Raw genomic sequence first — 56689 nt, 5'->3', positions numbered from 1 at the left:
ACGACTTCTTCACCTACTACTTCACGCTGTTCATGACACCGATGATGTTCCTGAGCGGCGTGTTCTTTCCGCTGGAGCAACTGCCCTCGGCGGTGAAGGCGGTTGCCGCGTGGCTGCCGCTCACCAACGCGGTGGCGCTGGTGCGGCCGCTCTTCATGGACCAGTGGCCGGCCGACTGGTGGCTGCATGCGGGCGTGCTGGCGGTGTATGCGGTCGTGGCGTTCTGGATCGCGCTGGCGTTGACGCGCAAGCGGTTCAAGGCGTAATCGCTTCGGCTGAGGGCATCCCGGATACGGATGCTTTCAAATTGCATTGCACACAATTTAATTGCTCGCTACAATTCAGCCCATGCGCTCCACCACCGTCTCCGCCGACGAAATGCTCAAGCTGGACAACCAGCTGTGCTTCGCCGTGTATTCCGCCTCGCTGGCGATGACGCGGCTCTACAAGCCGGTGCTGGAAAAGCTGCAGCTCACCTACCCCCAATACCTCGTCATGCTCGCCCTCTGGGAGCAGGACGGCCCCATGGTCTCCGAGCTCGGCGAACGCCTCTCGCTCGATTCCGGCACGCTCACCCCGCTGCTCAAGCGCCTCGAAACCAGTGGCTACGTGGCCCGGGTGCGCGACGTGGCCGACGAGCGCCGAGTGCACATCACGCTCACTGCAGCCGGCCGCAAGCTCAAGGCCCGCGCGGCCAGCGTCCCCGGCTGCCTCATGGCCGCCACCGAATGCTCGGTGCCCGAACTCATCGCGCTTACCCAGCAGATCCAGACCCTGCGCGACCGCGTCAAGAAGGCGGCCTGACCGACAACGTTTTTCTCCCCGCTTCGATCGAAACCTGAGAGAAGCATTTTTTTCACCCTCCCTCCATCATCAAAGGAATCACCATGACCACCAAGCTCGACAAAGTGCTCTACACCGCAGAAGCCCACACCGTCGGCGGCCGTGACGGCGCAGGGAAGTCCAGCGACGGCGCGATCGACGTCAAGCTCAGCTCGCCCGGTTCGGGCAAGCCCGGCACCAACCCCGAGCAGCTGTTCGCGGTGGGCTACGCCGCCTGCTTCATCGGTGCGATGAAGGCCGTCGGCCCGAAGATCAGCGTGAAGGTGCCCGACGACGTGGCCATCGACTCGAAGGTTTCCCTCGGCCCGACGAACGGCGGCGCTGCATATGGCATCTCGGTGCAACTGGCGATCACGCTGCCTGGCCTCGATGCCGAGCAAAAGCAGAAGCTGGTCGACACCGCTCACCAGGTCTGCCCGTACTCGAACGCCACGCGCGGCAACATCGACGTCGAACTCGTGATCGTCTGATTTCGCCATCCGCGAAGCAACAAGGCGCCCCGGCCACAAGCCGGGGCGCTTTTTTCATGGCGCGCGTTGTCTCACGCGTGACCCGGAAAGGGACAACGCGATAGCGCCTTTCATCAAGCTTGGCTAATGTGGCCGCACGCCCTTCAACGCACCGTGGAGATCGACCCCATGAGCACCACCAGCCTCCTCGTCCGCAAGGACAGCCTTCCCACCACGCGCCTGCACACCGCCACCGACCAGCCATTGGCCGACGGCCAGGTGCGCGTGCGCATCGACAGCTTTGCCCTTACCTCCAACAACATCACCTACGCCGCCTTCGGCGACGCGATGAGCTACTGGCAGTTCTTTCCCTCCGAGGAAGAAGGCTGGGGCAGCATCCCGGTGTGGGGCTTCGCGAGCGTGGTGCAATCGCTGCACCCCGGCGTGGCGGTGGGCGAGCGGCTCTACGGCTACTGGCCGATGGCATCGAGCGCGGTGCTCAGCCCCGACCGGCTCTCGGCCGCGCGCTTCACCGATGCCGCCCCGCACCGCGCCGCGCTGCCGGCGGTCTACAACCAGTACTTCCGCTGCAACGCCGATCCGCTCTACACCACCGACACCGAAGACCTGCAGGCGCTGCTGCGCCCGCTGTTCATCACCTCGTGGCTGATCGACGACTTCATGGCCGACAACGACTTCTTCGGCGCCACGACCATGCTGTTGTCGAGCGCGTCGAGCAAGACGGCCTACGGCACCGCCTTCCAGCTGCACCAGCGCAAGGGCATCGAGGTGATCGGACTCACCTCGCCGGCCAACGTGGCCTTCTGCGAAAGCCTGCGCTGCTACCACCGCGTGGTGACCTACGACGCGCTCGACAGCATCGCGGCCGATACGCCCAGCGTGTACATCGACTTCGCCGGCAACGGCGGGCTGCGCAACGCCATTCACGAGCGCTTCGCGAATCTCAAGTACAGCTGCTCGATCGGCGGCACGCACGTGGAGCAGCTCGCCTCCAAGGGCGCGGGCAAGAGCCTCGCGGGTCCGCGCGCCACGCTGTTCTTCGCGCCCGCGCAGATCAAGAAGCGCACCGCCGAATGGGGAGCGGACGAATTCGGCCGGCGCATGGTGGCCGCCTGGCGCAACTTCCTCGCCACGGTGACCGATGCGAGCAACCCCTGGCTGCACGCCGAGCAGCACCGCGGCGGCGAGGCCGTGCAGGCCGCCTACGCGCAGGTGCTGGGGGGCAAGGGCGACCCGCGCACGGGCCATATCCTTTCGCTTTACAAACAACCCGGCGGACTGTGACGCCGCCACTGCGGGGGTAGCGACAATCGCTGCATGACCCCCTCCCCCGCAGCGCCCGCCAATACCCATCCCTACGAGAGCCTCACGCCCGACGTGGTGCTCGACGCGCTCGCAACGCTCGGCCTGCACGGCGACGGCCGGCTCACCGGCCTGAACTCCTATGAAAACCGGGTCTACCAGGTGTTCCTGGAAGACCGCAGCGCGGTGGTGGTGAAGTTCTACCGCCCCGGCCGCTGGAGCGAAGCCGAGATCCTCGAAGAGCACGGTTTCTCGCTCGAACTGGCCGCCGGCGAAGTGCCGGCCGTGCCGCCGCTGGCCTTCGACGGCAAGACCCTGCATCACCACGCCGGCTTCGCCTTCAGCGTGAGCCCGTACCGGGGCGGCCGCGCGCCCGAACTCGACAACTTCGAAGTGCTCGAATGGGTCGGCAGGTTCCTGGCACGCATCCACACCGTGGGCAGCGCCAAGCCTTTCGAGGCCCGCCCCGCGCTCGACCTGCAGACCTTCGGCCTCGATTCGCGCGACTGGCTGCTGGAGAACGACAAGATCCCGCTCGACATGCAGCGCGACTGGGAAAAGACCTGCAACGAGGCGCTGGACATGGTTCGCGCGACCGCCCTCGCACTGCAGCCGCCGGCCTCCGACCTCAAGCCCCGCAAGCTGCGCCTGCACGGCGACGTGCACCCCGGCAACATCCTCTGGACGCCCACCGACCGCCCCGGCGGCGGCCCGCACTTCGTCGACCTGGACGACGCGCGCACCGGCTTCGCCGTGCAAGACCTGTGGATGCTGCTGTCGGGCGACCGCGCGCAGCGCACCTCGCAGCTGTCGGGCCTGCTCGACGGCTACGAGCAATTCCGCGAATTCGACCGCCGCGAGCTCGCGCTGATCGAACCGCTGCGCACGCTGCGGCTCATCCACTACAGCGCCTGGCTCGCGCGCCGCTGGGAAGACCCGATCTTTCCGATCAACTTCCCGTGGTTCGGCTCGAGCGACTACTGGAAGGGGCAGATCCTCGTGCTGGAAGACCAGTGCGAGCAGATGGCGGAGGAGCCGCTCTACGCCTGAGCCGCGGCTTCGGCCGCGAGGCTTTCCGCCACACCCTGCAGAAGCCGCTCGACCAACACGTTGGGAGGGCCGCTGCGCCACACGCCATAAGCCTCCGATTGGGCCACGGCCCTGTCGAGCGGCCGGAATACCGCGCCACGCAGGGCCGAGTTGCGCATCGCCTGCGGCACCAGCGCGACGCCCATGCCCTGCGACACGAGCGACACGACGGCGAGCCAATGGCGCACCTCGTGCCGCACCTCGGGCAGGAAGCCCGCATCGGCGCAGATCGACAGGATGCGCTCGTGGTAATCGGGCGAAGCCTCTCGCGAGAACAGCACGAAGGGCTGGTCGCGCAGGTCGGCCGGAGCCAGCACTTTCTTGCGCGCGAGCGAATGCCCAGCGGGCAGGCAACACACGAAGGGCTCGGACAGCAACAGGCGGTGATGCAGCTCGGGCGGCATGCGGCTCGTGTGAACGAAGCCGAGATCGAGCCGGTCGTGCAGCAGCTCCGATATCTGCACGCCCGAGTTGAGCTCGTTCAGCGTGATGCGCACTGCCGGATGCCTGGCCTGGAATGCGCGCAATGCCGGCGGCAGGCCGCGATAGAGCATCGCGCCGACGAAGCCGATGCGCAGGCGACCCGCGGAGCCGCTCGCCACGTCGCGCGCTTCGGTTGCGGCCTCCTGCGCCTGCTGCAGCAACCGCCGCGCCGAGATGCGCAGCGCCTCGCCCGCGTGCGTGAGCCGCACCTCCTTGCTGTTGCGCTCGAAGAGCCGCGCGCCCACCGACTCTTCGAGCTGCCGGATCGCGACCGACAAGGGCGGCTGCGATATCGACAGGCGCCGCGCCGCGCGACCGAAGTGCAGCTCCTCGGCCAGCACGGAGAAATAGCGCAGGTGTCGCAGTTCCATGGATAGGCTAATCGAATCGAACAAGACCAATTCGATATTAGACACGGATCGTCGCAGCTTCAACAATGCGGGGAACCAGGAGACAAATGCATGCCTGAAAACGCCGCACACGCCGCGCCGCAAGCCGCGCACGCCCATCCCATTCCCGATCGTCACGGCCAGAACCTGTTCACCGTCGACACCGAGCTGCACGACCTGCTCGCGCTCTACCTGCCCGAGGACCTGCGCGCCCACATGCAGCCGCACTTCGAGCGCCTGGGCGGCCTCGCGGGCGGCCTGCTCGACGAGCTGGCCGGCACCGCCGACCGCAACCCGCCCACCCTGAAGCAGCGCACCCGCACCGGACTGGACGAGCAGAAGGTCGTCAAGCATCCGGCCTATGTGGAGATGGAACGCCTCGCGCTCAGCGAATTCGGCCTGGCCGCGATCTCGCACCGCGACGAGACGCTGGGCTGGAAGGGCAAGATGCCGCCGCTGGTCAAGTACGTGCTGACCTACCTCTTCGTTCAGGCCGAGTTCGGCCTGTGCTGCCCGGTCTCGATGACCGATTCGCTCACGCGCACGCTGAAGAAATTCGGTGACACCGACCTGGTCGCGCGCTTCCTGCCGCGCCTGACCTCGCTCGACTTCGACGAGCTCGCCCAGGGCGCGATGTTCATGACCGAGCAGGCCGCGGGCTCCGACATCGCGGCCACCGCAACCATGGCGCGGCGCGAGGCCGACGGCAGCTGGCGCATCACCGGGGACAAGTGGTTCTGCTCTAACCCCGATGCCGATTTCGCGATGGTGCTCGCGCGCGCAGAAGACGGCGCGGCCGGCATGAAGGGCGTGTCGCTGTTCCTGCTGCCGCGCCGGCTGGCGGACGGCAGCCTCAACCACTACCGGATCATTCGCCTGAAGGACAAGCTGGGCACGCGCTCGATGGCCAGCGGCGAGATACGGCTCGAAGGCGCGGTCGCGTACCTCGTCGGCGAGGAAGGCCGCGGCTTCGTGCAGATGGCCGACATGGTGAACAACTCGCGCCTGTCGAACGGCGTGCGCGCCGCGGGGCTCATGCGACGCGCGGTGGCCGAGGCCGAATACATCGCGGCCGAGCGCCGCGCGTTCGGGCGCACGCTCGACCAGATGCCGCTGATGCAGCGCCAGCTCGACAAGCTGCGCCTGCCGGCCGAGCAGGCGCGCACGATGGTGTGCCAGACCGCGCTCGCACTCGCGCGCTCCGATGCCGGCGAGCCCGACGCGTACGCGCTGCTGCGCATCCTCACGCCGCTCATCAAGTTCCGCGCCTGCCGCGATGCGCGCAAGGTGACGGGCGATGCGATGGAAGTACGCGGCGGCTGCGGCTACATCGAGGAGTGGAGCGATCCGCGCCTCGTGCGCGATGCGCACCTGGGCTCGATCTGGGAAGGCACGAGCAACATAGTGGCGCTGGACGTGATCCGCGCGGTGAAGCGCGAAGGCTCGCTGCCGGTGCTGCGCGCGCACTGCGAAAAGCTGCTGGGCGATGCAGCGCTCGCGCCTGCTTTCGCCAAGGCCCTGGGCGATGCGCTGGCTCGCGCCTCGGCGCTGGTCGAGACCGCGGCACGCGAAGGCGGCGACGTGCTCGCGCGCCAGGCGGCATCGGCGCTCTACCACTGCACGAGCAGCATCGCGATGGCCTGGGAGGCCAGCCACAGCGGTTCTGCCGCGCGCCTGCGCTGGGCGCAACTGGTGCTGCTGCACCGCGTGCTGCCGCGCGACCCGCTCGCGCCCGATGCGATGCCCGCGGACTGGAACACCGCCGCGACGCGCACCGCGGCCATCGCTGCCTGATTCATAGAAAAACGGAGACATCCTCTTGCGACACCTCACTCATCTCTTCGCCGCCGCCACCGCCTGCGCCGCGCTGCTGAGCGCAGCACCCGCTGCGCAAGCCCAAGGCCCCTTCCCTTCCAAGCCCTTGACGCTGGTCGTGCCCTTCCCACCCGGCGGCCCGACCGACGCCATGGCCCGCACGCTTGCCGCCGAGATGAAAGACCGCCTCGGCCAGCCCATGATCGTGGAGAACCGCGCGGGCGCGGGCGGCAACATCGGCGCCGAGTACGTGGCGCGCGCCGAGGCCGACGGCCACACGCTGCTGTTCGGTACCTCGGGGCCGCTGGCCATCAACGCGAGCCTCTACCGCAAGATCAACTACGACCCGGTCAAGAGCTACGCGCCGGTGATCCAGGTCGGCTACCTGCCGAACATCCTGGTGGTGAACCCCGCGCTGCCGGTCAAGACCGTGCCCGAACTCGTGGCCTACGCCAAGGCCAATCCCGGCAAGTTGAGCTATGCGTCGTCGGGCAACGGCGCCTCGTCGCACCTGGCGGGCGTGCTCTTCAACTCGGTGGCCGGCACCGACCTGCAGCACATTCCCTACAAGGGCACGGGCCCGGCGCTCAACGATCTCCTGGGCAACCAGGTCAGCATGACCTTCACCGACATCCTCACCGCGCTGCCCTACGTCAAGGCCGGCAAGCTGCGCGCGCTGGGCGTGGCGACGGTCGCGCGTTCGCAGGCGCTGCCCGACGTGCCGACGATCTCCGAGCAGGGCTACAAGGGCTACGACGTGAGCGTGTTCTTCGGCATCGTCGCGCCGGCCGGCACGCCCGCGGATCGCGTGACCAGGCTCAACCACGCCTTCGCCGAAGTGCTGAACTCCCCCAAGGTCAAGCAGATGTTCGCCGCGCAAGGGCTCGAAGCCTCGGCCGATACGTCGCCGCAGAAGCTCGGCCAGTTCATCGTGAGCGAATCGGCCAAGTGGAAGGACGTCGTGAAGAAGTCCGGCGCCCAGCTCGATTGACGACGACGCACGGAACACCGACATGACATCGACCCAAGGAGCCCTCGCTGGCATTCGCGTGCTGGACATCTCGCGCATCCTCGGCGGCCCGTACTGCGGCCAGATCCTCGGCGACCACGGCGCCGACGTGCTCAAGGTCGAGCCGCCGCAGGGCGACGACACGCGCACCTGGGGCCCGCCCTTCAAGGAAGGCGTGGCCTCGTACTACCACGGCCTGAACCGCAACAAGCGCGTGCAGCACCTGGACTTCTCGACCGAGGAAGGCCGCGAGGCGCTGCTCGCGCTGGTGGCCGAGGCCGACGTGCTGATCGAGAACTTCAAGACCGGCACGATGGAGCGATGGGGCATCGGCTACGAGACGCTGTCGCAGCGCTTCCCGCGCCTGGTGTGGTGCCGCGTCTCCGGCTTCGGTGCCGACGGTCCGCTCGGCGCGCTGCCCGGCTACGACGCGGCGGTGCAGGCGATGACCGGCATCATGAGCGTCAACGGCGAGGCCGATGGCGGCCCGCTGCGCGTGGGCCTGCCGGTGGTCGACATGGTGACGGGCCTGAACGCGGTGATCGGCGTGCTGCTCGCGCTGCAGGAACGCAACCGCAGCGGCCGTGGGCAGTTCGTGGAAGCGGCGCTGTACGACAGCGGCCTCTCGCTGCTGCATCCGCACGCGGCCAACTGGTTCATGGACGGCACGGCGCCGCGCCGCACGGGCAATGCGCATCCCAACATCTACCCCTACGACGCGCTGGCCACGGGCACCGACCCGGTGTTCGTCGCGGTGGGCAACGACCGGCAGTTCGCGAGCCTGTGCCGCTGCATCGGCCTGCCCGAACTCGCGGACGATCCGCTCTACCGAACCGCCGGTGCGCGCTCGGTGCACCGCGACGCGCTCAGGCAGCGGCTCGAGGCGGCGATGGCGGCCTTCGACGGGCGCGCGCTGGTCGACCAGCTGATGGCCGCCGGTGTGCCGGCGGCGCCCGTTCTGCCCGTGGCCGACGCGCTGCAGCACCCACACACGCTGCACCGCGAAATGGTGGTGGAGATGCCCGGCGGCTACCGCGGCATCGGCGCGCCGGTGAAGCTGAGCCGCACGCCGGCGAGCTACCGGCATGCGCCGCTGACGCCTGGCAGTGCGTTCCTGCCCGCCGAAGACGATTCAGCGCAGCACTGAACGGCCGCGGCCGATGCCGTAGTACGCGATGCCGGCGGCTTCGACTTCGGCGGCGTCGTAGACGTTGCGGCCGTCGAAGATCGCGGGCGTCTTCAGCGCCTGTGCGATGCGCGCGAAGTCGGGACGGCGGAACGCGGCCCATTCGGTCACGAGCGCCAGCACGTCGGCGCCCTGCAGCGCGTCCTGCGGCGTGTCGCACCACTGCACGTCGCCGCGCTCGCCGACGATGGCGCGCGCATTCGGCATCGCCGCGGGATCGTGCACCTGTACACGCGCACCGGCGGCCCACAGGCGCTCCAGCAGCACGAGGCTCGGCGCATCGCGCATGTCGTCGGTGTCGGGCTTGAAGGCCAGGCCCCAGAGCGCGATGGTCTTGTTCGCGATGTTGCCTTCGAAGTGGTGCGTCATCAGGTCGAAGAGCCGGCCCTTCTGCTCGTGGTTCGCGGCCTCGACGGCCGCGAGGATGCGCAGTGGATACCCGTCGCGATCGGCCGCATGCCGCAGCGCCCGCACGTCCTTGGCCAGGCACGAACCGCCGTAGCCCGCGCCCGCCTGCAGGAAGTCGGGGCCGATGCGCCGATCCGCGCCGATGCCACGACGCACCATCTCGATGTCGGCGCCCGCGTGCCCGGCCACGCGCGCCATCTCGTTCATGAAGCTGATGCGGGTCGCGAGCATCGCGTTGGCAGCGTACTTGGTGAGCTCGGCCGAGCGCCGGTCCATCACCAGCAGTTGCCTGGCAAGTTCGCGCACGAAGGGTTCGTAGAGCCGCGTCAGCACGTCGATGGCTGCGGGGTCGGTCGCACCGATCACCACGCGATCGGGCTGCCGGCAATCGCGCACGGCCGCGCCTTCGCGCAGGAACTCGGGGTTCACGGCCACCGCGATGCGATGCACTGCGCCTCGCTGCGAAAGCTCGGCCTGCAGCACCGCCTCGACCTGCTCCGCGGTGCCCACCGGCGCGGTGGACTTGCAGACGACCACCGCATCGCGGTCGCGGTGCTGCCCGATGCTGCGGGCCACGGCCATCACATGCCGCAGATCGACATCGCCTTGCGCATCGGCCGGCGTGTTGACCACGATGAAGAGAGCTTCGCCGTGCACGCTGGCGGCGCGTTCGTTGGCCGTGAACCGCAGCGTCCCCGCGGCGAGGCCCGCGGCCACCAGCGCCTCCAGGCCCGGCTCATGCAGCGGCATCCGCCCAAGTTGCAGGCCCTCGATGCGGCCGGCATCGGCGTCCGCGCACAGCACGTCGTGCCCGGCTTCTGCCAGGCAGGCAGCGAAGGTGAGGCCCACGTAACCGGCGCCGAAGATGCTCAGTTTCATGCGCGCACCCCTCTCTCAAGGCACTGGCAGCGGCGGCGGTTGTGAGATAAAAGCAGGATGCAAGCCTTCAAAACAATGTCCGGACAGGAAAATTCGATGATGCCCGATCAAGTTGCCGCGCGTTGCGCGCTGGTCCTGGAGACCAACAACCTGCGCGGCGGAGCGGATGCCGAGGCCGCCGCGAGCACCAGCCTGCAGCGCCTCATCGCCCTGCTGGCGAAGCAGCAGGTGCCGCTCACGGCCCTGGCCCAGGTGGTCATCACGCACGACGGCCTGAGCGCCGCATCGTGCGAAGCCGTCACGGCGCTGGCGGGCCGACCCATCGACTTCGTGCGCATCGACGCCGCCACCGGCTACTACGACGCCAAGAACGTCGGCTTCGCGGCCACCGATGCGGCGCGCTGCGACCACGTGGTGTTCGCCGATGCCGACTGCCTGCCCGCCGACGACTGGCTGCTGCAGATGCTCACGCCCTTCACGCGCGGTGCCGATGCGCCCGCTGTGGTGGCCGGCCGCACGAGCTACGCGGACAGCATCGTCGGCACCGCGCTCACCACCATCGACTTCATGTATTTCCCCAACGCCGACCATGCGGGCGCCACGAGCAACTTCTACGCGAACAACGTGGCCTTTCGCCGCGACGTGTTCGAGCAGCACAGCTACCAGGCGCTCGACGGCGTGTACCGCGCGCACTGCCAGGTGCTGGGCATGCGCCTGAAGGCCGCCAACGTGCCCATCCACTACGCGGCCGCGGCCCACACCGAGCACCGGCTGCCCGACACGCGCGCCGAAGCGCTCAAGCTGCGCTGGATGCGCGGGCAGGACACCTATTCGCTCACGCCGCACCTCTTGCGCAGCTACGTGTCGGCGCGCTGGCAGTGGCTTGCCAGGAGCGGGCCGATCGGGCCGCTGTGCGTGCTGTTCACGCGGCTGGGCTTCAGCGTGCGCGCGCTCAATCACCAGGACCTGCCGCCCCTGCGGGGCCTGCGCTGGCTCGCGGGCGTGGCGTTGATCCTGGGCTTCTCGGCCATCGACATGCTGGGCGCGTTCGCGCGCGGCATCGGCCTGCACACCACGGGCCGCACGAACGCGGACGCCCAGGCGCTTTCCTACCATCGCCCGACATGAACAAGAAAAACATCTTTAGCCTGCTCGTGCTGGCCGGCGCGTGCGCCACGGCGGGCGCCGCCGATTTCGCCGGCCGCGGCGTCTTCAACTTCAGGTCCGACAGCGGCTGCCCCTTCTCCGCGCTCGCGGGCCCCGCCAACGAGTGCAACCGTCTCGCGCTGGACGATGCCGACACGCGCGCCGCGTTCGACGGCGCCGCGCACACCATCCGCTTCGCCAACCCGCGCATCTACGGCGAGAAGACCATCGTGGGCGACGTGCTGCTGCAGGGCTCGGGCCAGTCGCGCGGCAACGGCCAGCGCGTGCCGCTGACCTTCCACGCGCTCCTGAGCCGCTCGGGCAACGAGTGGTCGGTGAGCAGCCACGCGCATTCGCCCGTCGGCGGCGAGTTCAGCGACATCAAGATCGATCCGTACCAGGTCGTGGTGATCGAGGGAAGTGCCGAGCGCGTGGTGTTCACCCCGGCGCAGATCAGCGAGACGCTTTCCAAGCCATCGATCGCCGCGCGGCTCGCCAACGAGATCGTGCAGGTGCAGGACAACCGGACCGGCGGCGCCACCGATGCGGACATCACCGTCGGCCTGGGTTTGAGCCGCGCCTCCAAGTCGGTGGCGCGCGCGCGTTTCCGCGCGCCTGCGGCCAAGGGCAGTGAACTTTCCGAGGCGATGCGGCAAGGCAACTGGTCGCTGGAGCTGCAGGCGCTGAGCGGGCAGATCCCGCGCCAGGTGGTGCAGCGCGACCTGTTCCTCTACGGCCTCGAATCGCAGTCGCTGCTGCAGCCTTTGATGCAGCGCGGCTTCCGCAAGAACGAGAAGCTCGTGCTCGGCGCCGCGGGCGGCAAGGGCTACGTGCGCTACGACGGCCAGCAGCGCGAGTTCGCCGGCGCCGACGCATCGGCGCGCGCGTTCCTGCAGGGCAGTTTCATCGGCCTCGTGCTCGGCTGGCAACAACAGCAGCCGCAGCCGCCGGTGGCCAAGGCCGATGGACGCTGACACCTCCCCGGCGAACGCGGCATTCGGCTGCCTCGCGCCGCCCCGACTGCGCGGCTGGCCGGCGCTGCAGGCGCGGCTGGTGCATCACATCAAGCGCGCCGCCCTGCGCCAGATGCACGCGAGCCGCGCGGGCGAGGTGATGCTGCTGCGCCTGTACCTCGTCGGCGAGGAATCGTCCGAGCAGGCGCTGCAGCGCGAGCTGCGCACGAGCGCCCCCGAGTGGCTCACGCGCCAGCTCGACCAGCACCTGGCCGACGAACAGCTGCATGCGCGCCTCTTCGCCGATGCCATCGTCGAACGCGGCGGCACCGCACAGGCCGCCGCATCGCCGGAAGAGGCACCGCAGCCCGACTGGCTGAGCCGGCGCAAGCTCGCACGCTGGCAGCGTCTCATCCAGCGCCACGCGCCGCACTTCGCGCACGGCGGGCTCGTGCCGGCCTATGCCATCGGCCTTGCGGCCGAGCAGATGGCCTCGCGCATCCTGCAGCGCCATTGCGCGCTGATCGGCCCGCGGCACGCGCTGCACCCGTTGCTCACGCGCGTGCTGGCCGACGAAGACCGGCACATCCGCCTGTGCAGCCACACGCTGCAGCGCTGCGTTGCGCCGCACGAAGAAGCACAGCTTGCACGGCTGATGCACGAGGTGCGCGACACCGAGCGCGGCTTCGGCGTCACCGGCGCGCTGGGCATGTACGCGGCCGGCCTGGCCTTGCGCCTGCGTCCCGGCAGCGCACGGCCGGTGGCCGCCTGAGCCGATCGATGCCGCCGCGCATCGTCTACCTCGCGACCGCGGATGCGCGCGGCCACCTGATGCGCGCGCAGCTCGTCGCGCATGCGCTGCGCGCCGCGGGTGCGAGCGTGCAGGTGCTCACCACCTCCGACGAGGGCGCGCGCTTTCTCGCAGGCTTCGGCATCGAGGCGCCGGTGCTCTCGCGCCACTACGCGGTGCAGTTCGACCGCGAGCAGAACATGCTGCGCCGCGAGACCGACCGCAACGTGGCGCACTACATGTTCCGCCCCGGGCGCATGCTGCGCGACATCCTGCGGCTGCGCGCGTGGTTCCGCGATGCGGACCTGGTGGTGAACGACTCCTTCCATCCCGCGCTGCTCTTCATGGGCTGGATGCCCGGCTGGCGGCGCAAGGTGGTGCACGTGTACGGCGCGAGCCTGCGGCATGCGCTCCAGAGCAATTTCAGCGGACGCATGCCGGCGTGGATGGCGGGCATCTTCGCCCGCATCGTCGCGTGGCAGATCGACCGCAGCCGCGCGCGCATCGCGCACGATTTCGCCTACGGCGAGCCGCAGAACGACGGCCGCGGCGCGCACCGGCTCGCCACGCCGGTGGCCGTGATGGGCGCCGACACCGAAGCGCATGACGACCTCGCGCCGCAGGCCGCGGTGTACCTGAATCCCCACTTCGAAGAGTCCGGGCTGGCCGACGGCCTGGAGCGCGGGCTGGCCGATGCGCGCGTGCCGGCGCATCTGGTCGGCGAGGGCTATGCGCAGCGCGCGGGCTGGCACGCGCAGGACGAGCACTGGATCGAGATGGCCGCGCGCAGTGCCTTCATCGTCTCGGCGCCCGGCATGGCGGCGCTGTCGATCGCGGCGGTGTATCGCAAGCCCATCCTGCTGCTCCTGACCGACCAGCCCGAGCAGGCGATCAATGCGCAGCGCGCCGCGCAACTGGGCCTGCACCACCGCACCGTGGTGTGGCAGGGCCGCACCGGGGATTTCGCGCAGGCCGTGGCGACGGCCGCGAGCGAGCTGCTCGCGCTGGCCGACAACGGCAACGGGCCGCAGGCCGCCCAGAAGGGGCGCGAGGCCGCCATCGCACGCCTGCAGCAATGGACGGTGCTGCTCTACAGCCTCGCTGCAGCGGCCCAACCTGCCCGACCTGCCCAACCTTCCCGGTGACTAGCCGGTTACGCCGCGCGCCGAATCGCGCAGCGCGCGGAACACGCGGGCCAGCGCGCGCAGAGGCCGCATCTCGGACCACTGCGCCGACGAAACCTGCGGCGGCATCGCGGCCACGCCCCGCGCCGTGCGCAGCGACACCTGCAGTCTCCTGAGCGTGAAGCCGGGCCTGGCGAGCGCGCGGCGCCCGTTGCCGCGGCCCGCATCGGTCACCACGAACTGCAATACCAGGCACTTCCTTCCCGCCGTGGGCTGCACCTCGAACACCAGGCTGCGCCGCTTGGCGCCCGTGGTGCAGGAGGCGGGCAGCACCACGCCGTCGAGCATCGCATGCACGCTCGTGGTCTTCAGGTGGCTGCGCAAGTCGATGCGCACTTCGAGGCGATGCGGCTGCCGGTGCGAAGGCGAATCCGACAGCGACGGCAAGGGGATCACTAGGCACGCCAGCTCGCCGGCGCTTCTCGCGCCCTGGGCATCGAGCGGCGCCCAGCCCTGGCTCAGCCAGCCGGCGGCGGGGCTTCCGGGGTGGAACAGGTAGGGGCGGCTCAGCTGCAGTTCGGCCACGTCGTGAAGGCCGCGGCTCTGTTCGTCGAAACCCCAGCGGGTCGTGAAGGCCCGGTCGATGGCCGTGGCGGGCCACGCGGAGAATTGGCGGGGTGCCGCGCCATCGGTGCCGCCGATGGCGGTCATGAAATCCATCGCGCCGAGTTCGGGACCAACGGGTATCCATTCCGAGCAGGCCACCGGCAATTGCCCCGCCGCGTTGCGGTCGGCACGAATCAGCGCATGCGCGGGCTTGCGGAAGTAGCGCGCCTCGGTGAGCACGCTCGACGACAGGCTGGCCGCGAAGTGCACGTTGGCTGCCGACAGCAGCGCATAAGTGTTCTCCTCGGTCCACGCCACGTTGGGAATGGCCCGCGCGAGCGGCGCGAGATCGTGCAGAGCGGGCTCGTACGGATGCGGCTTGATGACCAGCAGGTCGACGCTGCGCGCGAGGTCGCGCAGCGGCGCAACGACGCTCGCCGGGTGCATCGTGCGCCCGCCGCTCACGAGCGACAGGTCGACCAGGCTCTGGCCGAAGAAGAGCCCGATGCGAAGCCGCGGATCGAACAGCGCCGTCGCGCCGTGCCGCGCGAAGCGGCCCTTGAGCGCGGCCGCGTGGTTCCAGAACACCTCTTCATCGACGCGGCGCCCCCGCAGCGCCGCGGCGATGACCGGATCGTTCGTGCGCGCGCAGAAGTGAAGGTGCTCGGTGAAGCGGCGCGGATCGATCTCGATGTCCAGGTAGCTCGCGCCGCTGCGCGCAATGCAGTGCTGCAGCGCGGGCGTGAGGCCCCAGCCGATCACCAGGCAGCCGGGGTCGAAGGCCGGCATGCCGTCCCGGCCATGCACGGGCAGCAGGTCGGCGATGCAGGCGCGGGCCCAGCCGGCGGGCGTCGCGGGCAGGTCGAGCCGGGCCATGAGGCGCGCCACGTCGATGCGGCCGCCGCCCTCCAGCGGCGCCACCTCGCGCACGGGCAGGCCCAGGCGGCCGAGGGTGGAATCGAAGAAGCCCCGCAAGAATCGCCGGTTCGCGGCGTGGTAGGCAAGACCGTTGGCGGCGGAGCGAAAGAAATCGTCCGCGAAGATGACGTGATTGAACCGGCGGGTTGTCATTGACTGGGTGCCAGCCGGCCTGCCCGTGCAACCCGTCTGCGTGACCTTCCATGTGCGATGCGCCAATCTAGGCAGGCACTCTTAGTCCAGCGTGAGAACGGCGGCACGCCCGCGCAAAGTTCTGGCAAAGGCCCCGTAAAGCGGGCTGAAACATTGCCTGTTTCTTGATCAGTCGAGAGACAGGCTGAGGCTCTTGATCAGCGGATGCCAGCGCGCCGTCTCGTCGCCGACGAGCGCCTCGAACTGCGCCGGCGTGCTGCCCACCGGCTCGACGCCGGACTCGGCGAGCTTGCGCAGCACCGCCGGGTTGTGGATGGCGCTGGCCACCGCCTGCTGCAGCCGCGCCACCAGTTCGGGCGGCGTGCTCGCCGGCACCGCCAGGCCCATGAGCGCGGCGGCCTCGACCCGCGGCAGCCCCAGTTCCGCGAAGGTGGGCACTGCGGGCAGCTGCGGCAGGCGCGTGGCGTTGGCGACCGCCAGTGCGCGCGCCTTGCCGCTCTGGATGAAGCGGTTGGCCGCGGCCAGATCGCTCATCATCGCGGGCAGCTGGCCGCCCGCCAGGTCTGCCAGCGCGGGCGCGGCGCCCCGGTAGGGCACATGCACCATGCGCAGCCCGGCCTGCCGCTGAAGCAGTTCCATTGCCAGGTGCTGCGGCGTGCCGGTGCCGGCGGAGGCGTAGCTCACCTTGCCGGGAAAGGCCCGGGCATCCGCGACGAAGGCGCGCGCGTCCTTCACGCCGCTGGCCGGGCCGACCAGCAGCACCATCGGCAATCGGGCGAGCAGCGTGACCGGCACGAAGTCACGCGCCGGGTTGTAGCTGAGGTTGCGGTAGAGCGCCGGGTTGAACACCAGCGTGCCGTTGTCGGCCGAGAGCACCGTGTAGCCATCGGCCGGCGCGCGCGCCGCCTCGATCGCGCCGAGCGCGGTGTTGCCGCCGGCGCGGTTCTCGATCTGCACCGGCTGGCCCGTGTCGATGGCCAGCTGGGTGCCGATGGTGCGAGCGACGACATCGGCGATGGCGCCCGCGGGGTACGGCACGATCCAGCGGATCGGCCGGGCCGGAAAGTCGCGTTGCGCATGCGCAGCCGTGATCGATGCCACGGCAACGGCGAACGCCGTGAGCCCCCTTCGCAGAACCCCGTGGAACCGGCTCCGCCGGGCCACGGGTGTTGCCCCCGGCGAGGGGGCAGGCGAAGCGACACGAAGTGCGCGAAGCCTGGGGGCGAACATGGTCATGCCGCGCGGCTGGTCTTCAGGCCCTGGCCTGCGGCCCATGTCGCGACGTCTTCGCGCTTGATCGCGGCGGCCATGAGCCCCGGGAACGCATCGGGCGTGCACGCGAACGACGGCACGCCGAGCGCCGCGAGCTTGGCGGCCAGGTCGCGGTCGTAGGCGGGCGCGCCCTCGTCGCTGAGTGCCAGCAGCGCGATGAACTGCACGCCGGCTTCGACCAGCTCGTTGGCGCGGCGCAGCAGGCCGTCTTCCACGCCGCCTTCGTAGAGGTCGGAGATCAGGATGAGGATGGTGTTGCGCGGCTCGCGCACCAGGGTCTGGCAGTAGCCGACGGCGCCGTTGATGTCGGTGCCGCCGCCCAGCTGCACGCCGAACAGCAGGTCCACCGGGTCCTGAAGCTGCTCGGTCATGTCGACCACGGCGGTGTCGAACACCACGAGCTTCGTCGCCACCGCGGGCAGGCTCGCCATGACCGCGCCGAAGATGCTCGAGTAGACGACCGAGGCGGCCATCGAGCCGCTCTGGTCGATGCACAGGATCACCTCGCGCTGCGGCTGGCGGGCCTTGCGGCCGTAGCCGACCAGCGTCTGCGGCACCACGGTGCGGTATTCGGGCTGCCAGTGGCGCAGGTTGGCGCGGATGGTGCGGTTCCAGTCGATCTCGGAGTGGCGCGGGCGCCGGTTGCGCTGGCTGCGGTTGAGCGCGCCGCTCACGGCGCTGCGCATCGGCTCCTCCAGCTTCTTCATGAGCTCGTCGACCACCTTGCGCACCACGGCGCGCGCGGTGTCCTTGGTGCCGGCCGGGATCACGCTGGAGAGCGCCACGAGATTGGCCACCAGGTGCACGTCGGGCTGCGCGTTCTCCAGCATCTCGGGCTGCAGCAGCATCTGGCGCAGGTTGAGCCGCTCCATCGCGTCGCGCTGCATCACCTGCACGACCTGGCTCGGAAAGTACTTGCGGATGTCGCCGAGCCAGCGCGCCACGCTGGGCGCCGAATCGCCGCGGCCGCCACGCTGGCCACCCTGCCCGAGGCCGCGCCGGCCGTCGGCTTCGTAGAGCGCGGCGAGCGCCTGGTCGATCTCGCGCACGCGGCCTTCGACGGCGCCGCAGCTGGCATTGGCTTCGCTGCCGAGCACGAGTCGCCAGCGCTGCAGGCGGTCGGTGGGCGGCAGTACTTCGTCTTCGCCGGAGTGTTGAAGATTCGCGCTCATGGCGTTGCCTCCGTGCTCGTGTTGCTCGCTCTCCCGTTGGGGAGAGGGCGGGGGTGAGAGCCAGCGACGACAGCGAAGGCGGTGCAGGTGCGAAGGCCCGCGCCCTCACCCCGACCCTCTCGCCGGGGGGAGAAGAAGCAAGAGCGGACGTTCATGCCTTCACTCCCAGCAGTTCCCGCAACAGCGGCAGCGCGAGCACCGCGCGTGTTTCGTCCCAGTCGGCGGCGGCCACGGCGGACGGCAGCGTGCCGCCGACCGCGCCACGCTTGGCACGCTCGCCGAGCGCGCGGCGGTCGGCGCCGGAGAAGTCCGCGAAGCTGCGGCGCACCAGCGGCAGCACCTGCACGAAGTGCTCTTCGCCGAGCCCCGAGAGCCACCGGTCGACCAGGCACCAGACGGCCTCGTCGTGCAGCAGCACCATCGCGTTGCGGTTGAGAAAACCTTCGAGCCACGCGGCCGCCTCGGTCGGCGGTGCGCCGGCCGAGAGGTTGCGGCCGAGCTGCTGCGAGGCGCCGTCGCTGTCGATCTGCGCATCGTCCAGCAGCAGCCGGCAGCTCACGCCGCGCAGCAGCGGCGCGCCGGTTTCGCCGAAGGCAATGGACCGCAGCGCAGCGCGCCAGGCGGCGGTGGTTTCTTCGCCGTCGCGCAGGCGCACCGCGTCGTGCGTGGCGATGAGCCGGGTGCGCAGCGCCTCGGCGGCCTCGGCATCGAGCGCGCCGCAGGCGATCGGCAGGCCGATGGCGCCGCGCACGATGAGGCTGTCGAGCACGTGCGAGAGCAGCGCGCTGTCGGTCTGGCGCACGCTGCCGTAGCGGAACACGTTGGCCAGCGGCGGCACCGCGCCGATGAGCTGCACCGCATCGCCGGTGAGCGCGGCCCGGTCTTCGAGCGCGCGGGTCACGGCCTGCACGGCGACCGGCAGGTCGGCGAGCAGCACGATGTCGACCTGCTCGGCGAGCGCGGTAAGCGAGGTTTCCGCCGCCAGCGCTTCCATCACGCGCGCGCTCGCGGCATGCGCCACCGTCGCGCCGAAGCGGCTGGCTTCGATGATGCGCAGCGCGAACTCGGGCTGCCATTGCAGTTGCCACACTTCGTGGAAGGTGCCGCGGCTCGCGCGCTGGCCGGCGGTGATTTCGCCCCACGGCAGATCGAGCAGGCGAAGGCGATGCAGCAAATGGCTGCGCGCGAGGTCGTTGGGCTGGCGCAGGTCGAGGTCGAGCGTCCTGGCCGTCGCCTCGGGTTTGAGGCGCAGGCTTTTCTGCGCCTGCTCGATGTCGCGCTGCAGCGGCACGGTCGGCACTTCGGCGGGCACCTGGCCCATGCGGTCGCCGACGGTGAGGCGCTCGCGGATCAGCGTGAGCGGCGCCTGCTCGCCCATGCAGATCACGCTGCGCACGGCCTCGTCGAGCTCGGGCAGGCCGGGCGCGGGGCGCTCGCGCAACGCGGCGAGCGTTTCGGCCAGGCGCGTGGCTTCGATCAGGTGGGCGGAGGAGCAGTCGAGATCGTGTTCGCGCAGGAGCCGCGCCACGCGCGCGAGCCAGCCGGTGGTGCGGCCGGCCACCTGCTCGCCCTGCTGCCACAGGTGCTCGTACCAGCCCGGCGAATCGATGCCCGCGCCGTAGCCGCTCGCGCTCGTCAGGTGCCGGTAGGTCCACGGCACCCAGGTCGCGAGCACCTTGAGCTTGGGCAGGCCCTTGAGCAGCGCCGCATCAGCCTTGGCGGTGACCGCGCCCTGCAGCGCCGGCACGTGCCATGCGCCGCAGACGACCGCGATGCGCTGGTGGCCGGCCTTGACGGCTTCGCGGATCGACTGGCGCATGAAGGCTTCGCGCAGTTGCTCCCGCTCCATCGCGCGCTGGCCGCGCCGGTCTTCGGGGGTTTCGGCACGCACGGCGGTCATGGCTTCGGCGATCGCGCCGAACAGGTCTTCGCCGTCGCCGCGCTCCTCGACCATGTGGTTCCACCAGCTCTCGCCGTCGGCATAGCCGGCGGCATGGGCGAGCCAGTCGAAGGGGTCGTCGGGCAGTGCGTTGGCGATGGTCTCGTCGACGAGCTCTTGCACCGTGTCGGTCACGGGCGCCGCTTCGGTTTCGTCATCGTCGAGCGGTGTATCGGCGGGCTCTTCCGCAACGGCCTCCGCCTTGGCTTCGTCGGCCGCGCGCGCCGCCTGTTCGATGGCCATGCGGTGCGCCTGCGGCAGGTCGATGAAGCGCGTGGGCAACCCGTGCGTCACGCCCCACTGCAGCGCCTGCCACTCGGGCGAGAACTCGGCGAACGGATAGAACGCGGCCAGGCGCGTGTCGTCGTTCGCGTGGATCAACATCGCGACCGGCGGGCGCAGATCGGCATGCGCCATGAAGGAAAGCAGGCCCTCGGCCTCGGGCGGACCCTCGACCAGGATGCAGTCGGGCTGCAGCGACTCGAAGGCGCGCAGCAGGCTGCGCGCGCAGCCGGGGCCGTGGTGGCGGATGCCGAAGTAGTGCAGCGGCGAAGGCGTTGTGCTCGAAGTCATGTCGATAGGCTCACTGCGCGCAAGCAGAAGCGCTCCGGCCTTTCCGTGGAACGCCGCGGAACCGGCTCTGCCGGGCCGCTGGCGTTGCCCCCGGCGAGGGGGTTGGCGAAGCGACACGAAGTGCGCGAAGACTGGGGGCGTTCATCAGAGCTGTTCGCGGCAAGCGCGGTACAGGTCCTTCCAGTCGGTGCGTTCCTTCACCACGGTCTCCAGGTATTCCTTCCACACCACGTGGTCCTGCACCGGGTCCTTGATGACCGCGCCGATGAGGCCCGAGGCCACGTCGGCCGAACGCAGCACGCCGTCGCCGAAGTGGCCGGCCAGCGCCATGCCGCTGTTGATGACCGAGATGGCCTCGGCGGTGGAGAGCGTGGAGGTCGGCGACTTGATGCGCGTCTTGCCGTCCTCGGTCTGGCCGTTGCGCAGCTCGCGGAAGATCTGCACCACGCGGCGCACTTCCTGCAGCGCCGGCGGCTCGGCCGGCAGCGCGAGGGCGCGGCCCAGTTCGGAGACCCGCTTGACCACGATCTGCACCTCCTCGGCCTCGCTCGCGGGCACCGGCAGCACCACGGTGTTGAAGCGGCGCTTGAGCGCGCTGGACAGTTCGTTCACGCCCTTGTCGCGGTTGTTGGCAGTGGCAATCACCGAAAAGCCGCGCACGGCCTGCACCTCGCTGCCGAGTTCGGGAATGGGCAGCGTCTTTTCCGACAGCACGGTGATCAGCGTGTCCTGCACATCGGCCGGGATGCGGGTGAGTTCTTCGACGCGCGCGATCTTTCCGAGGCGCATGGCATGCACCAGCGGGCTCGGCACCAGCGCCTTTTCGGAGGGGCCGTGGGCCAGCAGTTCGGCGTAGTTCCAGCCGTAACGCAACTGCTCTTCGCTGGTGCCGGCGGTGCCCTGAATCAGCATGGTCGAGTCGCCGCTCACGGCTGCGGCCAAATGCTCGGACACCCACGACTTGGCGGTGCCGGGCACGCCGTACAGCAGCAGCGCACGGTCGGTCGCGAGCGTGGAGACGGCGATTTCCATCAACCGGCTGTTGCCGATGTACTTGGGGCTGACCTCGAAACCGTTGGCGAGCTTGCCGCCCATCAGGTAGGTGAGCACGGCCCAGGGCGAGAGTTTCCAGTTGGCCGGGCGCTGGCGGTCGTCGACCTTCTGGAGCGCATCGAGTTCTTCGGCGAATTGCTGTTCGGCATGCTGGCGCAGGACATTGCTCATGGACGGCCTTGGGATGAGGAAGAGGTGGACGGGGAACGAAGGGTTGAAAACAGCTGGCGCGCACGCACGATGCGCGCGGTGTCGCTCAGGGCGCTGGCAAGGCCGGGGCTTTCCTCGGCCGCGCGCGGCAGGTCGGCCAGGAGGCGCAGCGCATCGGCATGCAGCAGCGCGGCGGCGTTGCCGAGCACCTGGCGCAGCACGTAGTCGTTGACGAGGTCGCCGCGTTCCACGCGCATGCGCAGCGAGGCCGCGAGCTTGCGCGACAGTTCAGCGGATGGCGTTTCGCCGGGCGCGCAGGCCTGGTCGGCGTAGGCGATCACTTCCTGCACGCCGTTGCCCGCTTCGCCGAGCTCGCTCGCCCAGTGGCGCTCGCGCCGTTCGCGGGGCAGCAGCGCGAGCAACTGGCCGATCCAGGCGCGCTGGCTGTATGACGAATGGGGCCGGTCGAGCATCGCGTCGCACCAGTCGACATCGGGCACGGCGAGCACGGCCTCGTTCCAGCCGCGCAGCAGGGCGTCCTTCCAGTCGCTCCTGGCGGCCCATTCGAGCAGCGCGGCGGGGGTCATGCCGGTGTGCGTGGTCCACCACGCGAGCGGCGTTTGCCGCACGAGCTGGTAGAGCCACCAGGCGCGCTCGCCGAGGCTTTCGTGGGTCGGGCGCGCGGGGTCGATGGCGTCGTCCTTCCAGCGCGGGTCGACGGCCTCGGGGGCGTTCATCTGCCACACGCCGCCTGCCTGCGACAGCAGCGGCACGAGGAAGGCTTCGATGCGCTGCACGTGCGCGCTGGCCGGCAGGCGCTGCAGCAGTTCGACCGCGGCCTGGCGCACGTCGCGGGCGCGGTCCTTGAGCAGGCCGTCGATGAGGGCTTCGTCGTCGGGGCCGATGTTTTCGGCCAGCGCGCCCAGCAGCGCGGCGCGCTCCTTGGCGGGCAGTTGCGGCAGCTCCGCGGCGAGGCGCTCGCGTGCGGCGGCGGGAGCGCTGCGGCGTTGCTCGGCCAGCACTGCGCGGCGCTGTTCGAGGCTGCCTTCGTCCCAGCGCGTCTGCGCGTCGGCCTGCTCGCTGGCGCCGGCGGCGTAGCGCCAGTCGTCGTTGCGCGCTGCGAGCCAGAGGCCGCGTTCGCCGAGCGCGGGGACGACGGCGGGCCGCAGGTCGATCGCGCGGCGGCCGGCATCGAGTGCGGTGGGCAAAAGGTTGTGGGGCAGGCGCAGGCCCGCGGCGGTGACCGCGGCAAGGCCTTCGTGCTGCAGGCGCAGCGGGCCGCTCGCGAGCGCGTCGGCGATGGCGGCTTGCAGCGCGGGATCGTCCAGCACCGGGCGCTCGTCGGCCGCGGCGATCGGCGCGTCTGAAGGCGAGAGACCGGGTGCCACGAAGCCGGCGCGGCGGCCGACGGCCACGGCGCCTGCAACGCGCAGCAACTGGCCTTGCGTCTCACCGGCCTGGATCGCCTGCAGCAATCCACCGAACTCGCCCGCCATGCCTTCGGCGGCCGGCACGGGCTGGCGGGACGTGCCGACCAGCGTGCTCTGCAGCAAGGTATTCCAGTGGCTCATGAACGCACCCCCGACAGGGTCCAGACCGGCGCGCTTCCGACGGCGGCGCCGGAGGCCCAGGCCGTGAGCGGTGCGAACTGCTCGCCGTCCCACTCGCCGAAGACGCGCAGCGGCGCGCCGCCCGAATGCGCCAGCAGCTGCCACGCTTCCTGCGTTGCCAGTTGCATCGGCAAGGCCTGCGGCGCGGCATCAAGACGCAGCCACCATTGGTCGCCGTGCCGCGCGGGGATTGCTTCGGCCCACACCATCGGCAGCAGCGGTTGCCAGGGGTTGGCGGCGATCTGTTGCGCCATGCGGTGCCATTCGTCGAGGGCATCGGTTGCGGGCGCAGTCGATACGGGAGCATCCGCCGGCAACTCGGCCACCAGCGCGCGTTGCGACGCGTGGCCCGGATAGAAGCACAGCACTGCGGCGCGCTCGCTGCCGCTGACCCAGCCGGTTTCGAAACCGCGCCCGCCGTGCGAGTAGTCCAGCAGCAGCGCACGCCGCCCGCTCGCGCGGCCTTGCAGCCACACATGGCGCTCGACCAGCTTCGCGTCGCGTTCGTCGGTGCATTGACCCAGCACCAGCCAGTGGTCGCTGACGCGTTCGCCGTCCGCAAGCAACCCTTCGCGGTCCTGCGGCCAGCCGAGCGCGATGCGCAGGTCAGCCAGCGTGGCGGCCGAGAGCGACTCGCGACGCGGCACCGCATCGACGATCAGTTGAAGACGGCCGAGCCGGTCGAGCAGGCGCGCCGGCCAGCCTTCTCCGGCGCCGATGAGTTCGGCCGCCTGCGTGATGCGCTGGCCGAGCCCCGGCGCCTGCGCATCGACCATGCGCGCGGCCATCGCGCCCCAGGCCTGCTGCTGCTCGCTGCCGAGCGCGGCGAGGCCGCGCTGGGCCTGGTCGTCGAGCCAGCGCGCGAGCTCCTGCACGCCGGCGTCGATGCGCTTCCAGCGCTGCGCGTCGCGCTTGGCGGCCGCGGCGGGATCGGGTGCGGCCGCGGGTTCGGCGGCGCGCGCTTCCTTCTTCTCTGCCTTGTCGCGGCGCGAGGCGATCCACTCGGCCACCCAGGGCGGCGGCGCGGCGGCGGTGAAGCTGGCTCCGCTCTGCGCGCGCAGCAGCATCAGCGCGAGGCCGTGCTTGCAGGGGAACTTGCGGCTCGGGCACGAGCAGCGGAATACCGGGCCCGAGAGGTCGACCTGCGTCTGGTACGGCTTGCTGCCGCTGCCCTGGCATTCGCCCCAGACGGCGTCGTCGGAATACCCGAGCGTGGGCCACTTGGCCGGTGCGAGCAGGCCCTTGGCGGCCTTGGCCGACGCATCGTCGGGCGCGAGCGCCAGGACGGCTTCTGTGCTGAGAGTCATCGGGGCACCCTCGCGCCGCTCCGCGGCGCGGATGAATGGAAGGACGCGGCCATCAGGGCGCGACGGGATTGCCTGGCGTGCCCAGGCTGCCGGCCGCAGCGGCGGCGGGGGCCGGTGTGCTGTAGGAAACGCGCACCGCAGGCGATGGCTGCGGCGCGGAGGCGGCGACCGGCCTCGTCACGCCGCCCTTGGTGACGGTCACCGGCGCGGCTGGCACGGCCGCCACAGGCGCCACGGCGGTGATGCCGGAGGTGCCCGAAACCGGCACCGTGGCCCCGATCGCCGCCGTGGTGACCGGTGCGGCGCCGCCCGCGGGCGCGTACCCCGGCTTGCCCGCATTCGGGTCGTGCAGCACCACGCTCTTGCCAACGCCGACGCCGGTGCCGATCGGCCCGATGCCGACGCCGACACCCACGCCCGCGTTGCCGGCCACGACACCGGTGTTGTTGACCGAGACGCCCGCGCCGAGCGGTCCCCAGCCGGTGTTCAGGCCGACGGAGAAATTGCCGTCCTTGGTGGCGCCGAGCCCGAGCGAGAGCCCGGGCACCAGCGGAATGCCGATGTGATAGTGCGAACAGCCGCTCACCAGGAGCATCGACAGCACCGCCGCAGCGGCGGTGCCTGCACGAAGGGTGCGCGGCCGGGCGTTCACACCAGCAGCGCGTTGACGCGCCTCACGTAGGCGGCGGGGTCGGCCGGAAGGCCCCCTTCGGCGAGCAGCGCCTGGTCGAACAGGATGTTGGCCAGGTCGTCGAAGTGCTCGGAGGTCTCGAGCTTCTTCACGAGCGCGTGCTCGGCGTTGACTTCGAGCACCGGCTTCAGGTCGGGCGCGGGCTGGCCGGCTTGCTTGAGCATGCGCGCGAGCTGCGTGCTCATGCCGCCGTCCTGCACCACCAGGCAGGCGGGCGAATCGACCAGGCGGGTGGTCACGCGCACGTCGTCGGCCTTGTCCTTGAGCGCTTCCTTCAGGCGCTCGAGCAGCGGCTTGAAGGATTCGGCGGCTTCCTCGGCGGCCTTCTTCTCGGCCTCGTCCTGCAGCTTGCCCAGGTCGACCGCGCCCTTGGCCACGCTTTGCAGCGGCGTGCCGTCGAACTCGGTGAGGTAGTTGAGCGCCCACTCGTCCACACGGTCGGTCATGAGCAGCACCTCGATGCCTTTCTTCTTGAAGACCTCGAGTTGCGGGCTGTTCTTCGCGCCCGCCAGGGTGTCGGCCGTGATGTAGTAGATCGCGTCCTGGCCGTCCTTCATGCGCGCCTTGTAGTCGGCCAGGCTCACGGTCACGGCATCGCTGGTGCTCGATGCGAAGCGCAGCAGCTTGGCGATGCGGTCGCGGTTGCCCATGTCTTCGCCCAGGCCCTCCTTGAGCACCGCGCCGAACTCGGCGTAGAACTTGGCGTACTTGCCGGAGTCATCCGCCGCAGCAGCGGCCGCTTCGGCAGCGGTGGGCGCGTTCTTGTCGACCACGTCCGTCACTGCTTCGGTCGGCTCGGGGGCCGGCACCGATTCGCCCGAGCCCACGTCGATCTTGCCCTCGCCGCTCTCGGGCGCGGTCTTCTGCTTCTTCGCCAGGTCTTCGAGCATGGAGAGCACGCGCTTGGTACTGCCTTCGCGGATCGCCTTCACGTCGCGGCTTTCCTGCAGCAGCTCGCGGCTCACGTTCAGCGGCAGGTCGGCCGAGTCGATCACGCCCTTGACGAAGCGCAGGTAGCTCGGCAGCAGCGCCTCGGCGTCGTCCATGATGAAGACGCGCTTGACGTAGAGCTTCACGCCCGCGCTCTTGTCGCGGTTCCACAGGTCGAACGGGGCCTTGGCGGGGATGTAGAGCAGCTGCGTGTATTCGGTGCTGCCCTCGACGCGGTTGTGGCTCCAGGCGAGCGGCGCCTCGTAGTCGTGACTGATGCTCTTGTAGAACTCCTCGTACTGCTCGGGCGTCACGTCTTTCTTGGGGCGGCTCCAGAGGGCGTTGGCCTTGTTGACCGTTTCCCACTCGCCGGTCTTCACCATGTCGCCGGGCTGGTCGTTCTCGCCTTCCTTCCACTCTTCCTTTTCCATGAGGATCGGGAGCGAGATGTGGTCGGAGTACTTGCCGACGATCTGCTTGAGCTTCCAGGCGTTGAGGTATTCGTCGGCATCGTCACGCAGGTGCAGCGTGATGCTGGTGCCGCGCTCGGCGCGGGTGATGTCGGCCACCTCGAAGTCGCCGGCGCCGCCGCTCACCCAGCGCACGCCCTGGTCGGCCGGAAGACCGGCGCGGCGCGATTCGACGCTGATCTTGTCGGCCACGATGAAGCCCGAGTAGAAGCCCACGCCGAACTGGCCGATGAGCTGTGCGTCGGCCTTCTGGTCGCCGCTCAGCTTGCTCATGAAGTCCTTGGTGCCGCTCTTGGCGATCGTGCCCAGGTTGTCGATGGCCTCCTGGCGCGACAGGCCGATGCCCTTGTCGGTGATGGTGATGGTGCGCGCAGCCTTGTCGAACGTGAGGCGCACATCGAGGTCGGGCTGGTCTTCGTAGAGCTCGGGGTGGTCCAGGGCCTCGAAGCGCAGCTTGTCGCACGCGTCGGACGCGTTCGAGATCAGCTCGCGCAGGAAGATTTCCTTGTTGGAGTAGAGCGCATGCGTGACGAGGTGCAGCAGTTGCGCGACTTCGGCCTGGAACGGGAGTTTGGTATTGGAGGAATCAGCCATGGGAGAAAGGGAGAGATCGGGCAAAAAAACTTAAAAAATTCTAGTCGGACCGCCTCGGGTCGTGCGGCCGCGTTACCAACTTTGCGAAATGGGGCTTTAGTTCTAAAAAAACAATGCCGGCGTTCTCCGGGAGCCGCTACCGCGGTTGCGACTCGACCTCGCGCGTCCAGCGATCGATCAGGCGCTTGCGCTCGGCCGCCTGCCCGTACTTCTGGAAGTCGTACTTGATGAGCTTCACGTCGGCCATCGACGGAATGCGCGCATCGGGCTTGAAGGTCTTGTTGGCGGGCGACTGCAGGCTGCCCGCCTGGCCGCCGATGGCCTGGCCCTTCGGGCTCATGAGCCAGTCGTAGTAGCGCCGGGCGTTCTCCTTGTTGCGCGCGCCCTTGACCAACGCGATGCCGCCGATCTCGTAGCCCGTGCCTTCGCAGGGCGCGGCGGTCTTCACCGGAAATTTGTCGTACCGCCAGCGCTCGAAGCCGAAGATGAAGCTCACGCCGATGGCCACTTCGCCCTTGGCCACGTTGGGCGCCTGCGCCTGGCCGCTGCGGGTGTAGCTGGTGACGTTCCTGTGCAGCTTCTTGAGGTAGTCGAAGGCTGCGTCCTCGCCCATCTGCTGCACGAGGCCCGCGATGATGGTGTAGGCCGTGCCGCTGGATGCCGGATGCGAGATCTCGATCTCGCCCTTGTATTCGGGCTTGACCAGGTCGGCCCAGCACCTGGGTTCATGCAGCTTCTTTTTCTTGAGCACGTCGGTGTTGAAGCCGAAGCCGATGGCGCTCGTGTAGAAGCCGCCCACCATGTTCTGCGACAGCGCGTACTGCCGCACGGCCCAGTCGTGCAGGTCGTTGATGTAGGCCGGGCGATAAGGCTCGAGCAGGCCCTGCTCGGCCGCCTGCAGGAACGGATCGCCGGTGCCGCCCCACCAGATGTCGGTCTTGGGGTTCGCGGCTTCGGCGCGCAGTTGCGCACCGATCTCGCCGGTGCCCTTGTGCGCCTGCTGCACCTTGATGCCGGTCTCGCGCGTGAAAGCCGCGGCCGCGGCCTCGCACCAGCCCGCGTCGGTGCTGCACAGCGCATTGACGGTGCCCTGCGCGGCTGCGTGCTGCGACGACAGCGCCAAGGCCGCGAAGGCGGCGAAGGCGGCGGCCGCCGCGATGTTCCGGATGGCGATGGGGCGCATGCGTTTCTCCTGGGCAGGGGATGTGGTTCGAAGGCGCAGGATAGCGCCCACCTTGCGGGTCACGGCGATTGCGGCGCGGCCAGCAGCGGCGGCAGGTGCTCGGCCAGCCAGTCGATCACCACTCGCGTCTTGAACGGCAGGTAGCGGCTGCGCGAGCGGATCACGTTCAACTCGAAGCCGAAGGGCCTGGGCTCCTCGAACACCCGCACCAGCGTGCCCGCGGCCAGCGCATCGGCCGCAAGCCATGCCGGCAGGCGCGCCAGGCCCATGCCGCCGACGGCGGCTTCGAGCAGCACCTCGGCGCTGTCGCAGCGCAGGCGAGAAGGCAGCGTCACGTCGACGAGCCGGCCTTCGCCATCGTGAAAGCGCCAGGTCGAGACCTGCCCGTCGCGCGCATAGAGCACGGCCTCGTGCGGCGTCTGCGGTGACTGGAGCGCATCGATGCCGCGCGGGTGCCCGCGCTCGGCGAGGTACGCGGGCGCGGCGCACAGCACCATCCATTGCACGCCGACCGGCCGCGCGATCAGCTTCGACGTGTCGGCGAGCTCGCCGCTGCGGATCGCCAGATCGAGCCCTTCTTCGACCAGGTCCACGCGACGGTCGCTGAACGCGAGTTCGAGCGAAAGCGCCGGATGCCGCCGCGCCAGCGCCAGCAACAGCGGCCCGACCTTGAGACGGCCGAGCATCGCCGGCATGCTCAGGCGCACAAGGCCGGTGGCGGTGCTGCGCGCCACGTTGGTGTGGGCCTCGGCCGCGTCGAGTTCGGCCAGCGCGCGGCGGCAGCGCTCGTAGTAGCCGTGGCCTTCCTCGGTGAGGCTCTGGCTGCGCGTGGTGCGCAGGAAGAGCCGCGTGTCCAGCCGCGCCTCGAGCCGGGCGATGCTCTTGGCCACCGCCGAACGGGTGACGTGCAGCCGCTGCGCCGCGAGCGCGAAGCTGCCAGCTTCGACCGCCGCGACGAACTCCTCGATGCCCTGCAGGCGCTGGCTCATTGGATACTTTCAAGCTCCATAAAGGAGAAAATTATCCGCCACCGGATACTTTTCATCGTCAATAGCATCAAGGCTTCGTTTTTTTGGAGCCCTTCCGATGCAAGAACCTCAGACGCTGCGCCGCTGGCAGCTTCCTCGATTCGGCCGCGTTCATCTCGAACAGGCCGAGGCGCCCTTGCCCGAGCCGGGCGCAGGCCAGATCCTCGTGCAGGTCGGTGCGGTGTCGCTCAATTACCGCGACCTGCTGATGATTCGCGACGGCATGGGCATGAAGCTCGATCTGCCCTTCACGCCCGGCTCCGACATGGCGGGCACGGTGATCGCCGCAGGCCCCGGCGTGAAGCGCTTCGCCGTCGGCGACCGCGTCGTCAATACCTTCTGGGGCGGATGGATCGACAGCCACTGGCACAGCGAAGCCGTGCTCGCCGGCGGACCCGGGCCGGGCATGCTCGCATCGCATGTGCTGATCGATGCGGCGTGGGCCGTGGCCGCCCCCGCCACGCTGAGCCTGGCCGAAGCCAGCACGCTGCCCTGCGCGGGCCTCACCGCATGGTTCGCACTCGCCGAGACCGGCGGCTTGCGCGCGGGCGAGACCGTGCTGATCCACGGCACCGGCGGCGTCGCGCTGTTCGGACTGCAGCTGGCGCGGCTGCATGGCGCGCAGGCCATCGTGGTGACGGGCAGCCAGGACAAGCGCGACGAGGCGCTCGCACTCGGCGCTTCGCACGTGCTGCTGCGCGATGGCGACTGGCCCGCCGAAGTGCGCCGGCTCACCCACGGCCGCGGCGCGGACCACGTGCTCGAACTCGGGAGCGGCCCGAACCTCGACCGCTCGCTGCAGGCCACGAAGCAAGGGGGGCGCGTGTCGATCATCGGCATGCTCGGCGGCGAGACGCTGAGCGCTTCGTTCTATGCGATGGTGCTCGGCCGCGTGACGGTGCAGGGCATCGGCGTCGGTCATCGCCGTGCACTCGAAGACCTCGTGCGCGCCATCGACGTGAATGCGCTCAAGCCGGTGATCGCAGCGCAATACGGTTTCGATGCGCTGCCTGCAGCGCTCGATCACCTGGAGCGCGGCGCATTCGGGAAGATCGTCATCACGCCTTGAGGTATCGAGGCCTTACTTGCAGATGCAACGCAGTTGCGGCAGCGTACAAAAATTGCGCGATCCGTGAAGAGATGCCGTTCGCCGCAACGGGCTGATCGACGCTCCCGATTTCTCGTTTCAGAATGCGCCCGCGCCGGGCCTGGACCCTGCGCGCTTTCTCAACTTCAGGATGGAGCGCTATGGAACACAGTACCTACAAAAAATGGTCGGCCGAGTTCATTGGTACTTTCTGGCTCACGCTCGGAGGCTGCGGAAGCGCAGTCCTGGCCGCGGCCTTTCCGGGCGTCGGCATCGGCCTGCTCGGGGTCTCGCTGGCCTTCGGTCTCACGGTGGTGACAGGGGCCTATGCGCTCGGACCGATCTCGGGCGGGCACTTCAATCCGGCGGTGTCGATCGGCCTGGCGGCCGCGGGCCGTTTCAAGGCATCGCAGCTCGCGGGCTACATCGTGGCGCAGGTGCTCGGCGCGATCGCGGCGGCCGGCATTCTCTATCTGATCGCCACGGGCAAGCCGGGCGCCGACATCGGCGGCTTCGCCACCAACGGCTACGGCGAGCACTCGCCCGGCAAGTACGGCCTGTATGCCGCGGCGCTGTGCGAAGTGGTGATGACGGCCGTGTTCCTGATCGTGATCCTGGGTTCGACCGCCAAGCGCGCGGCGGGCGGCTTCGCGGGCATGGCCATCGGCCTGTGCCTCACGCTGATCCACCTGATCTCGATCCCGGTGACCAACACGTCGGTGAACCCGGCGCGCAGCACGGGCCCGGCCCTCTTCGGGCCGTCCCATGCGGTGTCGGAACTGTGGCTCTTCTGGGTCGCGCCCATTGCGGGCGCGATCATCGGCGCGGTGATCTACCGCGCCTTGCTCAGCAGCGGCAACGACGACTGAGCGTCGCCGCGCCCGCCGAGCGGGATCAGCTGCCGCTGGCCGACTTCACCAGCGGCAGCGAGGTCGACTGGCCGATCGACTCGGTGCCCGTGGGGTGCGAGGCGGCAAAGGCGCCGGCCTGCACTTCGGTGTCCGAGACCGTCGACAGCATCGCGGGCGCGCTGGTCGACTGGCCAATGGACTCGGTGCCGCTCGGATGCGCGGCGGCAATCGCGCCGGCCTGCACCTCGGGCCTTTCGGGCGAGTTCATCTGCAGCGGATGGAAGTCGGAGCCGTCGGTCGTTTCGGCCGATGCATTCACGGTGCCCAGGGCTGCGAGCGCAGCGAAGGAACCGATGGCGAGAAGCTTGAAGGAAGTGCGCATGGTGTGTTCTCCTGAGGGCAGGTTGTCTCCGGTCTCGTGCCATCGCGCGAACTGCGCGTGGCAGGACCTGGATGTACTCTAGGCACACCGACTGAGGTGAGGATGAGCGAAGACTTAGCTGCGACTTAGACGGGCGATGACGGCAGATGCACACGCGCCATGAGCCCCGGGCCGTCGGTGCGGTTTTGCAATTCGATGCGCATTCCGTTGCGCTCCGCGGCAGTCCGCGCAATCGCCAACCCGAGCCCGCTGCCGCCGGCCGCCGCGCCCGGCACGCGAAAGAAGCGGTCGAACACGCGCCCCATGGCGCTCTCCGGAATGCCCGCCCCGTTGTCCAGCACGTCGACCACCGCATGGCCGTCGACCGCATGCAGCCGCACATCGACGACCCCGCCTTCGGGCGCATAGCGAAGCGCGTTGTCGATCAGGTTGTCGAACACGCTGCGCAACTCGGCCGCAGGCGCGGACACCACCGGCGTGATGCTGCCTTCGAAACCCACGTCCACGCGCCGCGCATCGGCCAGCACCATCAGCTGGCTCACGCTCTCGCGCAGCAGCACTTCGATGTCGATGGCCTCGCGCACCATCGCACGCTGCGGCGCGTCCTGCCGCGAGAGGCTCAGCAATTGCTCGATGAGATGCTGCGCGCGGGTCACGCCCGCCTCGAGCTGGTTGAAGCGGTCGGTGGCTTCGCCGGCCGGCACGTGCGCGCGCAGGTTCTCGATCTGCAGGCCGATGGCGGCCATCGGCGTGCGCAGTTCGTGCGCGGCGTCCTGCACGAAGCGGCGCTGCGTGGCGAAGGCGCTGCGCACACGCGCGAGCAGGTTGTTGAAGGCACCCACCAGCGGCGCGATTTCGTCGGGCACGCGCGCGAGCGAAAGCTCGGTGGGGCTGCGCTCGTCCTGCGAGGCCACGTCGCGCGCCACCCCGCGCAGCGAGCGCGAGGCCGCCGAGACGATGAGCCACAGGATCAGCAGCGCCGCCGGCAGCAGCAGCGCGATCGGCAGGCCTTCGAGCAGGGCGCGGCGCAAAGCGCGGCGGCGGCGGTAGTCCTCGTTCTGCAGCACCTGCACGCGCGGCTGGTCGGCGCGCGGGCCGCGCTCGGCGGTGAAGACGCGCCAGCTCGAATGCGCATGGGCGCCCGTGTTCACGTTGCGAAAGCCCTCGCCGGGCTGCAGCGGCACCGACAGCGCGGGCCATGAGCTCGCGCGCAGCGCCGTGCCATCGGCGCTCCAGATCTGCACGACGAAAGCGCCTCGCGAAAACGCGGCCTCCCCATCGACCGCACGAGGTGTCTTGGGCGGGTCGTTGCCCGTGTACGACTCGGCCACCAGCCGCATCTGGTCGTCCAGCGCGTTGTGGACCAGGTTGCCGTACGCCAGGAAGGAGAACCATGCGGTCGCGACCGCCCCGACCAGGTGCAGCGTGACCAGCCACAGCAGGAGTTGCCTGCGCAGCGAGCGCGGTCGCCACCAGCGGCCATTGGGGCGCACGTCCTCGGTCATGGCCGAGGCCGAAAGAGACACCATCCACGAGACACCGGGGAAAGGGCTTCGCGGGGCCTCAGGTGTTGCCAGCGGCAGGGGATCGGCGAAGCGACACGGAGTGCGCGCAGCCTGCGGGCGAGCCTCATGCCGCGACGCGCCAGCCGAGTCCGCGCACGTTGCGAATCGACTCGGCGCCGAGCTTGCGGCGCATGCCGTGGATCAGCACGTCGATCGCGTTGCTCGTCACTTCCTCGCCCCAGCCGTAGATGCGGTTCTCCAGCTGCTCGCGCGACAGGATCGCGCCGGGCCGCTCCAGGAGCGCATGCAGCAGCGCGAACTCGCGCGCCGTGAGCGCCTCGCGCTCGCCGTTGACCAGCACCTCGCGCGTCGTGAGGTCCAGCTGCAGCGCGCCGCTGCCCACCAGCGAATGCGCCGCGCCATCGCGGCGCCGCACGATGGCCCGCATGCGCGCGAGCAGCTCGCGAAACTCGAAAGGCTTGAGAAGGTAGTCGTCGGCGCCCAGGTCGAGGCTGTTGATGCGGTCGTCCAGGCCGTCGCGTGCGGTGAGCACCAGCACCGGCGTCGCGTCGCCGCGTTCGCGTGCGCGCCGCAACACGTCGGTGCCGTCCTGCTTGGGCAGGCCCAGATCGAGCAGCACGCAGGTGTAGCCGCCGTCGCCCAATGCGCTCTGCGCGAGCTCGCCGTCGCGCACCCAGTCCGCGGACCAGCCCGCGCCCTCGAGCGCCTGTTTCAGGCTGCGCCCGATCATTTCGTCGTCTTCCACCAAAAGCACGCGCATTGCGGCGACTCCTTGGGCCGCAAGTTAGCACGTGATCGGGATGATCGGTAGTGCCCTGCGCCGCGGCGCAGCGTAGGGGCGAAGTCTTAGGCGACGCTTAGGCGCCGTGCCGGCGAAAGGGTCACAGCACGCGCACGTCGTGCCGCTCGCCCTCGCCGTCCGCCGCGAAGGCAAGGAGGCGCATCGCCTCTTCCTGCACGCCGAGGCGGTCGGCCTTCGACCAGCGCGCGAACGGCTCCAGCACGACCGTGGCCGCGTTCTTCGCCCGCTCGATCTTCCAGGTGCCCGAGACTAAGCCGTCTAGCAGCACCGTGCCGCGCACGATGCCGTTGACGGTGAACACGCGGGCGCGATGCGCCTCGCTCATCACGCGGCTTCGGTCGACGTGCGAGAGCAGCAGGTTGTCCCATTCGGCGACCAGGCGCGGCGGCGCGGGCGTGTCGGGGTCGGGGCGCGGCGCGCGCGGCAGGTCGAAGAGCTCCTGGCCCTCTTCGCCGACGAACATGCGCAACTGCGGCTTCAGGCGCTCGGCCACGGCCTTCCAGCCGGTGAGGCCCGACCATGCGCCGGCATCGGCCAGCGTCGCCGGTCCGAAGGCGGCCAGGTAGCGCAGCAGCAGGTCGTCCTGCGTGGCGGCGTTGGCATCGGCGGCGGAGTCTCCGAGCCATTGCGCGATGGGCTGGAGCTGGGCGTTCTGGTGCGAGTTCCAGCTGCCGGCGGGCGGCAGGTGCACCAGCGGCACGTTGTTGCGGATGAGCGCGGCGAGCGATGCCGGCGCGCGGTCTTTCCAGCGCGCCGCGAGCGCCTGCCCGAGCGCGGTGGCGGTGAGCGGGCCTTCGTCGAACAATGCTGCGCCAGCCGCCACCACGGCCGCGCGGTCGATGCCTTCGAGCGCCCGCGAATGCTCGCCCGAGAGGCCGCGCTGATGCACCGCCTCGAGCAGCGGGCGCCATGCCAGCGCGTCGCGTGCCGTCATCAGGTGCAGGGTCGCGCGCAGCGTCGACATGCGCACGACGCGGCGCTTCCTGAGCGCGTCGGTGAGTTGCTCGCGGCGAAAACCTTCGAGCCGGCTCCAGAGGCCGATGTATGGCGGGTTCGGCGCCTGCGCCTGCAGCCCCGCGAGCTTCTCGATGGCCTCTGCGACCGTTGCCTTGCGCCGCGCCAGCAGCATCTGCCGCGCGAGCGTCGCCCGGTTCAGCGCGCGCCGGCTCAGCAGGGCGGCCATCGGCGAACGCTCAGAATTTCTCGTGCGGTCCGAGGTAGCGCCACTGCCCCACCGGCAGGTTGCCCAGCATCACCTTGCCGATGCGCACGCGCTTCAAGCCCACCACCTTGAGGCCCACCAGCTCGCACATGCGGCGGATCTGCCGCTTCTTGCCCTCGGTGAGCACGAAGCGCAACTGCTCGGGGTTCTGCCATTCGACCCGCGCCGGCTTGAGCGCCTGGCCGTCGAGGCTGAGGCCATGCCTCAGCTTCGCGAGCATCGCCGGCGGAAAGACCGCCTGCACGTTCTGGGTGACGGGATCGTCGTCGTCCATGCGGATGAGCTGCCCCGTCGGTGCAGCTTGGCCCGGGCCGTAGTAAGCCACGCGCACCAGGTATTCCTTCTCCATCACCGAGTCTTCGCCGATCAACTGGCGCGCGATGCGGCCGTCCTGCGTCATCACAAGGAGGCCGATGGAATCGATGTCCAGCCGCCCGCACGGCGCAAGGCCGCGCAGTTGCTGGGGGCTGAAGAAGAAGCGCGCGTTGTCGTCCGCCCAGCGGTTCTGCGGCGTGAAGAGCGTGACCGCGGGTTCGTGCCCGTCTTCGGCCTGCCCGCTCACGTAGCCGATGGGCTTGTTGATGAGGATGGTGACCTGGTTCGCCTGCTGGCCCTTGGCGGCCTTGTCGATCTCGATGCGGTCGGACGGCGTGACCTTCACACCCATTTCGGCCGGCTTGCCGTTCACCTTCACCCAGCCGTTGGCGATCCACTCGTCGGCCTCGCGGCGCGAGCACATCTTGAGTTCGGCCATGCGCTTGTTCAGGCGCACGGGAGCATGGGGGGAAGAGGGCTCGGTCATCGAAAGGCTTGATTCGTGGGCGGCACCGATGCTATCCTGAACCCAAGCGCAAGTTGATTGCGCCAATTTTGGGGGATTCCCAAGTGAGCACACGCAAGTACCAGTACGCCATCGTCATCGGGCGTTTCCAGCCCGTTCATTTCGGTCACCAACGACTCATCGAAGAAGGCCTTCGCGCCGCCGATCGGGTCATCGTGGTGGTCGGCTCCGACCGCAAGCCGCGGAGTGTCAAGAACCCCTTCACCTTCGACGAACGCGAACGCATGGTGCGCGCCTGTTTGCGCGGCACCGAGCAGATGCGCGTGAGCGTCGTCGGCGTGGGCGATTCGCCCTACAACGACCAGATCTGGATCGCGTCGATCCAGTCGGCCGTCGAACGGCTGATCCAGCAGGACGGCCATGTGCCCGCGCAGGCGAAGGTCGCGCTGGTGGGCCACCTCAAGGACGCCTCGAGCTACTACCTCAAGCTCTTCCCGCACTGGGAGTTCGTCGGCCAGCACAGCGTGGAGAGCCTGAACGCCACCGACGTGCGCAGCCTCTACTTCGACCCCGAGAACCGCGGCCAGCTCGCGCCGGCCGACCTGCCCGACGGCACTGCGGCCTTTCTCGACAAGTTCACCGGCACCGCCGACTACGCCGAGCTCTGCGAGGAGCGCGCCTTCCTCGTCGACTACCGCGACAAGTACCGCTATGCGGGCAGCGACTTTCCGCCGATCTACACCACGGTCGATGCCATCGTGGTCGAGGCCGGCCACATCCTGCTGGTGCAGCGCAAGTTCCATCCCGGCAAGGGCACCTGGGCGCTGCCCGGCGGCTTCGTCGGCCAGCACGAACGGCTGCAGGACGCGGCCATCCGCGAGCTGAAGGAAGAAACCCGCCTGAAGGTGCCCGTGCCCGTGCTCAACGGCAGCATGAAGGCCAGCCATGTGTTCGATGCGCCCGACCGCTCGCAGCGCGGCCGCACGATCACGCACGGGTTTTTCTTCGAGCTCGCGCACAACCAGTGGACGGGCCTTTCGGACGTGCGTGCCGACGACGACGCGGCCGAGGTGCGCTGGGTGCCGATTGCAGAATTCCTCGACATGCAGGACCGCATCTACGAAGACCACTTCTTCATCGCGAATCATTTTTTGGGTGGCCTGGGCAAGAACTGAACGACCAGGCTTTGTCAGCAAGAACGGGCTCCGGTTGACGGGGCCCACGTGAAAGGAGCTTTCACAATGAACCGCAACCTCACCTCCTCGCCCCTGGGCAACAACCTGCTGCTGCGCACCGACTCCTACAAGGTGTCGCACTGGATGCAATATCCGCCCGGCACGCAGACGGTGTACAGCTACATCGAATCGCGCGGCGGGCTCTTCAGCCACTCGCTTTTCTTCGGCCTGCAGGCGTACCTGCGCGAATACCTGCAGACGCCAGTGACGCTCGCCGACGTCGACGAAGCCGCGGCGATGATGGCCGTGCACGGCGAGCCCTTCAACCGGGAAGGGTGGCTGCGGCTGATCGAGAAGCACGGCGGGCTGATGCCGGTGCGCATCCGCGCCGTGCCCGAGGGCAGTGTGCTGCCGGTGCACAACGTGCTGGCCACCATCGAGAACACCGACCCCGAGTTCTTCTGGGTCACGAGTTTCCTGGAGACCGAATTGCTGCGCGCGATCTGGTACCCGACCACGGTGGCCACGCTCTCCGCGGCCGCGCGCACGACGCTGCTGCGGTACCTCGAAGCGACCTGCGACGATCCGCAAGGCCAGGTCGCCTTCCGGCTGCACGACTTCGGCGCGCGCGGGGTGTCGAGCCTGGAATCGGCGGCGCTCGGCGGCATGGCCCACCTGGTCAACTTCATGGGCACCGACACGCTGGCCGCGCTGGTCGCGGCGCGCCGCTACTACGACTGCGACGTGGCGGGCTTCTCGATTCCCGCGGCCGAGCACAGCACCATCACGGGCTGGGGCCGCGACCACGAAGCCGATGCCTACAGCAACATGGTCGACCAGTTCGGCAAGCCCGGCGCGACCTTCGCGGTGGTGAGCGACAGCTACGACATCTTCAATGCCTGCGCGCGCATCTGGGGCGACGAGCTCAAGGCGAAGGTGGTGGCCTCGGGTGCGACGCTGGTGGTGCGGCCCGACTCGGGCGATCCGGCCGAGACCACGCTCAAGGTGGCGCAGATCCTGGCCGATCGCTTCGGCACCACGACCAATGCCAAGGGATTCCGCGTGCTGAACAACGTGCGGATCATCCAGGGCGACGGCGTCAACCTCGACTCGCTGCGGCTGTGCCTCTCGAACTTCTTCCACAACGGTTTATCGACGGAGAACATCTCTTTCGGCATGGGCGGCGGGCTGCTGCAGCAGGTCAACCGCGACACCATGCAATGGGCGATGAAGTGTTCGGCGATGCAGGTGAACGGCGAGTGGCGTGATGTCTACAAGTCGCCGGTGGGCGATGTGAGCAAGGCTTCGAAGAAGGGGCGGCTCGCGCTGGTGCGGAACGCGCGCGGTGAAGTGGAGACGGTGCGCGAAGAAACGCTTGCGGATGGGCAAGTGGATCTGCTGCAAACGGTGTTCGAGAACGGGCGCATCGTGGCGAACACCACGTTCGATGCCATCCGTGAACGGGCGGCGATTGGGGTGAATCAGTTCGTCACCTCGCGGGCGCCGCTCTGAAGATTTTTCGGGGTGGTGCACAGGCCACCGGGTACTCCCCTGCGCGAATGTCCTCCGGCCTGCGGCCTCCCCCTTGATTTCGCTGCGGGGAGCACCCGATGCCCTGCGCATCGGGGCACGCTCTGTGTGAACAGCCGTCAACCACCGCTCTGAAAGCGCTCGCGCTGATGGTGGGCTCTGTTTCGCGAAATCAAGGAGGAGGCGAAGCCGGGGACATTCGCGAAACAGAGCCCACCGTCGGCGCGAGTGCCGCCCCGAACAACAGGCCTCGAAGCAGTGCTACATGGCATGTTCATAATCCGCGCAGACCGTCGAACACATGACCAAACTCCTGATCCTCAGCGTGAGCGCCGGCAACGGCCACGTGCGTGCAGCACAGGCGCTTGCCGCCACCGCCCAGTCCCTCGCCCCGCCCTGCACGGCGGTCCACACCGACGCCATGGCCCATGTGGCCGGCGGCTTTCGCAAGGTCTACACCGACTGGTACATCCAGCTCGTGAATCGCGCGCCCGAGCTGTGGTCGTACCTGCACCAGCGCACCGACGCCACGCCGCACCACGCGCCCTCGCAGCGCCTGCGCCGCGGCATCGAGCGGCTGAGCACCGGCGCGCTGGTACGCGAGATCCGGCGCGAGAAGCCCGATGCCGTGATCTGCACGCACTTTCTTCCGGCAGAACTCCTGATGCGCGAACGCAACCGCGGGCGCATCGACTACCCCGTGTGGCTACAGATCACCGACTACGACCTGCACAACATGTGGCTGATTCCCGGCATGGCGGGCTATCTCGCCGCTACCGAAGAAGTGGCCTTTCGCCTCCGCGCACGCGGCATTCCCGCGGACCGCATCCACGTGACGGGCATTCCGGTGATGCCGGCGTTTTCCGAACCCGATGCACCGGCCCTCGCGCGCAACACCTGCGCTGCCGAACTCGGGCTCGATCCGTCGCGGCCCGTGCTGCTGATGGCCTCGGGAGGTGCCGGCGTGGGCGACCTGGCGAGCATGGTCGAACGCGTGCTCGGGCTTGGCGGCGAAGGCAACTTCCAGGTGATCGCAGTTGCGGGCCGCAACATCGAGGCGCATGGCAAGCTCGAAGCGTTGGCCAAGCGCCATCCGGGTCGCGTGATCTCCATCGGCTTCACCAACGAAATGCACAAGATGATGGCCGCGGCCGACCTGGTCGTCACCAAGCCCGGCGGCCTCACCGTGTCCGAGTGCCTCGCGCTCGGCAAGCCGATGCTGCTGATCTCGCCAATTCCCGGACAGGAAGAACACAACGCCGGATTCCTGATGGAAGAAGGCGCCGCCTGGCTCGCCTACGACGCCATCGGCCTGGACTACAAGGTGGCGCGCCTGATGGCCGACCCCGCCAAGCTCGCGAACATGGCGTCGCGCAGCCGCGCGCTGGGCAAGCCGCAGGCCGCGCGGGCCGTGCTGCAACACGTGCTGGGTGCGCTGGCGTGAGCGGCGAGATCGAAAAGACAGGCGTGGGCCGCACGCTGGGCTACCTCGTGTGGGTGGTCGTGATGGCCTTCTTCTTCGCCAACGCCGAGATCCAGATCGAGGGCGGTGCGGGCTGGGCCACGTCGCTGCCCACCTGGCGCATCGAGAACAGCATCTGGCTGGACCTGTTCTGGGGCGGCCGCGCGATGACCGGCTATCACGCCTGGGTCTTCACCTTCATGGCGCTGGTGTTCTTCTCGCCGCTGGCCTTCAGCGGCCGGTGGACGTGGCGCAACGTGGGGCTCGCGGTCGCGGGGCTGATCGTGTTCTGGGTCTGCGAAGACTTCCTGTGGTTCATCATCAACCCGGCCTTCGGCTGGGCGCGCTTCAACCCGGTCGATGCGTTCTGGCACAAGCACTGGCTGTGGGGCGCGCCGGTCGACTACTGGGGTGGCCTCGCGGTGGCGGCGCTGATCCTCACGGTGCGCCATTGGCGCCGGCGCGCGCTATGACAGCGACGACCGAGACCGACGACCTGCGCCCCGGCCACTGGGCCGATCCGCTCGACGCATTGAAGGTCGAGAACCTGCACCGCATCACGCCCACGCTGTACCGCAGCGCGCAGCCGAAGCGCGCGAACGTGGCGGCGCTGCAGTCGCTGGGCATCCGCACCATCGTGAGCCTGCGGTCGTTCAATGACGACAAGAAGGTGTTCGCGGGCAGCGGCATCCGCCTGGTGCGCGTGCCGATCAACACCTGGTCCATCGACGATGCCAAGGTGCTGCGCGCGCTGGTGGCGATCCGCGAGGCCGAGAAGCAGGGGCCGGTGCTGATCCATTGCATGCACGGTGCCGACCGCACGGGCGTGGTGGCGGCCGTCTACCGCATGGCGGTGCAGGGCTGGGACAAGGACAGCGCACGCCAGGAGATGCTGCGCGGCGGCTACGGCTATCACACGCTGTGGCGCAACATTCCGCGCTACATCGAGCGGCTCGATCCGCTGCGCATGCGCCACGCGCTGGCCCATGCCCCGGTGATTCCGGTGGTGTCCTGAAGGCGCCTGCAGCTTTCGCGACCCGCTCCTATACTGGCCGCCCCGTGGCCGATGGCCATCTCCGAACGACCTTTCACAGGGGCTTCTTCCATGGCACTCCAACTGCGCTCCCTTGTCCGCTCGAACGGCGAGCTCGAACTCTCGCTGCACGACGAACCGATCCCCGAACCCAAGGCCGATGAAGTGATCGTGCGCGTCGAGGCGTCGCCGATGAACCCGTCGGACCTGGGCCTCCTGTTCGGCGCGGCCGACATGACCACCGCGAAGGCCTCGGGCACCGCAGACCGCCCGGTCGTCACCGCCATCGTTCCCGAACGCGCGCGCCCGTCGATGGCGGGGCGGCTCGACCAGTCGATGCCCGTCGGCAACGAAGGCGCGGGCGTGGTGGTCAAGGCCGGATCGTCGCCGGCCGCGCAGGCGCTGCTCGGCAAGACCGTGGCAGCCATAGGCGGCGCGATGTACTCGCAGTACCGCGCCATCGGCGCCGCCCAATGCCTCGAACTGCCCGAGGGCACCACGCCGGCCGAAGGCGCCTCGTGCTTCGTCAACCCGCTCACCTCGCTGGGCATGGTCGAGACGATGCGGCGCGAAGGCCACAAGGCGCTGGTTCACACGGCCGCGGCTTCCAACCTGGGGCAGATGCTCAACAAGATCTGCCAGAAGGACGGCATCGACCTGGTCAACATCGTGCGCAAGCCCGAGCAGGAAGCGCTCCTGCGCGGCATCGGCGCGAAGTACGTGTGCAACGCGACCTCGCCGACCTTCCTCGACGACCTGACGCAGGCACTGGTCGATACCGGCGCAACGCTCGCCTTCGACGCCACCGGCGGCGGCAAGCTCGCGGGCCAGATCCTCGGCTGCATGGAAGCGGCGCTGAACCGCACCGCCAAGGAATACAGCCGCTACGGCTCGACCACGCACAAGCAGGTCTACATCTATGGGGGCCTGGACCGCAGCCCGACCGAGTTCGTGCGCAACTTCGGCATGACGTGGGGAATGGGCGGGTGGCTGCTGTTTCCGTTCCTGCAGAAGCTGGGCGCGGAAGGCACGCAGCGTTTGCGCGCGCGGGTTGTCGCCGAGCTCAAGACGACGTTCGCGAGCCACTACACGCGGGAAATCTCGTTGCTCGAAGCGCTGCAGCTCGATGCGATCGGGGTGTATGGCAAGCAGGCGACGGGGGAGAAGTTCCTGCTGAATCCCAACAAGGGCATCGCGGCCTGATCTCCCGCTTCGGTGTGGGGGCCTCCGCCTAGACCACCAACCGGTAGCCCACAGCCGTTTCGGTCAACAGATGACGCGGCTGCGCCGGGTCAGCCTCCAGCTTCTGCCGCAGGTGCCCCATGTAGATGCGCAGGTAGTGGCTCTGGTCCGTGTGCGACGGACCCCACACCTCGCGCAGCAACTGGCGCTGCGTGAGCACGCGGCCCGCGTTCGCGACCAGCACCGAGAGCAGCCGGTACTCGGTCGGCGTCAGGTGCACTTCGGCGCTGGCGCGGCGCACGATGCGTGCGGCGCGGTCCAGTTCGATGTCGCCGAATCGAAAGACGGCGTCGGCCGGTTCGTCGTTGCCGCCGCTGGCGGCGCGCGGGCGGCGCAGGTTGGCGCGCACGCGCGCCAGCAGCTCGCCGGTGCCGAAGGGCTTGGTGAGGTAGTCGTCGGCACCGGCGTCGAGCGCGGCGATCTTGTCGGCCTCGTCGGTGCGGGCGGACAGCACGATGATCGGCACGGCCGACCAGCCGCGCACGTCGCGGATCAGCGAGACACCATCGCCATCGGGCAGGCCGAGGTCGAGCACCAGCAGGTCGGGCTGCCGTGTGCCGGCCGCAGCGAGCCCGTCGCGCAGCGTGCCGGCCTCGTGCACCAGCCAGCCCTCGGCCTCGAGCGCGCCGCGCACGAAGCGGCGGATCTGCGGCTCGTCTTCGATCACGATGGCGGTGGGCGATGGCATGGTTTCAGAGTTGGGCTTCGGCCGGTTCGGGCGGCTCGCGGCGTGGCAGGGTGACGGTGAATTCTGCACCGCCGTCGCGCGCATTGGCGGCCGTGATCTCGCCGCCGTGCGCGCTCACCACCGCACGGCAGATCGCCAGCCCGAGCCCCACGCCCGGCGTGGCCGACTCGGCTTCTCCGCGGGTGAACTTGTCGAACAGCTTCTGTTCGCGGCCCAGCAGCGCGGCGGGCAGGCCGGGACCGTGGTCGCGCACCGTGAGCACCAGCGTGCCGGGCTCGGCGCGAGCGCCCACCACGATGGGCGGTGCGCCGTATTTGGTGGCGTTCTCCAGCAGGTTGACGAGCACGCGCTCGATCAGCACCGCATCGAATTCGACCAGCGGAAGGTCCGCATCGAGCGCGGTCTGCACGACGGCGTCGCCCAGCGATGTGCGTGCCGCGCGGATCGACGAACCCACGACCTCCTCGACCGACTGCCAGTCGCGCCGCAGGTTCACCGCGCCGCCCGCGATGCCGCTTTCGAGCCGCGCCATGTCCAGCAGGTTGTTGACCAGCGCATGCAGCTCGTGCGCCTGCGCGACGATGGCGCGCGCTGCATTGCCGTGCTCTTCAGGCGGCAGCGTCTGCAGCGACTCGGCCAGCGCGATCAATGCGGTGAGCGGCGTGCGCACGTCGTGCGAGATCGCGCCGAGCAGCGCGTTGCGCAGCCGCTCCGATTCCATCTCGACCACGGCCTGCTGCGCCACCTCGACGTAGTGCACGCGCTCCAGCGCGATCGCGATCTGCCGCGCCAGCGTGTCGAGCTGTTGCGCCTGCTCCGGAATCAGCAGCCAGCGCGGCTGCGAGGGCGACAGCGCCAGCACGCCGCGCACGCGCATCGGCGCCCGCAGCGGCACGTAGTGCCACGGCTGCGCCGCCAGCGTGGCGGTCGCGAGGCCCGCGGGCTGGCCATGGCGGAAGGCCCAGTCGGCCACCTGCGCGTCGAAGCCCGCCGGCGGCTCCTTCGGCAGCACGAGCTGGTCGGCAGCGTCGGTCACCAGCACCAGCGCATGGCCGCCGAAATGGCCCTGCACCGCTGCGGCGCCGAGCGTGACCACCTGCGTGCTCTCCAGCGCCGCCGAGAGTTCGCGCGTGAGCTCGAACAACGAGCGCGCACGCCGCTCGCGGCTGGTCGATACGCCCGCCGCGAAACGCAGCCCCGCCGTGAGCTGCCCCACCAGCAGGCCGACGCCCAGCATGATCGCGAAGGTCAGCACGTACTGCACATCGCTCACCGCGAACGACAGGCGCGGCGGCACGAAGAAATAGTCGAACGCGGCCACGTTGAGCAAGGCCGCCAGCGCCGACGGCCCGCGCCCGAAGCGCATCGCGACGCCGACCACGCCGAGCAGGAACAGCATCACGATGTTCGAGAGTTCGAGCACACCCGTCAGCGGCGTGCAGACCAGCGTGAGCGCCACGCTGGTGGCCGTCGCCCAGGCGTAGCCGGGCCAGTAGATCGGCGCCTTCTCGTGATCGTCGTCGTCGGCGCGCGGCGTGTTGAGCGGCGTGCGCGCGAGCCGGCGCGCGCTGTCGGCCCGGCCCACTTCAAGAATGTCGAGTGCGGGCGCGCGTTGCGCCAGTGCGCGCGGCAGCGGGACCGGCGTGGCAGGCCACCACCGGCGCCATCTGCCGACCGGCTCGGATCGCCCCAGCACCAGCGTCGCGCAGTTGAGCCGGCGGGCCTGCTCCGACAGTTGCTCGGCCACGTCGGAACCCGTGAGCACCGCGGTGGCCGCGCCCAGTTCCTCGGCCAGCTTGAGCACCGCGAGGATGCGGTCGCGCTCCTCGGCGGCCAAGCGCTGCAGCCGGGGCGTCTCGACGTACGCCGCATGCCAGCGCACATTGAGTTGCCCTGCGAGCCGCGCCGCGGTGCGCACCGTTTGCGCCGCGCCTTCGTGCGGGCCGACGCACGCGAGGATCGCGCCCGAGGTGTTCCAGGCCTGCAGCGCGCCGCCCTGCCCGTTGCCGCCCGCACCCGATTGCTCGACGCGCCAGCCGCGCACGTCGTCCTCCACGTGCTCGGCGGTGCGACGCAGCGCAATCTCGCGCAGTGCGATCAGGTTGCCCTTGCGAAAGAAGTTCTGCGCCGCGCGCTCGGCCTGCTGCGGCAGGTAGACCTTGCCGGCCGCGAGCCGCGCGGTGAGCTCGTCGGGCGTGACGTCGACCAGCACCACTTCGTCGGCCTCGTCGAGCACCATGTCGGGCACCGTCTCGTGCACGCGCACGCCGGTGATGGCGCCGACCGTGCCGTTCAGGCTTTCGAGGTGCTGCACGTTGAGCGCCGACCACACCTCGATGCCCGCGGCCAGCAGCTCCTGCACGTCCTGCCAGCGCTTGGCGTGACGGGAACCGGGGGCGTTGGTGTGGGCCAGTTCATCGACCAGCAGCACGGCCGGCCTGCGCGCGAGGGCGGCATCGAGATCGAACTCGGCGAGCGTGCGGCCGCGGTAGGCCAACTCGCGCAGCGGCAGCGTGTCCAGCCCCGCGAGCAGCGCGGCGGTTTCGCTGCGCCCGTGCGTCTCGACCACGCCGATGAGCACGTCGCGCCCCGCAGTGCGCTCGCGCTGGGCGGCACTCAGCATCGCCCAGGTCTTGCCGACGCCGGCGCTGGCGCCGAAGTAGATGCGCAGCTTGCCGCGCAGGGCGCGTGCCTCGTCGTTGCGCAGTTGCGCAATCAGGGCGTCGGGGTCGGGGCGGGCGTCATGCATGGCGGTGGCTGCGCAGGTTATCGCATCGGGCCGCCCTTGCGGCGCCTGTGCTCGTGCCGCCGCGCGGTGCGCGACAGCACCCACCAGGCGAAGCCCAGCGGCACGAAGAGCGCCGCGAGCGCCAGCAGCGCATGAAGAAGGTCAGTGACCATCGCGCAGCCCACACCGTGCCAGGTGCTCGCGCCAGCTCACGAGCCGGCCGATCTCGCCCGAGGGCACGCACTCGATCAGGCGGTGCAGCACCTCGGCGTAGCTGGCGATGGGCAGGCGGATCATGAGCCGCACGCAGGGCGCATCGCTTTCCTGCGAAGAGAGCGCGTGCAGCAATGGTTCGCAGCGCACCACGCCCGCGTCGGGGCAACCCGCGATGCTGCGGCGCACGCGCAGTGCGTCGGCGCAGCATACGGTGACGTCGAGCACGTAGAACGGGCTCGTGGCGGTCATGGGCGCGTGCGTTCGCCCGGCCTCCCCCATGGGGGATGGCGAAGCACACGAAGTGGCAAGCCGGGGGGCAGGCAGTTCGGTGCCGGGGTGTTCACGATAGGCGGCATAGGCCATGGTTTTTTCTCCTCAACGCGCGGTCGAAGAAGCCGAAGAAGTTGCTGCATCGAGCGCGAGATTCAGTGCGAGAACGTTGACGCGCGATTCACCGAGCAGGCCCCAGAGCGCTCCCTGGGTGTTCTTCTCGATCAGCGCGTTGATCTGTTCCACCGGCACCCCGCGCACGCGAGCGACGCGGGCCGCCTGGTAGTGCGCGGCGGCGGGGCTGATGTCCGGGTCCAGGCCGCTGGCCGAAGCCGTGACGAGGTCGACCGGCACCGGCGCGGTGTTGCCCGGGTCCGCGGCGCGCAAGGCTTCGACGCGCTCCTTGATCGCATCGGTGAGCGCCGGGTTCAGCGGGCCCTGGTTCGCGCCGCCCGAGGCGCTCGCGTTGTAGGGCTGCGGCGCGGTGGCCGACGGGCGGCCCCAGAAGTGCTTCGGGTCGCTGAAGTTCTGGCCGATGAGTTTCGAGCCGACCGTCGTGCCGTCCAGCACGATCAGGCTGCCCGCCGCCTCCTTCGGAAACACCGCCTTGGCGGCGCCGGTGACGGCCATCGGATAGATGAGCCCGGTGAGTGCGCTCAGCAGTGCGAAAAGCACGATTGCGGGACGAATGACGTTGCCATTGTTGTTCATGGGAAATGCTCCTCAGACCAGGTGGACTGCAACCAGCAGCCAGTCGATCAACTTGATGCCGATGAAGGGAACGACGAGGCCGCCGAGGCCGTAGATGGCCAGGTTGCGGCGCAGCAGCGCGGCAGCGCCCACCGGCCGGTAGCGCACGCCCTTGAGCGCGAGCGGGATCAGGAACACGATGACGAGCGCGTTGAAGATCACCGCAGAAAGAATGGCCGACGACGGGCTCGCCAGGCGCATCACGTTGAGCGCGCCCAGTTGCGGGTACGTCGAGACGAAGATCGCCGGAATGATCGCGAAGTACTTCGCCACGTCGTTGGCGATCGAGAATGTGGTGAGCGAGCCGCGCGTCATGAGCAGCGCCTTGCCGGTCTCCACCACTTCGAGCAGCTTGGTCGGGTTGGAGTCGAGGTCGACCATGTTGCCGGCCTCCTTCGCGGCCTGCGTGCCGCTGCCCATGGCCACGGCCACGTCGGCCTGCGCGAGCGCGGGTGCGTCGTTGGTGCCGTCGCCGGTCATCGCGACCAGGCGGCCTTCGGACTGGTACTTGCGGATCAGCGCGAGCTTGTCCTCGGGCGTGGCTTCGGCCAGGAAGTCGTCCACGCCGGCCTCGGCGGCGATGGCCGCGGCGGTGAGCTTGTTGTCGCCGGTGATCATCACCGTCTTGATGCCCATGCGGCGCAGTTCTGCGAAGCGTTCCTTGATGCCGGTCTTGACGATGTCCTTCAACTCGACCACGCCGAGCACGCGGTTGCCTTCGGCCACGGCCAGCGGCGTGCTGCCGCGGCGCGCGGTTTCCTCGGCGGCGCGCAGCATCTCGGCCGGCACGCTGCCGCCCAGCGATTCGACATGCCGGCGGATCGCATCGACCGCGCCCTTGCGCAGCAGGATCGCGTCGGTGTCCAGGCTGTTGGGCGCTGCCGGCAGGTCGACGCCGCTCATGCGGGTCTGCGCGGTGAAGGGCACGAAGCGCGCGCCCTCGGCCGAAGCGACCTCCAGCCCGTCGCGGCGTGCGAGCTCGACGATGCTGCGGCCCTCGGGCGTCTCGTCGGCCAGCGAGGCGAGCATCGCGGCGCGGGCAAGGCGGCCCTTGGGCACGCCGGGCGCAGGCAGGAAGGCGCTGGCCTGGCGGTTGCCGTGCGTGATGGTGCCGGTCTTGTCGAGCAGCAGCACGTCGACGTCGCCGGCGGCTTCGACCGCGCGGCCCGAGGTGGCGATCACGTTGGCCTGCATCATGCGGCTCATGCCGGCCACGCCGACGGCCGAGAGCAGGCCGCCGATGGTGGTCGGGATCAGGCACACCAGCAGCGCCACCAGCGCGGTGAGCGACACCACGGTGCCAGCACCCGCAGCCTCCACGCTGAACACCGAAAACGGGAGCAGCGTCACGGTCACCATCAGGAACACGATCGTGAGCGCGACCAGCAGGATGGTGAGCGCGATCTCGTTGGGCGTCTTCTGGCGCTTGGCCGCCTCGACCATGCCGATCATGCGATCGAGGAACGACTCGCCCGGGTTCACCGAGATGCGCACCACCAGCCAGTCGGACAGCACGCGGGTGCCGCCGGTCACGGCCGAGAAGTCGCCGCCCGATTCGCGCACCACGGGTGCCGACTCGCCGGTGATGGCGCTCTCGTCGACCGAGGCCACGCCTTCGATCACTTCGCCGTCGAGCGGGATCACGTCGCCGGTTTCCACCAGCACGACGTCGCCCTTGCGCAGGTTGGGCGCCTGTTCGGGCAGCCACTGGCCGCCGTGGTGCGGCTCCTGCAGCTTCTTGGCCCAGGTGTCCTTGCGAAGACCGCGCAGCGACGCGGCCTGTGCCTTGCTGCGGCCCTCGGCGAGGGCTTCGGCGAAGTTCGCGAAGAGCACCGTGAACCACAGCCACACGGTCACCGCGAGCACGAAGGCGGGCTTCATGCCGGTGTCGCCCGGGAAGCTCAGCGCATGCACCCAGAGCAGCGTCGTCAGGATGCTCCCGATGTAGACGATGAACATCACCGGGTTGCGCCACTGGGTGCGCGGGTTCAGCTTGGCGAAGGCGCCCCGGAGGGCGGGCTTGACCAGCGCTGCATCGAACAGCGAGAGAGAAGATTTCGTTTGCATGTCAATTGCTCCGCAAAAGGGAGAGTCCGGGAACACCGCGGAACCGGCTTTGCCGGGCCGCTGGTGTTGCCCCCGGAGAGGGGGTTGGCGTAGCGACACGAAGTGCGCAAAGCCTGGGGGAGAGCCTCATTTCCAGAGCACCAGGTGTTCGACGATCGGCCCGAGGGCGAGCGCCGGCACGTAGTTGAGCAAGCCGACCAGCAGCACGGTGCCGATCAGCAAGGAGACGAACAGCGGGCCGTGCGTGGGCAGCGTGCCGCTGGTGACGGGCAGGCGCTTCTTGGCGGCCAGCGAGCCGGCAATGGCCAGCACCGGCACGATCATCGCGAAGCGCCCGAGCCACATGGCCAGCGCGAGCAGGCCGTTGTAGAAGGGCGTGTTGGCCGAGAGGCCGGCGAAGGCGCTGCCGTTGTTGTTGGCGGCCGAGGTCAGCGCGTAGAGGATTTCCGAGAAGCCGTGCGCGCCGGGGTTCGCGATGCCGGCCTTGCCGGCGCCCGCGATCACCGCCACCGCGGTGCCGGCCAGCACCAGGATCGGCGTGACCAGGATGGCGATGGAGATGAGCTTCATCTCGCGCACCTCGATCTTCTTGCCCAGGTACTCGGGCGTGCGGCCGATCATGAGGCCGGCGATGAACACCGCGAGCATCGCGAAGATCAGCATGCCGTAGAGGCCGCTGCCGACGCCGCCGAACACCACTTCGCCAAGCTGCATGAGCACCATGGGCACCATGCCGCCGAGCGGGGTGAGCGAGTCGTGCATCGCGTTCACCGCGCCGCACGAGGCAGCCGTGGTCACGGCGGCGAAGAGGGCCGAGGCGTCGATGCCGAAGCGCACTTCCTTGCCCTCCATGTTGCCGCCGGCCTGCAGCGCGCTGGACATCTGGTCGACGCCAAGCGATGCGAACAGCGGGTTGCCGGCCTGCTCGGCAGGCGTGACCACCATCACCGCGACGACGAACATGACGGTCATCGCGGCGAGCACGGCCCAGCCCTGGCGCATGTCGCCCACCACGTGGCCGAAGGTGAAGCACAGCGCCGCCGGGATCAGGAAGATCGCGATCATCTGCAGCAGGTTGCTGAGCGCGGTCGGGTTCTCGTAGGGGTGCGCCGAGTTGGCGCTGAAGAAGCCGCCGCCGTTGGTGCCGAGCATCTTGATGGCCTCCTGCGAGGCGACCGGGCCCATGGCCAGGGTCTGCGTCCTGGTGGTGGCGTCTTCCATCACCGGGGCGCCCTTCTCGTCCTTGAGCGCCTGGCCGTCCGCACCGGTCTTGGGCTGCTGGAAGGCGGTGGTCTCGACGGTGTCCACCGACTTGTAGGCATCGAAGTTCTGGATCACGCCCTGGCCCACGAGGAAGACCGCGAGCACGAGCGACAGCGGCGCCAGCACCCACAGCGTGACGCGCGTGATGTCGGCCCAGAAGTTGCCGACCAGGCCCTTGCCGTCGCCGCGGCGCGCGAAGCCCCGCACCAGCGCGAAGGCCACGGCGATGCCGGTGGCGGCCGAGAGGAAGTTCTGCACCGTAAGCCCGAGCATCTGCGTGAGATAGCTCATGGTCGATTCGCCGGCGTAGCCCTGCCAGTTGGTGTTGGCGACGAAGCTCACCGCGGTGTTGAACGCCGAGTCGGCCGACACCGCGCCCATGCCGGCCGGGTTCAGCGGCAGCACGCCCTGCAGGCGCTGCAGCGCGTAGACGACGACGGCGCCCACGAGATTGAAGGCCAGGAGCGCCAGCGCATAGGTGCGCCAGTTCATCGAGCGCTCGGGGGCGGTGCCCGCGAGCTTGTAGAGCGGCGCCTCGATGCGCTGCATCCAGCGCGGCACGCGCTCGTTGCACAGCGCGGCGAGGAATTTGCCGACGGGCCAGGCCAGCACGGCGAGTGCGGCGAGGAAGAGGGCAAGGAGGCCCCAGGCAGACGCGGTCATTTCAGAATTCCTCGGCGCAGATCAGCGCGAAGACGAGATAGGCGAACAGGATCACGGCGATGAGCGCGCCGAATCCGTAGAGGACTTGGAGGCTGATCACGATGCGTCTCCGACGCCGGTATTGGCGGTGCTGCCGGCATGGCCGGCGTTCTGCGGGTTCGGCCCTTCGAGCTTGTTCAGCCCGAAGACCATGGCCGCCACCACGACCCATAGCGCCAGCAAGGCGCTCATCCAGACGATGTCCATTCAATTGCTCCTGGAGCGAAACACAAGGCCTTCAGTCTCGGCAGACGTCCGTAAAAACGGGGAAGAGAGTCGGCGGGGGCGCATAAAGAAAGCGTAAAAACGCGCCCCTTGCGCGCCTCCTTCTCCAGGCCCCGGTTGTCACAAAGCTGCCCGCCCGCCCGTCTTCAGGGCAGGCGTCGGGACCGCACAACCTGCGTATAGCCCGGCCCTATCGGGGTCATTGCGCTGTCTTTCTCGACAGCGCCGTCGACGGCATTCAATAATCAAAGCACTTACTTTGATAAATAACGGATCGATCATGAATTCACGATCAAGGGCCTGGCTGGTCGCCGGCCTCGCGGTGCTGGTGGTGGGAGCGGCCTGGTACGGGCTGGTGAAGCTGAGACCGGCGCATGCCCAGGGCGGGGGCATGCCGCCGGCCAAGGTGGCAGTGGCGGCCGCGCGGCCGACGGAGATGGCGCGCTTCCTCGGCGGCATCGGCACGCTGGAGGCCAACCGGCAGGTCGAGGTACCGGCCGAAGTGGAGGGGCGCGTTGCGAAGATCCTCTTCACGCCCGGCGCCGAAGTGCGCGCCGGGCAGTTGCTCGTTCAACTCAACGACGCGCCCGAGCAAGGCGACCTGGAACGCCTGACCGCCCAGCGCGCGAACGCCAAGGCCCTGCTCGACCGCACGCGCCGCCTGCTGCCCCAGCAGGCCGCCACGCAGGAGCAGATGGAGCAGGCGCAAGCCGGCTTCGACCAGGCCAGTGGCGAACTGCGGCGGGTGCAGGCGCTGGTCGAGCAGAAGCGCATCAAGGCGCCGTTCGACGGCGTGCTGGGCATCCGCAAGGTCAACCTCGGCCAGTTCGTGCGGGCCGGCGACACGCTGGTGTCGCTCACCGACGGCCGCACGCTGTTCGCGAACCTCACACTGCCCGAGACCGCGCTGCCGGCGCTCAGGCGCAACCAGGCGGTGTCGCTCGCGGTCGATGCGTACCCGGGCCGCGTGTTCCAGGGCAGGTTGAGTGCGATCGAGCCGCAGATCGGCAGCGACACCCGCACGGTGCGGCTGCAAGCCACCGTGGACAACGCCGATGGCGCGCTCACGCCCGGCATGTACGTCAACGGCAAGGTCGCACTGCCTTCGCGCACCGATGCGATCGCCGTGCCGGAAACCGCCATCACCTACAGCACGCACGGCGACTCGGTCTTCGTCGTGCGCCCCGCTGAAAAAGGCGACGGCTTCACTGCGCACCAGGTGTTCGTGAAGGCGGGCGACCGGCAGGATGGCCTGGTCATCATCGAAGAGGGCCTGAAGGCCGGCGAGAAGGTCGTCACCTCGGGCCAGCTGCGCCTGTACACCGGTGCCGCCGTCGCGCCGGCCGAGAAGGACACGCTCGCCCTCGCGGAGCGCAAGCCATGAAGTTCACCGACCTCTTCGTGCGCCGCCCCGTGCTGGCGCTGGTGGTGAGCACGCTGATCCTGCTGCTGGGCGCCCGGGCCCTGGGCGACCTGCCGGTGCGCCAGTACCCGCTCACAGAGAGCACCACGCTCACCATCACCACGCAGTACCCGGGCGCCTCGCCCGAGCTGATGCAGGGCTTCGTCACGCAGCCGATCGCGCAGGCCGTGGCGACCATCGAGAACGTGGACTACCTCTCGTCGTCTTCCACGCTCGGGCGCAGCGTGATCAGCGTGCGCATGAAGCTCAACGCAGACGCCAACCAGGCGCTCACGCAGGCGATGGCGCAGGTGAGCCAGGTCAAGTACCGGCTGCCGGCCGAGGCCTTCGATCCGGTCATCCTCAAGTCGTCGGGGGAGGCCACCGCGGTGGCGTATGTCGGCTTCTCGAGCAAGACGATGCCGATCCCGGCGCTCACCGACTACCTCTCGCGCGTGGTGCAGCCGCAGTTCGCATCGATCCCCGGCGTCTCGGGCGTCGAGGTGTCGGGCGGGCAGACGCTCGCGATGCGCGTGTGGCTGGACGCCAACCGCATGGCCGCGCGGGGCATCTCCGCCGGCGAACTGGCCGACGCCTTGCGGCAGAACAACGTGCAGGCCGCGCCCGGCCAGGTGAAGGGCCTCTTCGTGGTGTCGAACATCCGCGTGAACACCGACCTGGTGAACGTGGCCGAGTTCCGCGACATGGTCGTCAAGCGCGAGGGCGATGCCATCGTGCGGCTGGGCGACGTGGCCACCGTCGAGCTGGGCGCAGCCAGCGCCGACAGCAGCGCGACGATGGACGGCGACAAGGCCATCTACCTGGGCCTGCAGGCCGCGCCCAACGGCAACCCGCTGGTGATCGTGAAACGCATCCGCGATCTCCTGCCCGGCATCAAGCAGAACATGCCGCCGGGCGTGGAGGTGCAGTTGCCCTTCGAGCTCGCGCGCTTCATCGAGGCCTCGATCGACGAGGTGCAGAAGACGCTGCTCGAGGCCGTCGCGATCGTGGTGCTGGTGATCTTTCTCTGCCTGGGCTCGCTGCGCGCGGTGCTGATTCCGGTGGTGACGATTCCGCTCTCGATGCTGGGCGCCGCCGCGCTGATGCTGCTCTTCGGCTTCAGCATCAACCTGCTCACGCTGCTGGCGATGGTGCTGGCCATCGGCCTGGTGGTGGACGATGCGATCGTGGTGGTGGAGAACGTGCACCGCCACATCGAGGAGGGCAAGTCGCGCGTGCAGGCCGCGCTGATCGGCGCACGCGAAGTGGCGGGCCCGGTGATCGCGATGACGCTCACGCTGGCCGCGGTGTACGCGCCCATTGGCTTGATGGGCGGACTCACCGGCTCGCTCTTCAAGGAGTTCGCCTTCACGCTCGCGGGCGCGGTGGTGGTCTCGGGCGTGATCGCGCTCACGCTGTCGCCGGTGATGAGCTCGTTCCTCCTGCCGCAGGACGCCACAGGCAGCCGCATGGCGCGCTACGCGGAATCGTTCTTCCACAAGCTCGCGTCAGCGTATGGCCGGCTGCTCGACGTGTCGCTGCACCACCGCTGGGTCACGGGCCTCTTCGCAGCCGCGGTGCTGGTAAGCCTGCCCTTTCTCTACAACGCGTCGCAGCGCGAGCTCGCACCGGGCGAAGACCAGGCGATGGTGCTCACCGCCATCAAGTCGCCGCAGCACGCGAACATCGACTACGTCGAGAAGTTCGGGCAGAAGTGGGACGAGGTGTTCGCCGCGCTTCCCGAGAACACCGGCCGCTGGCTCATCAACGGCTCCGATGGCGTGTCGAACAGCATCGGCGGCGTGCAGCTGTCGGACTGGAAGGACCGCAAGCGCAACGCCGACCAGATTCAGGGCGAGGTGCAGGGCAGCATGGGCGACGTGGAGGGCAGCAACATCTTCGCGTTCCAGCTGCCGTCGCTCCCGGGCTCGACCGGCGGGCTGCCGGTGCAGATGGTGATCCGCAGCGCGGGCGACCACCGCGCGGTGTTCGAGGCGATGGAAGCCCTCAAGACGGCCGCGCGCGAGAGCGGCAAGTTCGCCGTGGTCGACAGCGACCTGGAGTTCAACAACCCGGTCACCGAGGTTCGCGTGGACCGCGCCAAGGCCAACAGCATGGGCGTGACGATGAAGGCCATCGGCGACACGCTCGCGGTGCTGGTGGGCGAGAACTACGTCAACCGCTTCGGCATGGACGGCCGCTCGTACGACGTGATCCCGCAGTCGCCGCGCGACCAGCGGCTGTCGGCCGAGGCCCTTGCGCGCTACTTCGTGAAGAGCGCGAGCGGTCAGCCCGTGCCGCTCGCGAACCTGGTGACGCTCTCGACCAGCGTCGGGCCCAACAAGCTCACGCAGTTCAACCAGCTCAATGCCGCGACCTTCCAGGCGATTCCGATGCCGGGCGTGACCATGGGCGATGCGGTGGCATTCCTGAGCGAAGAGGCCAGGAAGCTGCCCGCGGGCTTCAGCTACGACTGGCAATCGGACGCGCGCCAGTTCACGCAGGAGGGTTCGGCGCTGGTGATGGCCTTCGTGTTCGCGATCGTCGTGATCTATCTGGTGCTGGCCGCGCAGTACGAGAGCCTGCGCGATCCGCTGATCATCCTGATCAGCGTGCCGATGTCGATCTGCGGCGCCCTGGTGCCGCTGGCGCTGGGCTTCGCGACCATCAACATCTACACGCAGATCGGGCTGGTGACGCTCATCGGGCTCATCAGCAAGCACGGCATCCTGATGGTGGAGTTCGCCAACGAGATCCAGGCGCGAGACAACCTCGAACGCCGCCCCGCCATCGAGCAGGCCGCGCGCATCCGGCTGCGCCCGATCCTGATGACGACCGCAGCCATGGTGGTGGGGCTGGTGCCGTTGCTGTTCGCGAGCGGCGCGGGCGCCAACAGCCGCTTCAGCATCGGCCTGGTGATCGTGGTCGGCATGCTGGTGGGCACGCTCTTCACGCTGTTCGTGCTGCCCACGATGTACACGCTGCTCGCGCGCGACCACCGCACGGTGGGGCGCTCCCAGCGCACCGCCGAACTCGACGCACTGGTCGAAGGAGCATGACCATGACAAGACTTTTAGACACCGCACCCTTCTTGCTCGGCGCGCTGGTGCTGGCGGGCTGCGCGGTCGGACCAACCTACATCGCACCCAAGGAGGCACCCGTCGCCATCTCGGCGCCCGAGCGCTCGCTGTTCGCCAACGACGCGGTGCAGCGCGACTGGTGGCGCCAGCTCGACGATCCGCAGCTCGATGCACTCGTCGAACGCGCGCTCGCCGGCAACCACGACATCCGCATCGCACAGGCGCGGCTGCTGGAAGCCCGCGCCTCGCAGACCGAGGCCGAGCTGGATCGCCTGCCCGTCGTCACGATGGGTGCGAGCAAGACGCGCAGCATCGCCCAGGGCAACGGCACGCCCGCCGATGCGCGCACGCTGGCGCAAAGCAGCCGTGCCGGCTTCGATGCGTCGTGGGAAATCGATCTCTTCGGCCGCCTCAAGCGCCTGGACGAGGCCGCCACCGCGCGCACCGAAGCCAGCGCGGCCGACCTCGAACAGGTGCGCATCGTGGCCGTGGCCGAACTGGCCCGCAACTACTACGAGATGCGCGGCGCCGAGCAGCGCCTGGCCGTCACGCGCCGCACGCTCGAGAGCCTGCGCAGCAGCCTGCGCGTGACCCAGGCGCAGGTGCGGACCGGCCGCGGGCTCGAAGGCGACCTCGCCAGCGCAGAAGCCAATGTCGCGACCACCGAGAG

General features: G+C 69.3%; 50 protein-coding genes (1 of these 50 cut by a window edge). 23 read left to right on the top strand and 27 right to left on the bottom strand.

Annotated elements, in window-relative coordinates:
- The 5 genes from RT97_RS24135 to RT97_RS24115 all read left to right on the top strand — a co-directional run.
- Window positions 1–266, top strand: partial view of an ABC transporter permease gene (locus tag RT97_RS24135; RefSeq protein ID WP_042581376.1) — the end only. It extends 574 nt beyond the left edge of the window; the window shows 266 of its 840 coding nt (coding positions 575–840); the start codon falls outside the window, past its left edge; its stop codon occupies window positions 264–266.
- A gap of 82 nt (window positions 267–348) precedes the next feature.
- A complete protein-coding gene (locus tag RT97_RS24130; RefSeq protein WP_042581375.1) occupies window positions 349–804 on the top strand; it encodes a MarR family winged helix-turn-helix transcriptional regulator in 456 nt (151 codons plus the stop codon).
- A gap of 83 nt (window positions 805–887) precedes the next feature.
- The gene (locus RT97_RS24125) at window positions 888–1313 is read left to right on the top strand and encodes an organic hydroperoxide resistance protein (RefSeq protein WP_042581374.1); all 426 of its coding nucleotides are present in this window, start codon (window positions 888–890) and stop codon (window positions 1311–1313) included.
- A gap of 168 nt (window positions 1314–1481) precedes the next feature.
- The gene (locus tag RT97_RS24120; RefSeq protein ID WP_172672243.1) at window positions 1482–2597 is read left to right on the top strand and encodes a DUF2855 family protein; all 1116 of its coding nucleotides are present in this window, start codon (window positions 1482–1484) and stop codon (window positions 2595–2597) included.
- A gap of 33 nt (window positions 2598–2630) precedes the next feature.
- On the top strand, window positions 2631–3665 hold the full coding sequence (locus tag RT97_RS24115; RefSeq protein ID WP_042581372.1) for a serine/threonine protein kinase: 1035 nt from the start codon (window positions 2631–2633) through the stop codon (window positions 3663–3665).
- On the opposite strand, the gene RT97_RS24110 is transcribed toward RT97_RS24115, so the two are convergent.
- Window positions 3656–4558 carry a LysR family transcriptional regulator gene (locus RT97_RS24110; RefSeq protein WP_042581371.1) on the bottom strand — a complete coding sequence of 301 codons (903 nt, stop codon included), beginning with the start codon at window positions 4556–4558 and terminating at the stop codon, window positions 3656–3658. The two genes, RT97_RS24115 and RT97_RS24110, sit on opposite strands and share 10 nt — an antisense overlap.
- A 90-nt stretch (window positions 4559–4648) precedes the next feature.
- Here RT97_RS24110 and RT97_RS24105 point away from each other — a divergent pair, with 90 nt between their 5' ends.
- From RT97_RS24105 to RT97_RS24095, 3 genes are read left to right on the top strand one after another with little or no spacing between them, the layout of a single operon-like run.
- Entirely contained in the window at window positions 4649–6370 is a 1722-nt protein-coding gene (locus RT97_RS24105) for an acyl-CoA dehydrogenase family protein (protein WP_042581370.1), read from the top strand.
- 25 nt (window positions 6371–6395) lie between these two features.
- Complete coding sequence (locus RT97_RS24100; RefSeq protein ID WP_042581369.1) at window positions 6396–7382, top strand: Bug family tripartite tricarboxylate transporter substrate binding protein; 987 nt, start codon at window positions 6396–6398, stop codon at window positions 7380–7382.
- 22 nt (window positions 7383–7404) lie between these two features.
- Window positions 7405–8547, top strand: coding sequence for a CaiB/BaiF CoA transferase family protein (locus RT97_RS24095; protein WP_042581368.1), 1143 nt, complete (start codon window positions 7405–7407; stop codon window positions 8545–8547).
- Here RT97_RS24095 and RT97_RS24090 read toward each other — a convergent pair.
- Complete coding sequence (locus RT97_RS24090) at window positions 8533–9873, bottom strand: UDP-glucose dehydrogenase family protein (protein WP_042581367.1); 1341 nt, start codon at window positions 9871–9873, stop codon at window positions 8533–8535. The two genes, RT97_RS24095 and RT97_RS24090, sit on opposite strands and share 15 nt — an antisense overlap.
- Window positions 9874–9969: 96 nt before the next feature.
- On the opposite strand from RT97_RS24090, the gene RT97_RS24085 reads away from it, so the two are divergent.
- Genes RT97_RS24085 through RT97_RS24070 form a run of 4 tightly spaced genes read left to right on the top strand, consistent with a single transcriptional unit; the run spans window position 9970 to window position 13907 of the window.
- On the top strand, window positions 9970–11001 hold the full coding sequence (locus RT97_RS24085) for a glycosyltransferase (protein ID WP_080898411.1): 1032 nt from the start codon (window positions 9970–9972) through the stop codon (window positions 10999–11001).
- Entirely contained in the window at window positions 10998–11993 is a 996-nt protein-coding gene (locus RT97_RS24080; protein ID WP_042581366.1) for a hypothetical protein, read from the top strand. Before RT97_RS24085 ends, RT97_RS24080 begins: the two co-directional genes overlap by 4 nt.
- Entirely contained in the window at window positions 11983–12744 is a 762-nt protein-coding gene (locus RT97_RS24075) for a hypothetical protein (protein ID WP_042581365.1), read from the top strand. The genes RT97_RS24080 and RT97_RS24075 overlap by 11 nt, the downstream gene beginning before the upstream one ends.
- A gap of 8 nt (window positions 12745–12752) precedes the next feature.
- Window positions 12753–13907, top strand: coding sequence for a hypothetical protein (locus tag RT97_RS24070; protein ID WP_042581364.1), 1155 nt, complete (start codon window positions 12753–12755; stop codon window positions 13905–13907).
- Here RT97_RS24070 and RT97_RS24065 read toward each other — a convergent pair whose 3' ends face one another.
- From RT97_RS24065 to RT97_RS24015, 11 genes are all read right to left on the bottom strand, one after another.
- Complete coding sequence (locus RT97_RS24065; RefSeq protein ID WP_042581363.1) at window positions 13908–15563, bottom strand: hypothetical protein; 1656 nt, start codon at window positions 15561–15563, stop codon at window positions 13908–13910. It lies immediately after the preceding gene.
- A 168-nt stretch (window positions 15564–15731) separates the two neighbouring features.
- Window positions 15732–16664, bottom strand: a complete 933-nt coding sequence (locus RT97_RS24060; protein WP_253278314.1) for a Bug family tripartite tricarboxylate transporter substrate binding protein — start codon at window positions 16662–16664, stop codon at window positions 15732–15734.
- A 131-nt stretch (window positions 16665–16795) separates the two neighbouring features.
- The gene (locus tag RT97_RS24055; protein ID WP_042581362.1) at window positions 16796–18007 is read right to left on the bottom strand and encodes a VWA domain-containing protein; all 1212 of its coding nucleotides are present in this window, start codon (window positions 18005–18007) and stop codon (window positions 16796–16798) included.
- A 151-nt stretch (window positions 18008–18158) separates the two neighbouring features.
- Window positions 18159–20519, bottom strand: a complete 2361-nt coding sequence (locus tag RT97_RS24050) for a DUF5682 family protein (protein WP_042581361.1) — start codon at window positions 20517–20519, stop codon at window positions 18159–18161.
- 144 nt (window positions 20520–20663) lie between these two features.
- Window positions 20664–21743 (bottom strand): ATP-binding protein, encoded by a 1080-nt coding sequence (locus tag RT97_RS24045; protein ID WP_042581360.1) that lies wholly within the window; start codon window positions 21741–21743, stop codon window positions 20664–20666.
- Entirely contained in the window at window positions 21740–23293 is a 1554-nt protein-coding gene (locus tag RT97_RS24040; RefSeq protein WP_155403877.1) for a DUF5691 domain-containing protein, read from the bottom strand. The genes RT97_RS24045 and RT97_RS24040 overlap by 4 nt, the downstream gene beginning before the upstream one ends.
- Window positions 23290–24639: an SWIM zinc finger family protein gene (locus tag RT97_RS24035; protein WP_042581359.1), complete on the bottom strand. Its 1350-nt coding sequence runs from the start codon at window positions 24637–24639 to the stop codon at window positions 23290–23292. Before RT97_RS24035 ends, RT97_RS24040 begins: the two co-directional genes overlap by 4 nt.
- A 52-nt stretch (window positions 24640–24691) precedes the next feature.
- The gene (locus tag RT97_RS24030) at window positions 24692–25291 is read right to left on the bottom strand and encodes a hypothetical protein (RefSeq protein WP_042581358.1); all 600 of its coding nucleotides are present in this window, start codon (window positions 25289–25291) and stop codon (window positions 24692–24694) included.
- Entirely contained in the window at window positions 25288–27324 is a 2037-nt protein-coding gene (gene htpG / locus RT97_RS24025) for a molecular chaperone HtpG (protein WP_042581357.1), read from the bottom strand. Before htpG ends, RT97_RS24030 begins: the two co-directional genes overlap by 4 nt.
- Window positions 27325–27460: 136 nt before the next feature.
- Complete coding sequence (locus RT97_RS24020) at window positions 27461–28507, bottom strand: ABC transporter substrate-binding protein (RefSeq protein WP_042581356.1); 1047 nt, start codon at window positions 28505–28507, stop codon at window positions 27461–27463.
- A gap of 59 nt (window positions 28508–28566) precedes the next feature.
- Complete coding sequence (locus RT97_RS24015; protein WP_042581355.1) at window positions 28567–29496, bottom strand: LysR substrate-binding domain-containing protein; 930 nt, start codon at window positions 29494–29496, stop codon at window positions 28567–28569.
- Between the two features lie 97 nt (window positions 29497–29593).
- Here RT97_RS24015 and RT97_RS24010 point away from each other — a divergent pair, with 97 nt between their 5' ends.
- Both RT97_RS24010 and aqpZ read left to right on the top strand, forming a co-directional pair.
- Window positions 29594–30604, top strand: a complete 1011-nt coding sequence (locus tag RT97_RS24010) for a zinc-dependent alcohol dehydrogenase family protein (protein WP_042581354.1) — start codon at window positions 29594–29596, stop codon at window positions 30602–30604.
- A 179-nt stretch (window positions 30605–30783) separates the two neighbouring features.
- On the top strand, window positions 30784–31491 hold the full coding sequence (gene aqpZ / locus RT97_RS24005) for an aquaporin Z (RefSeq protein ID WP_042581353.1): 708 nt from the start codon (window positions 30784–30786) through the stop codon (window positions 31489–31491).
- Between the two features lie 25 nt (window positions 31492–31516).
- Here aqpZ and RT97_RS24000 read toward each other — a convergent pair whose 3' ends face one another.
- From RT97_RS24000 to RT97_RS23980, 5 genes are all read right to left on the bottom strand, one after another.
- Complete coding sequence (locus RT97_RS24000) at window positions 31517–31855, bottom strand: hypothetical protein (RefSeq protein WP_042581352.1); 339 nt, start codon at window positions 31853–31855, stop codon at window positions 31517–31519.
- A 125-nt stretch (window positions 31856–31980) separates the two neighbouring features.
- Complete coding sequence (locus RT97_RS23995; protein ID WP_253278313.1) at window positions 31981–33384, bottom strand: sensor histidine kinase; 1404 nt, start codon at window positions 33382–33384, stop codon at window positions 31981–31983.
- A gap of 100 nt (window positions 33385–33484) precedes the next feature.
- Window positions 33485–34141, bottom strand: coding sequence for a response regulator (locus RT97_RS23990; RefSeq protein WP_042581351.1), 657 nt, complete (start codon window positions 34139–34141; stop codon window positions 33485–33487).
- A 121-nt stretch (window positions 34142–34262) separates the two neighbouring features.
- The gene (locus RT97_RS23985) at window positions 34263–35366 is read right to left on the bottom strand and encodes a winged helix DNA-binding domain-containing protein (protein ID WP_042581350.1); all 1104 of its coding nucleotides are present in this window, start codon (window positions 35364–35366) and stop codon (window positions 34263–34265) included.
- A 10-nt stretch (window positions 35367–35376) separates the two neighbouring features.
- On the bottom strand, window positions 35377–36207 hold the full coding sequence (locus RT97_RS23980; RefSeq protein ID WP_042581349.1) for a pseudouridine synthase: 831 nt from the start codon (window positions 36205–36207) through the stop codon (window positions 35377–35379).
- A gap of 83 nt (window positions 36208–36290) precedes the next feature.
- Between RT97_RS23980 and RT97_RS23975 the strand changes: the two genes are divergently transcribed.
- From RT97_RS23975 to RT97_RS23950, 6 genes are all read left to right on the top strand, one after another.
- The gene (locus RT97_RS23975; RefSeq protein WP_042581348.1) at window positions 36291–37361 is read left to right on the top strand and encodes a bifunctional nicotinamide-nucleotide adenylyltransferase/Nudix hydroxylase; all 1071 of its coding nucleotides are present in this window, start codon (window positions 36291–36293) and stop codon (window positions 37359–37361) included.
- Window positions 37362–37427: 66 nt separating this feature from the next.
- The gene (locus RT97_RS23970; protein ID WP_042581347.1) at window positions 37428–38873 is read left to right on the top strand and encodes a nicotinate phosphoribosyltransferase; all 1446 of its coding nucleotides are present in this window, start codon (window positions 37428–37430) and stop codon (window positions 38871–38873) included.
- Between the two features lie 319 nt (window positions 38874–39192).
- The gene (locus RT97_RS23965) at window positions 39193–40335 is read left to right on the top strand and encodes an MGDG synthase family glycosyltransferase (protein WP_042581346.1); all 1143 of its coding nucleotides are present in this window, start codon (window positions 39193–39195) and stop codon (window positions 40333–40335) included.
- Window positions 40332–40826, top strand: a complete 495-nt coding sequence (locus RT97_RS23960) for a hypothetical protein (protein ID WP_042581345.1) — start codon at window positions 40332–40334, stop codon at window positions 40824–40826. Before RT97_RS23965 ends, RT97_RS23960 begins: the two co-directional genes overlap by 4 nt.
- The gene (locus RT97_RS23955; protein WP_042581344.1) at window positions 40823–41368 is read left to right on the top strand and encodes a dual specificity protein phosphatase family protein; all 546 of its coding nucleotides are present in this window, start codon (window positions 40823–40825) and stop codon (window positions 41366–41368) included. Before RT97_RS23960 ends, RT97_RS23955 begins: the two co-directional genes overlap by 4 nt.
- Window positions 41369–41458: 90 nt before the next feature.
- Window positions 41459–42589, top strand: coding sequence for a zinc-binding dehydrogenase (locus RT97_RS23950; protein WP_042581343.1), 1131 nt, complete (start codon window positions 41459–41461; stop codon window positions 42587–42589).
- A gap of 28 nt (window positions 42590–42617) precedes the next feature.
- Here RT97_RS23950 and kdpE read toward each other — a convergent pair whose 3' ends face one another.
- From kdpE to RT97_RS33520, 9 genes are all read right to left on the bottom strand, one after another.
- Window positions 42618–43316 (bottom strand): two-component system response regulator KdpE, encoded by a 699-nt coding sequence (gene kdpE, locus RT97_RS23945; RefSeq protein WP_042581342.1) that lies wholly within the window; start codon window positions 43314–43316, stop codon window positions 42618–42620.
- Between the two features lie 4 nt (window positions 43317–43320).
- Entirely contained in the window at window positions 43321–46065 is a 2745-nt protein-coding gene (locus tag RT97_RS23940) for a DUF4118 domain-containing protein (protein ID WP_042581341.1), read from the bottom strand.
- Window positions 46066–46082: 17 nt separating this feature from the next.
- Window positions 46083–46217 carry a hypothetical protein gene (locus RT97_RS34055; RefSeq protein ID WP_301280767.1) on the bottom strand — a complete coding sequence of 45 codons (135 nt, stop codon included), beginning with the start codon at window positions 46215–46217 and terminating at the stop codon, window positions 46083–46085.
- Window positions 46207–46509 (bottom strand): hypothetical protein, encoded by a 303-nt coding sequence (locus tag RT97_RS23935; RefSeq protein WP_253278312.1) that lies wholly within the window; start codon window positions 46507–46509, stop codon window positions 46207–46209. Before RT97_RS23935 ends, RT97_RS34055 begins: the two co-directional genes overlap by 11 nt.
- A 126-nt stretch (window positions 46510–46635) precedes the next feature.
- The gene (gene kdpC, locus RT97_RS23930; RefSeq protein WP_042581339.1) at window positions 46636–47241 is read right to left on the bottom strand and encodes a potassium-transporting ATPase subunit KdpC; all 606 of its coding nucleotides are present in this window, start codon (window positions 47239–47241) and stop codon (window positions 46636–46638) included.
- A gap of 12 nt (window positions 47242–47253) precedes the next feature.
- Window positions 47254–49347: a potassium-transporting ATPase subunit KdpB gene (gene kdpB, locus RT97_RS23925; RefSeq protein ID WP_042581338.1), complete on the bottom strand. Its 2094-nt coding sequence runs from the start codon at window positions 49345–49347 to the stop codon at window positions 47254–47256.
- Between the two features lie 126 nt (window positions 49348–49473).
- On the bottom strand, window positions 49474–51273 hold the full coding sequence (kdpA, locus tag RT97_RS23920; RefSeq protein WP_042581337.1) for a potassium-transporting ATPase subunit KdpA: 1800 nt from the start codon (window positions 51271–51273) through the stop codon (window positions 49474–49476).
- Window position 51274: 1 nt separating this feature from the next.
- Window positions 51275–51373, bottom strand: coding sequence for a K(+)-transporting ATPase subunit F (gene kdpF / locus RT97_RS23915; RefSeq protein WP_042581336.1), 99 nt, complete (start codon window positions 51371–51373; stop codon window positions 51275–51277).
- The gene (locus RT97_RS33520; protein ID WP_172672242.1) at window positions 51370–51519 is read right to left on the bottom strand and encodes a hypothetical protein; all 150 of its coding nucleotides are present in this window, start codon (window positions 51517–51519) and stop codon (window positions 51370–51372) included. Before RT97_RS33520 ends, kdpF begins: the two co-directional genes overlap by 4 nt.
- A gap of 298 nt (window positions 51520–51817) precedes the next feature.
- On the opposite strand from RT97_RS33520, the gene RT97_RS23910 reads away from it, so the two are divergent.
- The 3 genes from RT97_RS23910 to RT97_RS23900 all read left to right on the top strand — a co-directional run.
- Window positions 51818–52921 carry an efflux RND transporter periplasmic adaptor subunit gene (locus tag RT97_RS23910; protein ID WP_042581335.1) on the top strand — a complete coding sequence of 368 codons (1104 nt, stop codon included), beginning with the start codon at window positions 51818–51820 and terminating at the stop codon, window positions 52919–52921.
- Entirely contained in the window at window positions 52918–55998 is a 3081-nt protein-coding gene (locus RT97_RS23905; RefSeq protein ID WP_042581334.1) for a MexW/MexI family multidrug efflux RND transporter permease subunit, read from the top strand. Before RT97_RS23910 ends, RT97_RS23905 begins: the two co-directional genes overlap by 4 nt.
- Before the next feature lie 2 nt (window positions 55999–56000).
- On the top strand, window positions 56001–56689 hold a 689-nt coding region (locus RT97_RS23900; RefSeq protein ID WP_172672241.1), incomplete at its 3' end, for a TolC family protein.

Origin of the sequence: Variovorax paradoxus (assembly GCF_000834655.1) — a bacterium.
In the GTDB taxonomy this organism is placed as follows: Bacteria; Pseudomonadota; Gammaproteobacteria; order Burkholderiales; family Burkholderiaceae_C; genus Variovorax; species Variovorax paradoxus_F.
Note: the sequence above shows the minus strand (reverse complement) of the source record. Positions and strands in the feature narration are given on the sequence as shown.

Bases quoted from the DNA above. Each gene is read 5' to 3' on its own strand.
- RT97_RS24130 (WP_042581375.1), top strand. From the start codon at position 349: ATGCGCTCCACCACCGTCTCCGCCGACGAAATGCTCAAGCTGGACAAC.
- RT97_RS24125 (WP_042581374.1), top strand. From the start codon at position 888: ATGACCACCAAGCTCGACAAAGTGCTCTACACCGCAGAAGCCCACACC.
- RT97_RS24120 (WP_172672243.1), top strand. From the start codon at position 1,482: ATGAGCACCACCAGCCTCCTCGTCCGCAAGGACAGCCTTCCCACCACG.
- RT97_RS24115 (WP_042581372.1), top strand. From the start codon at position 2,631: ATGACCCCCTCCCCCGCAGCGCCCGCCAATACCCATCCCTACGAGAGC.
- RT97_RS24110 (WP_042581371.1), bottom strand. From the start codon at position 4,558: ATGGAACTGCGACACCTGCGCTATTTCTCCGTGCTGGCCGAGGAGCTG.
- RT97_RS24105 (WP_042581370.1), top strand. From the start codon at position 4,649: ATGCCTGAAAACGCCGCACACGCCGCGCCGCAAGCCGCGCACGCCCAT.
- RT97_RS24095 (WP_042581368.1), top strand. From the start codon at position 7,405: ATGACATCGACCCAAGGAGCCCTCGCTGGCATTCGCGTGCTGGACATC.
- RT97_RS24090 (WP_042581367.1), bottom strand. From the start codon at position 9,873: ATGAAACTGAGCATCTTCGGCGCCGGTTACGTGGGCCTCACCTTCGCT.
- RT97_RS24085 (WP_080898411.1), top strand. From the start codon at position 9,970: ATGATGCCCGATCAAGTTGCCGCGCGTTGCGCGCTGGTCCTGGAGACC.
- RT97_RS24080 (WP_042581366.1), top strand. From the start codon at position 10,998: ATGAACAAGAAAAACATCTTTAGCCTGCTCGTGCTGGCCGGCGCGTGC.
- RT97_RS24075 (WP_042581365.1), top strand. From the start codon at position 11,983: ATGGACGCTGACACCTCCCCGGCGAACGCGGCATTCGGCTGCCTCGCG.
- RT97_RS24070 (WP_042581364.1), top strand. From the start codon at position 12,753: ATGCCGCCGCGCATCGTCTACCTCGCGACCGCGGATGCGCGCGGCCAC.
- RT97_RS24065 (WP_042581363.1), bottom strand. From the start codon at position 15,563: ATGACAACCCGCCGGTTCAATCACGTCATCTTCGCGGACGATTTCTTT.
- RT97_RS24055 (WP_042581362.1), bottom strand. From the start codon at position 18,007: ATGAGCGCGAATCTTCAACACTCCGGCGAAGACGAAGTACTGCCGCCC.
- RT97_RS24050 (WP_042581361.1), bottom strand. From the start codon at position 20,519: ATGACTTCGAGCACAACGCCTTCGCCGCTGCACTACTTCGGCATCCGC.
- RT97_RS24045 (WP_042581360.1), bottom strand. From the start codon at position 21,743: ATGAGCAATGTCCTGCGCCAGCATGCCGAACAGCAATTCGCCGAAGAA.
- RT97_RS24040 (WP_155403877.1), bottom strand. From the start codon at position 23,293: ATGAGCCACTGGAATACCTTGCTGCAGAGCACGCTGGTCGGCACGTCC.
- RT97_RS24035 (WP_042581359.1), bottom strand. From the start codon at position 24,639: ATGACTCTCAGCACAGAAGCCGTCCTGGCGCTCGCGCCCGACGATGCG.
- htpG (WP_042581357.1), bottom strand. From the start codon at position 27,324: ATGGCTGATTCCTCCAATACCAAACTCCCGTTCCAGGCCGAAGTCGCG.
- RT97_RS24020 (WP_042581356.1), bottom strand. From the start codon at position 28,507: ATGCGCCCCATCGCCATCCGGAACATCGCGGCGGCCGCCGCCTTCGCC.
- RT97_RS24015 (WP_042581355.1), bottom strand. From the start codon at position 29,496: ATGAGCCAGCGCCTGCAGGGCATCGAGGAGTTCGTCGCGGCGGTCGAA.
- RT97_RS24010 (WP_042581354.1), top strand. From the start codon at position 29,594: ATGCAAGAACCTCAGACGCTGCGCCGCTGGCAGCTTCCTCGATTCGGC.
- aqpZ (WP_042581353.1), top strand. From the start codon at position 30,784: ATGGAACACAGTACCTACAAAAAATGGTCGGCCGAGTTCATTGGTACT.
- RT97_RS24000 (WP_042581352.1), bottom strand. From the start codon at position 31,855: ATGCGCACTTCCTTCAAGCTTCTCGCCATCGGTTCCTTCGCTGCGCTC.
- RT97_RS23995 (WP_253278313.1), bottom strand. From the start codon at position 33,384: ATGGTGTCTCTTTCGGCCTCGGCCATGACCGAGGACGTGCGCCCCAAT.
- RT97_RS23990 (WP_042581351.1), bottom strand. From the start codon at position 34,141: ATGCGCGTGCTTTTGGTGGAAGACGACGAAATGATCGGGCGCAGCCTG.
- RT97_RS23985 (WP_042581350.1), bottom strand. From the start codon at position 35,366: ATGGCCGCCCTGCTGAGCCGGCGCGCGCTGAACCGGGCGACGCTCGCG.
- RT97_RS23980 (WP_042581349.1), bottom strand. From the start codon at position 36,207: ATGACCGAGCCCTCTTCCCCCCATGCTCCCGTGCGCCTGAACAAGCGC.
- RT97_RS23970 (WP_042581347.1), top strand. From the start codon at position 37,428: ATGAACCGCAACCTCACCTCCTCGCCCCTGGGCAACAACCTGCTGCTG.
- RT97_RS23965 (WP_042581346.1), top strand. From the start codon at position 39,193: ATGACCAAACTCCTGATCCTCAGCGTGAGCGCCGGCAACGGCCACGTG.
- RT97_RS23955 (WP_042581344.1), top strand. From the start codon at position 40,823: ATGACAGCGACGACCGAGACCGACGACCTGCGCCCCGGCCACTGGGCC.
- RT97_RS23950 (WP_042581343.1), top strand. From the start codon at position 41,459: ATGGCACTCCAACTGCGCTCCCTTGTCCGCTCGAACGGCGAGCTCGAA.
- kdpE (WP_042581342.1), bottom strand. From the start codon at position 43,316: ATGCCATCGCCCACCGCCATCGTGATCGAAGACGAGCCGCAGATCCGC.
- RT97_RS23940 (WP_042581341.1), bottom strand. From the start codon at position 46,065: ATGCATGACGCCCGCCCCGACCCCGACGCCCTGATTGCGCAACTGCGC.
- RT97_RS34055 (WP_301280767.1), bottom strand. From the start codon at position 46,217: ATGGTCACTGACCTTCTTCATGCGCTGCTGGCGCTCGCGGCGCTCTTC.
- RT97_RS23935 (WP_253278312.1), bottom strand. From the start codon at position 46,509: ATGACCGCCACGAGCCCGTTCTACGTGCTCGACGTCACCGTATGCTGC.
- kdpC (WP_042581339.1), bottom strand. From the start codon at position 47,241: ATGAACAACAATGGCAACGTCATTCGTCCCGCAATCGTGCTTTTCGCA.
- kdpB (WP_042581338.1), bottom strand. From the start codon at position 49,347: ATGCAAACGAAATCTTCTCTCTCGCTGTTCGATGCAGCGCTGGTCAAG.
- kdpA (WP_042581337.1), bottom strand. From the start codon at position 51,273: ATGACCGCGTCTGCCTGGGGCCTCCTTGCCCTCTTCCTCGCCGCACTC.
- RT97_RS33520 (WP_172672242.1), bottom strand. From the start codon at position 51,519: ATGGACATCGTCTGGATGAGCGCCTTGCTGGCGCTATGGGTCGTGGTG.
- RT97_RS23910 (WP_042581335.1), top strand. From the start codon at position 51,818: ATGAATTCACGATCAAGGGCCTGGCTGGTCGCCGGCCTCGCGGTGCTG.
- RT97_RS23905 (WP_042581334.1), top strand. From the start codon at position 52,918: ATGAAGTTCACCGACCTCTTCGTGCGCCGCCCCGTGCTGGCGCTGGTG.